Origin of the sequence: Sutcliffiella rhizosphaerae, from assembly GCF_917563925.1 — a bacterium.
In the GTDB taxonomy this organism is placed as follows: Bacteria; Bacillota; Bacilli; order Bacillales; family Bacillaceae_I; genus Sutcliffiella_A; species Sutcliffiella_A rhizosphaerae.
Genome location: NZ_CAKJTJ010000004.1, coordinates 142,026 through 199,696 on the forward strand (window position 1 = coordinate 142,026; position 57,671 = coordinate 199,696).

Below are 57,671 nucleotides of genomic sequence, written 5' to 3' on the forward strand. Positions count from 1 at the left end.
GTATCTATTTGAAAGTTTACCTCTTCAAAAATATTGTCAAAGCTTCCTGGGTAAGAAAAAGTTAAGTTTTGTACTTGTATCATTGACATGTTTCTTCCTCCTTTGTATATCAACATTTTTACTTTTCATACAAAGTCGGTACATCCATCTGTTTTAGATTCTCCGTAAAAGTTTGATGGATATCATCGACTTATACGGAGTAGTACATGCGTTACAATCGTATCTGAACTGCTCATTAAAACCTCTCCTTTACTTAATGGGAGAACAAAAAATCCTCCCAAATTGTACTTGGAAGGATTAGTCTTTCACTTAATCTCAAATAAATTTATTTATCATAAAAACCATGACAAATAACCGATAAACTGATTAATAAAAATGGATAGACTAATCCTATATTTTGTAGTTTGAACTTATTCATTTCAAATAAAAATATAGATTAGTTAATCATTGTTCATCCATCAGCCCTTTCCTATTCATATATCAATCTTACCAACATTTTTCATGAAAGGAAAGCCCGGGAACAGTTTCTTTATGATTCCAAGGAAGCATACGACCCATCCCCCTCCTTCCGCTGACCCGCCTGAAGTTCTGGGTGGGCTTTGTGGAGGACAGATTTGCGAGTCATGATGAGCATGACGATGATAAGTGTACCGCCAGATAACATCATGATCCATTGACTAGGGAAGAGATCTAATAAGAAGCCGAAGAGTACCATTGCGAGTGGAACTAAGGCCGTGGACATTGTCTCCACAATCGAGAATACTCTTCCTTTATAGTCATCATCAATCTTCCTTTGCAGCATGACCTGTATCGGTGTATTAATGGTCATTAAAAGAACTCCCAAAGAAAACATAATGATGATATAAAAGACAATCATGATGGAATAGTTCATATTTAGGAGGAGTGGCAAAGAGATAGCTCCCATTAGAAGACCGACACTTATGATAGCCCTTTTTGCGACAACTAGAGGATATTGCACGTCTTTTTTCCGCATGGAGAAATAAACGGACATTAACAGCATCCCAATTGACAGAGCTCCTTGAGTGAAACCAAAATGCTGGGGTTGGAATTTTAGTTTTTCTATCAAGATGTAGGAATAGCCGACCTCATACGCTCCAAATAAAAAGTTGACGAACAGGCCGATCCAGAGAATGATGACGATGAGTGGCTGAAAGCGCAAATACTTGATACCTGCCTTCATACTTTGTAATATCGACTCTTCCTTGTTTACTTTTTTTTCTGAAGCATAAAGACGGAAGTTCATCGTAGATTCCAAAATGACTGCAAGAGAAGACAATACCATGTAAATAACAAGGAATACCGGAATAGGTACTACTCCATATAATAGACCTCCTATTGCTGGACTTCCAATGGCAGCAAAGGAGATGGCCATTTGATTTAAGGACATTGCCCTTTGTATTCTTCCCTTATCAATTAGACCGGTAATAGATGAGGTAAAAGCAATTGCTGAAAAAGTAGACGCGAGTGACAAGATAACCGTTGTTGTGTAAATGGCGAGAAGGGAAAGTCCATGTGTAAGAGTATAAATGAGTAGACCAAAAATGGTAATGGTTGTGGCAATCTGTGCTGTGATGACGATCATTTTTTTAGAGTAACGGTCTGTAATGGCACCAACGAATGGTCCTGCAAGTGCCCTCGGGAGAACATTACATATTAAATTGGTAGCAAAGCTTGTGGCTGAACCCGTCAATTGCAAAATGTAAAAACTGATAGCAAATGTGTAAACTTGTGCTCCAAATGTAGATATTAATTTACTCATCATAAATGTGTATAAATGGTATGTGGCTCGTTTGAGCTTTAGACTTTCTTCCATACTAACACCCCTATTTTTCAGAAAAGTTTAATTTAATTAAACAAATCATAACACGCTTTTACTTTTCTTTCAAGGAAAAGTTTAATATAATTAAACAAAAAGAAGAGGGAGTGTCATTTTCTTATGCTTGGAGATCGGATTCGAGAGTTAAGGAAACAACAAAAGATGACATTAGAAGGCCTGGCTGGCAAGGAACTTACGAAGGGAATGCTTAGTTTAATTGAGAACAATAAGGCAAATCCCTCTATGGAGAGTCTTACCTTTATTGCAAAGCAGCTTGGCGTAGATGTGGCGGAGTTACTAGGGGAAGATAGCTCTGGAGAACGAAGAGAGGTATTGGAGCATGCGGAGGTAATTTATAATACACCAAAAACAGAGCTTCCAGAAAAGTATCTTAAATTGTTAGAGCTAATTGAACCATTCATTGGCAAACTTGCACAAGGGTACGAAAGCGCTAGACTGTTGGAAATTTACAGCTATGCCCTGCAGCGGGAAAACAAGCATGGGTGGGAAAGTACGTTAAAAAAAGCAGCTGATATGTATGATCAGATGAATATTTCTGCTAACAGAGCAAGGATCGGTATCTTCCTTTCTGATATTCCATTCTTTGAGCGACAATTTGAAGAAGCTCTAAAAACATTTCAATTAGAACGAAAGGCTATTGAAGCGAAATACCCCCATATTGAACCTTTAACTCAACTCGACTTAGATTATAGTGAAGCCATTCTTTTGTACGCGGCAGGTCATACTAGCTCCGCAATTGAAACGACGGAAAGAGCTATCGCTTTCTCGAAGGAAAAACGAATCTTTTATCGCATTGATGACCTATACCGTCTGGCAGCTGCACATACACAAATGGAAGGAAATATAAAAGAAGGAGAATATTATCTTAATAAGCTGAAGATTTACGGGGAATTTGCCGATCACTCCTCCTCCCTTTACTTTTATAAACTGTTTAGTGTGATGAGATTAATATCAGATGGAAAATATACACAAGCACTTAGTCAAGTGGAAGAAAGCCTGTCAGATTCAGAAATACAAACATTTTATAAGCCATGGTTCTATTTAGAAAAGGCCAAAGTACTATACTATCTAAAACGCTATGAGGAAGCATTAACATTCATCGAAAAAGTCGTTATGCCGGAAATTTATCACCCGATTGATCTTTCAAGCTATTATATTAAAGAAACTTACCATGCACTAATCCTGTCAAAGCTAGGCAGAACAGACGAAGCCATTTCTGCAGCCAAAACTGCCGTTCACAACCTTGCACCCCTTCCAGATTCAAAGTTAAAGCAATTTAGTTTTGAGGTATTGGAGAATTTAACAAACGAGCATAGATAAGGGGATTTTTGAAGCTAAGGTAACAGGAGGAAAAACATATTTGTTTATTTTTGATTTTGGGGTGGGTTTCTGGGGGAGACGTGATGCAAATGTTTGACTGGGAATGGTGTGAAGACCAAACTCAGTCATGCAAGGTCAGAATGTGTGACTGAAATCATGATAATCATCAAACTTAGTCGCACAAGTGCCTCTTACTGGACTGAAAAAGCAAAAAACTCAAGTTTCAATCCAGCACCCCACTATCGCTCATCTAAAAATACGAAAAAGCCACGTTTAAGCACAATTCCCCTGCTAAAATATTTGTTAGCTAGTACAGGAGAGTTTCAGCACCAGCCTCAAACTCCCCCCGTACTCCCTTATTTTTGAAAAGTTTCACTACTCAAAGATTGATTCATAATACCGACTCCCTTTCCAATTACCTCATCTATGACGCGTTGGACATTGAGTCCGTCTTGGAAGGTTGGGAGGTGGGCAGGGTTGTTGCCGTTGATTTGATCAATCCATTTCCAGACTTCGTTTTTGTTGGTTAAGCGCCATGGGCGGAAGGCTTGTTCTGATGGCTTGTTGTTCCAATCAAAAGCTGTTACTTCTTCGAGTTCCATCTCGTTCCATTTTCCCCCTATCTTTGCATGGCGGAGCGATGTACCTAGCTCGCTTGTGAATAAATGAAGGCTGCCGTCACGGCCGTGAAGTTTTATGTCAATGGTTTGGTGTTTATTGCCTTGAGGTGTTACCCAGCTTGTGTGAAAGGAAGCTTGTACTCCTTTTGCAAAGCGTGCAGAAAACGAAACAGAATCAGCTGCCTGATCAATCGACTTTTTCATTGCAGTATCTACTAGTCTTCCATTTTCCATAAAGAAGAGTGTCCCATTTACTTTATTTATTTTATCCTGCAAAATGAACTGTGCCATATCTATTAGATGGGAGCCTAAATCCTGTAGGACCCCACCAATTCCGCCTTTTGAAATCGTGCCCCGCCATCCTGGAGGGCCATTCAGGCCATAGTCGCCTGAATATTCAAAATACGATTGATAGACATCTCCTATTAATCCTTTCGCCACCACTTCTCGCAGCTTTTGGATGGCTGGATGCTCACGGTATGTGAAGTTTATTGCATTTACGATTCCTTTTGTTTTTGCTGCTTCATTCATCTCATACGCTTCTATCGCATCCATTGCCATCGGCTTCTCACATAACACATGAAGCCCTTTTGCTATTGCCGCAAGAGCGATTTCTTTATGAGAATCGTTTGGCGTTATAATACAAATTCCATTTAGGTTCTCGTCTTCAAGCATTTGGCGATAATCTGCATAAACCCTTTCCACTTCGTACTTCTTTGCCATATTTTGTGCGCTTTCCCCCGTCTTGCTACAAATCGCCGCTATTGCTACATCTGGATGCATTTGAAGAACAGGCAAATACCACAAATCCGCAAACCAACTAGCTCCAACAACACCAACGTTTACTTTACTCAAATGGTTAATCCTCCTTTTGGGTCAGAGGGACTGTCCCCACGACCCATTTCCAACGTCTATTCGCATCCCTGTTGTTGCTGACTTGATAACACATTCCATAATCTTTTGATTTTTGTAGCCGTCTTCGAAAATTGGTACGTATTTCAAGGACGTTCCTTTTACATAATCAATAAAATCTTGTAATTGGTTTAAATAATATTGTTCAGGGACAGGTATTTTTACAAAACCAGATTCCAGATTTTCTTTTGATATCACACAAATTTCTATTTCATCGGGTGTTTCACAACCTACCTTTACTGTCCCTTTATCTCCAAAAATAGTGACCTCTAATTGGTTGCCTGAACCAATCGCATTCCTTGATGTCACAAATGTACCCATCGCACCATTTTCGAAGGTTGCTTGGAAGCTGGTAAAGTCGTCTACATCCACTGCTTGTGTTCCACCTCCGTCTACCCTTCTTTCTTTTACAAAGGTGGTCATCATTCCTGCAACAGATTTAAATTCCCCAATAAAATATCTGGCGCTGTCGATCATATGTGAGCCTAAATCTCCTAAGGCACCAGAGCCTGACATTTCTTTACTAAACCGCCAATTGAAAGGAATCTCAAAAAGAGGGGCACCCCATTGTTGCAAATAGGAAACAGAAATATGACGGATTGCTCCAAGCTGTCCCTCTTCCAACATCTGTTTCACAAAACGAAATGCTGGAATATAACGATAGGAGAAACCTACCATACAAGGAATAGGTTTTTTCTCAAAAAGCTCTTTTAGCTCGACAGCCTCTTCAAAATTGACTGTAAAAGGTTTTTCCGTCATTAGAGGTTTTCCGTACTGAATGCATAGTTTAATTATTTTCGCATGCACCTTATTGGGAACGATGGAAATGATAGCATCAACCTCGGAATCTTTAATAAGAGATTCATAATCTGTAAATCTACGTTCACTTGGTACCTCATACTTGTTGGCCACAGTATGAAGGGCTTTCTCATTTACATCACACAGTGCTGTAACCTTCACATCGTGTAATTTTGATAATAGATTAAGATGATGATTAGCCATTCCCCCTAATCCAATTATACCAAACTTCATTTCTCCCATGTTTTACTCCCCCTTTGTTTACTTTAGCGTAAGCGCGTTAATTCGATTGTGTTAAAAATGTATCTATCTCTTGTGCTGCCGCATGCAGTCCTTCTTCTACTGACATATTTTTGGAAAATATCAGTCTCATATAGCGAGTATATATTTCATCTATTTTGCTCCATTCCGCAAGTGGAGGACGTAAGAAGGCATCATCTAAGCTTTCCACATATGTTTGTAAATAGGGGTGATCATCATAAAGGTCTGCTACTTCCACATGTTTATTTGTCGGTATAAGTCCTGTTTCAAGCAGCATTCTTTGCGGAGTTTCGGTTGTCATCCATTTTAAAAAAGTCCAGGATTCCTCTAAATGCTTGGTTCCTTTTGTAATGACTAAATTTTCTCCACCTAAAACAGAACCTCTTCCTTTTGTAGCTGGAAAAGGGGCAAGGACCGTTTTCTCATAGAGCTCCTTCATGACTTCTTTTTGGCGTATGCTGTAAAACCAGTGACCTTCATCAATGACTGCATATCTTCCATCCAGCACACCTTCCCATGTAAGCGGGTTTCCTGTAATGAATCCATTTGGAAGATGTCCTTCCTCATACATTTGAAGCAAAATGTTTACCGCTTGCACACTTTCTTCACTATCCAAGTACCCAGTCGCCTGTTGATAATTTTCATCCAACAGCTCACCACCAAACGCATAGAAGTAAGCTAAGCTTTCCCATGCAGAAACCCCACCAATCCCGATGATATAATCATGGTCCTTCACTAAGGTTAGAAGGCCGTCTATCGTAGTAGGCGGAGCTTGGTAGCCGGCATTTTCGAGCAATTCTCTATTATATATGGCAACTTTTGTGTTGGTATTCAGCGGAACACCATAATAGGCATCCACGTAATAGTTTGATTGCAGTGGTACATCATAAAAAAGGGATTTCAATTCCGCAAAATCAGAGAATTGGCTAACAGGATAAATTAGATCAAGCTCTGCAAACGAAGGAAGCCAAGCAATATCCATTCGGATAATATCTGGTGGCTTATTGGCAGATGCACGTGAAATCAGGGCAGATTTTAACTGATCGTTATGGGGTTGGCGAACAGGTTTCACGATAATAGTTGGATGTTCCTCTTCAAAAAGCGGGATGAGTACGTCTTCGAATACCTTTGTTTCTTCTTCATTATATGTGTGCCAAATGATAATTTCAGTTGTATTGTTTTGTTCCTCCAGCGGCTTACTGCGAGAATCTAGTATGCTTAAATTGCTGCAGCCCGTTACAAAAAGCAAACCTGAAAGTAATAGAAATGAAGCTATTCGTTTTCGAACCATCACCACTTACACCTCCCTCTATTTATGGTGCTCTAACCGATAATCCCCAGGAGAATTCCCTGTTGTCCTTTTAAACAATTTACTAAAGTACTTTACATCACCAAACCCAGACTCTCCGGCCACCTCATACACTTTTAAGCTAGTATTCTTAAGCAGTTCCTTTGCCTTTTTTATGCGTAAATCGATAACATAATCAATAAAATTTTGATGCAAATATCGCTTAAAAAGTATACTGAAATAATTTCTACTTATATGAATATGTGCCGCTACCTTTTGAAGTGTTACTTCATCTGTATAGTGTTGATGGATATACTCCAACGCTTTTTCAATTAGTTCATTGTCGGCAAATGGCTTTTCATCCTGTTTCGCCATTACCATTTCACAGTCCTTTATTTGCTGCTTTAATTTTTCCAATAAGTCCTCTACTGTTTCTGCCTTCTTTAACACAGAACATTTATCTAGTAAAAGAGCTACATCCTCGATCTTCCCCATGAATAACTGCGTTAGAATATCACAGGCCTCATCCTTCAATTGATCAGGTTCCATCATTTCCTCTTTCCGGTGTACAAAATGCACCTGCAAAAACTCCATCACCTTTTGCTTATCATAGGGAATGAGGAATTGCTTTAACTGATCACCCTTTAATCGTTTGGCAACATGTTTATTGGAAGAAGTATATGCGAAAATTTCCTCATTACTTTGATAAAACCTTCTTTTAGAAGCTTCTTTACAAAATGTAAAGCTCTTTTGTAGATCGTGAATGGATGGAGCTTCCTCATGTCCAATCGTAAAACGAATCGTCGTTTTCGCTAGTAACCAACGATGTAATCGTTGTGGTGCATCAGGAAATGCCGGAACCACTACCACTATATCGGCATTATTTAACTGAATACAGATACCATCTTTATAGTCTGAATAAAATGATTCTTGTATCTCATCTAACAGATAGGACTGATACAGCTTTCCTTTTCGCTCCACGATTACTTCTGAACCAATCATTTGAATATACATGACCGTCATCGCTTGTTGAGAATTCCATATGGACTGAATAGATTCTTTTTCACCTTGAAGCAACATCCGCTTGAGCTGCTGTTCGACTCTTTTTCGTTGTTGTAATGCCTTTGTTTCATTTACTAAGTGAAGCTTCTCTTCAATTACTCGCTCTTTCTTTAGTAGACTTACACTTTTTCGTATGATCTGTAAAAAATCCTCCGGTTCTAATGTTGGCTTTAATACATAATCGACGGCACCGTGCTTTAAGCCTTCCCGAACATATTCAAAATCGTTATAGCTACTTACTAACACAACCTTCACATTGGGGTAGCGCTTTAACGTTTCTTTCATCAGTGTTATTCCGTCCATAATCGGCATTTTAATATCCGTAATGAGTAAATCAACAGCCTGTTCATCCATGGCTTCCAATGCTTTTTCCCCATTTGGAAAATCACCAAGCAATTGAAGCCCTTCCTGTTTCCAGTCCACTGAAGCTTTCAAGCCAAAACGAATTACAGGTTCATCATCCACAATCATGACGTTATACATGCGCTTCACCTCTATCTTTTTGCTTTAAATAAAGCTTCACGACCGTACCTTCTTTATTACTTTCTATTTCTACTTTTGACCCTGAATCAAAGTATAGATTCACAGAATCATATACATGATGCAGCCCGATTCCAACAAATGAAGCTGGGGACTGCTGTTGTAATTTTTCCAATGCCTCTTTCTTCACGCCAACTCCATTATCCATTATCTCTAAGCTGATACCATGCTCCACCCTTTTCCCAACAATTCGAATCGTTCCGTCCTTTCCAGTCGGAACAAATCCATGGAAAATCGCATTCTCCACTATTGGCTGAATAAGCATTTGTGGAATAAGGAAGCCTTCTATATCCTCTTCAATGTCCAGCTCTAAATAAAATTGTTGTTCATAACGTATTTGCATAATTTCTATAAATTTCTCGACAATATTAAGCTCTTCATGGAGAGTAACAAATGTCCCCTTTTTCCCCATATTCGCTTCTAAAAGTCTTATAAGAGCAGACATGGCGGTATTTGCTTTTTCCTTTTGATCCAGCTTCATTAACCATCTAATCGTACTTAGCGTATTAAAGAGAAAATGTGGGTTAATGCGATGCTTAATGGCTCTTAGCTCTGCCATCTGTTTTTGACCTTCCACTTCTTTCACCTGTTCTAAAAGTTGCTCCACTTGGTTAATCATTTGATTGAACTGTAAGCTCATCAGCCCAATTTCATCGGTAGAGGCCACTTTCGTCCGCACATTGAAATTCCCTTCTCCAACCTGTTTCATTTGTTGAGTCAATATTTTAATTGGTTCGGTTACACGTTGTGCCGCAAGTAACCCGATAATAATTGCAACCACTCCAAATAGGGAGGTGGTGAAGATTGTGATCATTTGAATGTCATTTAATTCGCCAGTAATTTCCTCAATCGGCACAATACCAACAATAGTCCAGCCATTACTTATCGGTTGTTTCACCCCGTAGTAAGCGGTTTCATCATGGATAAATTCAAATTCATTGACCTGCTTATTTTGAATATGTTGCAAAAGTTCTTCATTTTTCACTGGCTGTTGAATATTTTCTAAGGCAGAGTCCACCATTACTGCCCCTTTATCATCTACTACGAAAAAGCGACCAGTTTTCCCAAGCTTAATTTGTTCAATTTTTTCGAGAATGACTCGACCATCCAAACCAACTTGAACATATCCGATATTTCGTAGCGTATTAAAATCCTTTAATACTCTATTCACCGTCACGACCAATTCTGTGTTTTGTCCTGCTCCACTTAATTGATCATATTCCAATCCACGCCACACTAGTTGCCCATCTTTAAGGATAGCTTCTGTCGCCCAGTCCTGATACGAGAGCTTGTATTGACTAAGCTTGTAAAAGGAAAATGTGCCGCTCCCCCAGCTTGTTCGACTATCCTTAAGTACATATATGGTTCGGACATAGGAACTAGAATACACAAAGGAGTTTAACAAAGAATTAATGTATTCATTATTGTTACTTCTTTGCGCAAGACTAAGCTCCTCCTTATCTTGCATCACAATATCCTGCATCTGTTCATTACTATATAGTAGATCTGACATATCACTGCCAACTGAAAAAATATACGAAAGAGAATCAGCTGCTTGTCTTGCTATTTGCATAGAAGATTCCCTGACATTTTCCTTTACTGCATATGAAGCAGATTGATAGAAAAAATAACTATTAAAAATAGTCGAGATGAATATGACGAGTAAAATAGAGAAAACTACTTTTGTGGCAAATCGGTTTCTAAATTCTTTCCGTAACATCATCTCAACCCTTTTCAAATCGTTCCTATTTTCCTACTATACTATCTTTCCTAACCAGAGTTAGCAATATCACACTTATTGGTATTCCACCACAACCATATCCCAATATTTTATTTGTGGGATCGTAAATTCAATCGTTTTTCCCTTTTGCTTGAAATCTAGTTCTACTGCAGACCCGCTGTAAAAATCAGGAGAGGCAATCCATACTTTCTTTACCTTACCAGATGTTTCTGTTTCCACTTTCAAATCCTCTTGTATAGAAGGCTCCACTTGGGACCCGTCATTGTCCCGCCAATCAACGGATGTCGCATCTGTTAAATTAATGAACTGGATAATGTCTTTGTTGTCTTTTTGCTTCGTGTAGCTCCAAATCGCACCGCGTTCCGCACGGTTAGATACCTTCATTTCTTCCTTATTTATCGTTAAAGGCTTTGTCACTTCCTCCGCCCCGTCACGCAGTAGGTTTTGATACGCTACTTTAAAGTCATAGTAATGGATTAATTGCTCATTTAGCTCATCAGAAATGGATAGTTTTTTATGTGGAAAATATTCCTTCGAAAGCATATTTTCCCCTAGCTCCAAATGAGCGCCTCCTGCCGCAAAAATGACTGCATTTGTTAACAAGACACCAGGTGCATTAAATTCCCCCATAGAGTCTGATAAATCATAATTCATATATGCAGCTAAAACGGTATTCAGCTTATAGTCACTTAACTTATCATTTTGGTCGATTGCGTCTTTCAAACTACCATACGTTTGGTGAGAATCCCAAAGCTCGGAGTAAAGAAAGCTTACTGGCGCTTGGGTAGCAATATATCCTTGAGCATATTGAGATACAGCATTCAGGACAAGATCTACCTGCAACTCTTCCTTCGCTTTTTTCACGAAAGGAGCATATGTGGTCGAAAGGTCCACTCTCTTTCCTTCCCCATCCCAAAGTGTCCCTCTGTCACCTAATTGGTCCACATGCCAGCCGTCAAAATCTAAATGCTCGAATACTTCCTTTTCAGCATCAATGATAAATTGCTGCCATTCTTCGTTTCCTGGATTCATTAGATATATATCACTTGCCCAACTATCTGGCAGTGGATGTTTATCTTGATTTTCTAAAAGTGGATCCCGGAAAATTCCCCACTCTTTTTTCACCCCTTCTTCTTCATAGTTCTCATATGCACCGAAAAGAAGGTTGTAGTTCATAGTCTTCATGTTTTTCTCATGAGCGAGGGAGATATAGGTTTCTATTGTATTTCTGGAAACTTCGCGATTCGCAATGTCTGGCCATGTAGCAGCCACTTCCCCGTTTTCCATTTTCAACGGTCGTTCATGCTTAAACTGCCAATCGTAAAATTGAAGACCATTGATGTGAAAACGATTGAGCTTGTCAATTACATTTTTCTGCTCTGCTTCTGGTACTTCATAAAAATCTGCTAAATATCCATACCGTGGGAATTTTGCCCAATCAGAGGATACATCGACTGCAATATTGGAGTGATCGATAATTTCGTCCCCATCTTTCATATACACTTCCACCATATAGCCAGTAAAGTCATCCTCTTTTGTTGTCCATTCCCAAGTAACAGAGGTGTCACCAGATAATAGTACTTCCTGCTCTTCTATGAGCTCTTGTAAATGAAGGTAACGGACCACAAGTGCACCTTCCTCTAGTGCATCCTGTAATGTAAGCTGGAAGTTCACCTTTTCTCCTGGCTCATATGCTGCTTTATCAGTTGTGATATAGTTTATATATTCACCTTTTTTCAATTGTTCTGATTGAAATAATGGTGAAGAAGCTTTTGACGTACAGCCTGCCATGACACCTAATAAAAGTGTACAAGCCAGCATTAAGCTTACCAATTTTTTCATTATCCTTTTACTCCTCCTTCAGATGCTCCCGCTTGCACAAACCGTTTCTGGAAGATGATATAGATGATAATCACTGGTAATATTGCGATGATGGAGGCAGCGAAAATCCATGCCCAGTTACTCGCATATTTACCTTGGAACATCATTAAGGCAATCGGTAATGTTCTCATTGCTTCGTCTTTAATAATCGTCAGCGCAACGAAGTACTCATCCCATGTTCCAGAGAAGGCGAAAATAGCCATCGTACCGAGTGCTGGTTTAGATAACGGCAAATAAATTCTTCGGAAGATGGTCCAGTTTCCCCCTCCATCCATCAAAATCGATTCCTCCAATTCCTTTGGAACCGTTTCGAAAAAGCCTCGTAAGAAGAACGTCGAACCTACTACTCCTCCACCGATATAAATTAACCAAAGTCCCCAATACGTATTAACTAGCCCAAGTGATTGAATAACTGTAAACTGAGGAACAATCGCTAATACTAGTGGAATCATCATCGTAAAAAGAAAGGCCCGGAAAACAAATTCTTTTCCTGGAAAAGTAAAGCGTACGAACGAATAAGCGGTCAATGCTCCTAAAAACACACTCCCGACTGTTGCGACCCCAGCAACAAGTAAACTATTTAAAAAGTAGCGAAAAAAGTTATTTTTCGTCCAAACAATATCATAGTTTTCCAGATTAGGAACGGCTGTGAAAACTTCATGCGGTCTTGGGAGAGAATACGCGTTTTTTACAAATGTGGTCATTAACATATAGATAAACGGAGTGACAAACACTAAAACCCCGATGATTAGAACGGTATAGACAAGCAGCTTTGGAAAAATGTTTGTTTTCATCGAATTTCCCTCCTTTTCTTACATGAACTTCTGTCTGCCAAGTTTTTTCTGCTGCGTGTAGGTAATGATAAAAATCGTAAGACCCATCATGACCCCAAGTGCAGAGGAATAACCGAAATTAAAATTATTAAATGCTTGCTTATAGATCATACTTTGCAATACTTCCGTCTGCCCCATCGGCCCCCCGTTTGTAATGAAATATACTTGTGGAAAGATATTAAATGCTCCCATGACAAGGTTGATCAGGACAAATGCCGTAATCGGGCCAAGCATTGGGATGGTAATGTGCAGGAAGGATTTAATGCCGTTCGCTCCATCCACTGATGCTGCTTCATATAAAGTTTTCGAAATCCCTTGCAATGCTGCAAGATAAATAACCACGGTCCAGCCTACCGTTTTCCAGATGTGGAAAAGCCAGATAACGACCATCGCCGTCCATTGGTTTTGCAGCCAGCCAATCGGCGAATCAATAAAACCTAAGTGTAAAAGCGTATAGTTCACAAGTCCGTTCTCTCCGTCCGCAAATAAATAACGGAAAAGAAAGGCAACCACAATCCAAGAAGTGATAATTGGCAAGTAATACAAAGTACGAAAAGTAATTTTATATTTAATAAATTGAAGATTAATTAATACAGCAAAAAACAGCCCCAAAAACCAATTTATCGGAACTGTGACAACCGTGTTCAGAAATGTATTTCTGACGGCATATTTAAACGCCGGATCCGAAAATGCCTTTTGATAATTTTCAAATCCGACAAAAGGACTTTTTGCTCCAGGCATAATGTTGTAATCTTGAAAACTCATAATAATTCCTTTTATCAACGGATATATAACAAATATTCCCGCACCGATAAGCCCTAAAATAATAAATGGAAAGACTTGCGCCCATTGTTTCACACCAATTTTAAAGCGCTCGGCAAAGCTTTTCTTTGGAATAATGACGACATCATGTTTGTTTGTATTTAATCCACTATCCACTGGGCTCCCCCTCCTTCTTCCAACTTTGATAAAAGGTGGGGCTGTCCATATATGCTTATATGCCCGGACAACCCCACCATTAATTTTTATTGAAGTAAAGCCTCTGCCTGTCTTGCTGCATCATCCATGGCAGTTTTCGCATCCATTTCGCCACGAATCACCTTTTCAAAGTTCAGGTTAATAACCGCTTCAATCTCTGACCATTGTGGAACTGGCGTACGCGGTAAAGCTGTTTCAAGCTGTGTCACATACTCTTGGATAAACGGATTTTCTAAAAATGCAGGGTCATTCGCTGCATCCATATTGGTTGGTATCAATCCTGTTTCCGCCATTAGCTTTTGCGGCTCTTCCGTCAGCATCCACTGGGCAAACTTCCATGCCTCTTCTGGATGTTTGGAGTTAGCAAAAATTACTAGGTTCTCCCCACCGATAACGGAACGGCTTCCTCCGTCACCAGCCGGAATAACACCACGTACCGTATCATTTAACGCATCAAACTTATTGCCTTCTTCATTCATTAAAATACTGAAGAACCAAGGACCATCATCAATCATCATATACTCATTATTTTGCATGCCATCCCATGACCCTGGCTCCCCACCAAGAATTGTTGGTGCCGTAAGTCCGTCCTTATGCCATTGCTCGATCGTTTCAACAGCTTTAATACTCTCCGGACTATTAATAAACCCTTCAAATTTTGTAAAATCATCATTTGTTAATGTTCCACCTAGACTCCAGAAGTATGGTAGGAAGCCCCATGAAAAGGAACCACCAATTCCAATTCCACCCTTTGATCCTGCAGCTTTAGCCGCTTTTGCAGCCTCCACCAACTCATCCATTGTTTGAGGGGCATCAGATAAACCCGCTTTTCCTAACAATTCCTTATTATAAATAGCAATTTTTGTATTCGTATTTACTGGTAACCCATAATATTTTCCATCATATAAATTTGTAGACATTGGAGCCTCAAATACACTATTTTTCGTTTCTTCAAAGCCCTCATAGGTGCTTAAATCTTGAAGTGCACCTATTTGCGCAAACTCAGATGTCCATACAATATCCATCCGCATTAAATCAGGAGCTGCATTCCCAGATACACCGGCAATGACTTGCTGCTTTAGCCCTTCATAAGGCATACGGGTCAGCTTCAACTGGATATCCGGATGCGCTTCCTCAAACATCGGCTTAATCTTATCCGTTAACACAACCTCTTCTTGATCACTATAGGTGTGCCAATACTCAATGACTGTTCTATTTCCTGAACCTTTATCCGTTGAACCAGAATCACTGGAACCACTACATGCACTAACAAAAAGCAGTGCTGAAACAGAAAAAATAGCTATTAAAGTTTTTAATGATTTCACTTTTATACCCCCTCTAATTTTCTAACAATTCTATTATCTAAAAGAAATTAACTTTATGAAATCGCTTACATTATGGAGAAGGTGTCTTTTATTTGACTGTTTGTGGAAGACAGTGGAGGGAAAATGAAAAAAGTGTCTTATTTCTCTGTAGCGGGGAGAGAAATAAGACACTTCGGGTTGGGTCAGGGGAACAGTCCCCCCGACCCACAAAAACGCCATTTTACTTTTAACGTAAAATGGCGTTTTTTTCATATTTATTTTGCGTTCTGATCTGGCTCATGAATTCCAAATACATTTCCTTCTGTATCTACGTAATACCCTTGCCAAGCCATTCCAGGCAGTGCAAATTTTGGTACTGCTACTTTCCCACCATACTCAAGGATTCGTTTTTCGATGGCATCATAATCTGCTACGCCTAGTGTACAAGAATAACCATTTAGTGGTTGGTTCTCCTCAGGTCGTGGCCCATTTCGTTGCATGAGAGCACCGTTTATTCCCGGCTCGTTCTCATCACCAGTTACTGCCCCAAAATAAGGCGTACCCGCATACTCACTCCAGTCCTGAAAAGACCATCCAAACACCTCACCATAAAACTGCTTTGCTCTGTCCATGTCATCCACATGAATTTCAAAATGTACTAATCTACTCATTCTCCTATACCTCCTGTTTTGGGTCAGAGGGACTGTCCCCACGACCCGCTTTCCGTAGTTCCTCTAAATCAAACTTCTTCATTTGCAGGAATGCCTGCGTAATACGTGCACGTTGTTCTGGTGTGGAGTTGAACATCATTTCGTCCATCTCACTCGGGACAATCTGCCAGGAAACACCGTACTGATCTTTCAGCCAACCACATTGTTCGGCTTCAGGAACAGCAGAGAGCTTTTCCCAATAGTAATCAATCTCTTCTTGTGAATCGCAGGACACCATAAAGGAGACTGCTTCATTAAATTGGAACGCATGCTCTTGTGCACTATCCATCGCTGTAAACCACTGATTTTTAAGCATAAAATCAGAAAACATGATAGAACCCTTTTTTTCAGATTCCATTCCTTCAGGGTACCTAACTAGTTGCCCCTCTTTTGCGTTTTTAAATACGGACAAGTAAAAACTTCTTGCTTCTTCCGCATTGCCACAATTGTCACCAACAAACAAAAATGAAGGAATGATGGGGGGACGCTCTTCCCCATCTGGATTGGTGAGAATGAGCTGCCAGCTAACCCCATACTTGTCTTGAATCCAACCATACCGCTCACTGAACGGATACTTATCAAGTGGCATTAAGGCTGTCCCACCATCGGACAATTTATTCCATGCCTCGTTTAACTTTTCACTCGCATCCTTGTCTCGTGATGGGTCAAAATTCACCATAAAAGATATCGAAGGATTCAATTGGAAGTATGGCCCCGCACTAATTGACATAAACTTATGCCCCCAAAGCTCAAAAGAAACCTGGTCGCAGTCTCCAGATGGTGTGTCCTTTATAGTTGTTACATTCGTAACCTTTGATTCAGGAAAGACAGTGGTGTAAAACTCCGCTGCTTCCTTGGCTTCCTTGTCCAACCATAAATGGGGAACGATTTTTTGATTGGAAACTGACATTAGTATTCCTCCTCAACATAAATACTCTCCAAAAGTCTACCAACTATACTTTTACTTATAGCATTTAATTCTATAAGTATGGAGGTTTTCCTTCTTTTTGGGTCGGAGGGACTGTCCCCCCAACCCAATGACTGTCCCCCCAACCCAATCACTTTTTACTAGATTTGCATATATTACTAGTGAAGCAAGAAGGAGGTGATTCTATTGAAATATAATAATTATAAAGGTGACACAGCAGCTACACGCTTTCAAAAAAAGAATGATAAAGACATCACGATAAACGTTGATTGCGGCAGGAATGGAGATAAGGAAAGAGTCGTTGCCTTTCGTGCTGTGAAATCAACAGATCAACCAGTAGAGGCAAATGAATCAGTGAAAATTACCTTTGAAGAAGAACAATTTGATTTAGGAAACACCTACAATAACATAACTTCTACCTTCGTACCACGTGAGAGCGGAGTCTACTATGTGTCTAGTAGCTTTACCTTTGCACCTGATGTAAATGCACGCTACCGCACGAGAGCGGATATTGTCGTAAATGGAACTACCGTTGCGGCAGATAATGATTTCTGGAACCTCCTAAATGTCTTTAACGTTGTAAATGTCTCCGCAGTACTATACCTCCAAGCAGGCGACCTAGTGGAAATCTTCGGCCAAAGTTCCCTCAGCGGAACCATTTTGAGTGAGGTAGAAAATATAGCGAGTACATCCTTTGAAGCATTTAAAGTATCCTAATATTCCTTAACTGAATCTATTTTACAGAATTAAACTATCTCCTGATACTAGTCCAGTCATATTTACTAGATTTGCATAAATTAATAGAGGTAGAAAAGGGAGGTGAATCAATTGAAATACTATTATTATAAAAATGATGTTGCGGCTGCTAGGTGTAGAAAGCCTCATAAAGATTGTAAAGATATTACGATTAACGTTGATTGTGGTAAAAAAAGAGATAAAGACGAAACTGTAGCCTTCCGTGCTGTAAAAGAAACAAACCAAACCGTTCAAGCCAATGTGCCAGTAAAAATTACCTTTGAAGAAGAGCAATTCGACTTCGGAAATATTTACAACAACACAACTTCTACTTTCGTGCCTCGTGAGAGCGGTGTTTACTATGTAGCAAGTAGTTTCACCTTTTCCCCTAACAATAATGTCGGATACCGCACAAGAGTTGATATAGTTGTAAATGGGACTACCGTTGCAGCAGACAATGACTTCTGGAACCTACCTAATGTCCTAAACATTGTACATGTCTCCGCCGTACTAAATCTCCAAGCTGGCGATCTCGTTGAAATCTTCGGCCAAAGCACCACTAGTGGAACTATCGTAAGTGACTTTGAAGCTATTAGTACAAGCTTCGAAGCATTTAAAGTTTCCTAAGAAGCAAGGGGACGATTTCCCCTGCTTTTTTTCATACCTCTAATAGTTTTGTAAAAAAATATAAATTTAGCTATACTTTGGATAATACTTATTTTTTTTGGGGAAACAAATTGAAGAAAATTTCTTGGATACTATTGCTTTCCGTTTTTATAGGATTAATTGGATACTTTACATATGCCAAAACGGATATTTTAATAAAGAATGTTACCTATCCCGCATCTTGGGAAGAGAATGAAGCATTTGCCACAGGTGACCAAGAAGGGATAAAAACGGTTAAAAATGAGGATGGTTCCATCACACAGTCAATGAATATATTTACATGGTATATAAAGAAGAAAGAAAAAGAACAGGAAATACTTAGAACAATAGATTTAATCATAGAAAGTGAAGAGCATCCTTCTATTCATAATATCTCCCATAATGAGGAATTGAGTAATCTTTTCATTATGGTGGATCGGTCAACTTATGAAGAAAATGCCTTAGTAGATGGCTTTGTACCTATGTTGTTAGGCATGCATTGTGCCATTTATCAGCTATATAATGGTGCCACACTAGACAATTACCACGTAAAGGTGACGGTTCAAGACTTTGATACAAAGGAAATAATAAACGAAGTTCTTGTCCCTTGGTGAAAATACAAAAGAGGAAGCATGAGGTGTGCCCCTCCGCTTCCTCTACTTATTTTGAATGAGTATAGTATGATGTCGCTCTTCATTTTCGCAACCAACTAGTTGATAGATTTTTTGTTCCCCTTCATTTGTAACTATTATGCTTTCACACTTAGTCTCCTCTATGTATTGTTCCCCAAAATCATCGTGTCGTGTATCAATAATAGAAAACAGTTCCCCATCAACGATTCGCAACTCGTGAATGATTGGATCGCCCTCATCTGTATAATCTATAACTTTTACATTAGCTGCATTACTATGAGCCATATCTTCTATAAAATTATCAAGTATTTCTAGATTTTTAATATCACCATGTGAATTTACAACATCATGAGCTGAAGGGGTATATTTGCCACATGCTGAAAGAAAAAGGATAGCTATTATAAAAATGGTAGATTGCTTTATCGTTCTCACTCCTCCCTACCCTAACAGCTTCATAAACACTTTCTCACTAATTATCTCTATTTTATAGCCCGCATTCATTAGTTTTTCTGCTTGAACGAGCTTACTACTTTTTCTTACAGAAGCGTTTGAGCCACCTAGGATAATATAATCCGTATCTACAGAAATATTGTTCAGCGATTCCCCACCTTTAGCTGCCACCATTTCCGCGGCCTGCTTTCGGGAGAATCCTTCTAGTTTACCTGTGAATACCATCTTTTTCCGTAAAAAACATGACCCTTTTCTGCTTCTCGATTCGTTTGGATATTCCTCAGATCCACCTTCTTCCCACTCTTTTTCCCGACTTTGGATGTACGGAAGCTAGTAGGTGTCAGTTCCCCGACGCGAATGCCTGTTTTGTCTATTAAAGTCTCTTCATCTTCAATATTGCCAAGCTCTGTTAAATGAACGACGAGTTCTGCACATGCCCTTGCATCAGCCAATGCGTGGTGATGCTGATCAAGCCCAATGCGGAAATGCCTGCACATCGACTTTAACGTATGCGAAGACAAATCCGGTAACAATTTCTTCGCAAGCTGATAGGAACACATTAACTGCTTTGGTACCGGCGTCACCCGATAACGCTCCAAACTGTCCCTCAGCACATATCCGTCAAACGGAAGGAAATGAGCAACCAACAACTTATTTTCAAGCTTGTTCTTTATTCCTTCATAAAACACATCAAAGGTGGGAGCATTCACAACATCCTCCTCCGTAATCCCATGAATCATCGTATTACGTGGATCAAAATACCCTTCCGGATTAATCAGCTCATACACCGTTTCTTTTACTCTATTATTCTCCACAAACACCATACCGATAGAGCATACACTCGTACGATCAGCATTAGCAGTTTCAAAATCAAAGGCAACAAAATTCTTCATGCTCTGGCTCCTTTCGGAATAACAGTTCTCTATTTCAATGATACTATATTAGAGGTGGCCCTTACATCACAGGGAAGCAGCCTTTACGTGCAAAATATCGAAAAAGTGGATGAAAATATCGATAAACTCATCCAATATATCGAAAAGCACACTGAAAATATCGAAATAGCTGCTGAAAATATCAATATCTTGATTGGACGGCACTGTTTGCAGCAGGATTTCCACCGGTTCAGGTCACAAAAAGATGGAAATCTCTAAATACCGGCTACAAATCTTCAAATAACCACTTGAAATCCCCAAATTCCTGGCTGAAATCTCTAAATAACCTCGCAAAATCTCAAAATCAGTAGAAGACTTCTAGAGTAGATTAAACACGACAATCTTTCTAGCCGTTTGTTCTACATCTTCTGTTACCCATACCCTTACCCACTGATTTTTCTTGAGATCAACTTTGTCCTTTATTTTAAAAGACATAAACCCAACACCTGTTATTTTGGTGTTCTCCCTAATGAATACTTCTTCCAAAGGATAACTTGCAACCGCTCTTATGATAAATAGGGTTAACATTTATACATTCGGATAGAAATCTACGATAATATCTCCCATTCACACAAACTCTATTTTCACCAGAACAAATCGAAATAACTAAACTTGATAAAAAATGCCCATTGCAGTGACCTTACAAGTAATTTACAATTAGATAGGATTTTGGAGTCAAAGGGGGAAAATGGAATGAGTAAATTATGGATGTTAATGATATTAACAGGGATGCTTGTCTTGGCAGGTTGTTCATCTAACAGTGAAAAAGAGGTAACTGCAGAAGAGAAAGAAGCCAAAGATAATACCGAAGAATCTGCAAGTGTGGATGAAGGACTACTTGATGTAGAAGTAACAATTCCATCTGAGATGTTGGAAGAAGCAGATTTAGACGCAGTAGTTGCTGAAGTGGAAGCAGAGGGAATTGAGGTAACCAAAAACGAAGACGGTTCTCTTACATACAAAATGAGCAAGTCCCAGCATCAAGAGATGATGACGGAAATGGAGCAGGCTATCAAAGAATCTATCGAAGAAATTAAAACTAGTGGAGACTATGTATCTATTAAGGATATAAAGCATAGTAACTCTTACAATGAATTTACCATTGTTGTCGACAAAGCAGCTTTTGAAGACAGCATGGACGGTTTTGTAACGATAGGGCTTGGCACGTTAGGAATGGCTTACCAAACCTATGATGGCGTTGCACCTGATAAAAATAAAGTGCAGCTCTATTATGAAGACGAAGAAACAAACGAAGTATTTGATGAATTTTTGTTCCCAGATGGTTTTGCTGAATAATTATCTTCTAAAAAAGTCCAAGAAATGCAGAGAGTATGCAGATCTTGGACTTCTTTAATTTCGGAATTTTAATTGGTTTACTAATAAAACCTTAATTAGAATTCATGAAGGAAGCCGAAGAACCATCGAACTATTCTTCTGCTTCCGCATTTTACTTATTAGCCACTAAATCAAAGGTTCTTGCAACTGCCAGTAATTCTTCTTTGTACGTCAAGATGTCATTTACATGGTCAATTTTATAGGTTGTTCTTCCTGGATCATTAAGTTGAAGGTATTTTTGGCTACTATTAAAACCTAGTCGACAAATCCATCTTCTAATACTGTCATCTAGTAAAACGTTAAAGTAACTCTTGTTATCTCGATAGAAAACTCTGGAAGGATCTATCTCTTCTTTTAATATTAGCTTTACTATTACATATCCTTCAATTTCTTCTTCAGTAGTTATTACTTCATCTTCTTGTGTTGTGTTTTCAGCTGGGGATAGTTTTTCTTTCTCTATCTCTATAGAGGCTTTGATGTCTGGAGTTGTGTCAGTAGAGGAATTGAGTGCTTTTTGCAGTTTTTCACTCACTCTTTCATTTACATATTGCTGCAATGATTTTTTAACAAGGTCCTTAAAGTTATCAATGACCTTCTTTGTTTTCACTCCGGAATAAATCTCATTAATAACAACCTTTACAAATTCCTCGGAAGGTTCCTCCCATTGCTTAAATAAGTATTGTTTAATCTCTCCGGTATATTTCAATTCTGATGCTGTAGTCAAAACATTAACAACGTCAAAATCCTGTTTTCTAAATTTCGCCAATTCTAGTATATCTACATCCTTTAAATTTAAGAGGTCAATAACAAAGAACGGTTTCTGATCCATTTTATTTTGCTCTTCTAAATCAGTGAAAAACCTGTATTCTATTCCGTTAGTCAAAATTGCAAATTTTGCATTTGTAGTACCGAAGTATCTAAATAGCTGGGAATCATGCTTTGTCAAAGCTTCATTAACGCTTTTGGCCTCGATCAGAATAACTGGCTCATTCTCTCTCATAATGGCATAATCAATTTTTTCACCTTTTTTTATCCCGACGTCCGCTACAAATTCAGGAACTAACTCTTCAGGATTGAAAATATCGTAACCAAGTATTTGCAACATTGGCATTATCAATGAAGTTTTTGTAGCCTCTTCTGTATGAATATTTTCTTTCACTCGTTGAAGCCTGCTAGCTAAATTTTTTATTTGCTGGTTAAACTCTGTCAAATAAATACACCCCTCATTATTAATCTAAAAATAAGTTCTACTATCGTTCTGTAAAAGCTTGTCTCGACGGAAACTCTTTGATCAGCTTTATTTATTAATTCCATCTACACCCTCCTTAGTTATAGGATTAAGAAACTATAATGATAACTTTCTACACTGTGGGACTATTTACCTTTTTTTCCAATAACAATAGTTATTTCTACTAGTCATGGAAATTGAAAATAAATATGTGTGAGAGTATAGATAAAAAGGACTTCTTAATTTTGGGGCTTTAAAGTAATTTTTAATATTTGTAACTTTTCCTACTGTCACTCGTTGTAATAGTAAAAAGAAAGAGAGGGGTGGGTGAATGGAGCAACATTCTAGGAAACAGCGGATAAATAGCTGGTATGAGGTTTATAGCAATGATGTGTTCAATTATGCCTTTTTTATGATCGGCGATCGGGAACAGGCTTTAGATATAGTGCAGGATACTTTCATCCGTGCTTATAACAATTTGGAAAAATTTGAGGGTGGTAGGGAGAAAAGTTGGTTGTTCAGGATCGCAAGAAATCTAACCATTGATTACATAAGAAAGAATATAACGCTAGCAAACTATTTAAGTTTTCTTCCTTTTGGAATGAATAATTCAGAGAGATCAGCCGAAGATATTGCTATTTTTAATGAATCTGAAAAACAGTTGTATTTAGCATTAAGTAAGATCAAGCCTTCATTCAGGGATGTCATTATTTTACGAAAAATAAAAGAGTTTTCGATTGGTGAGACTGCAGAAATTCTAGATTGCTCTGAGGCAAAAGTCAAAGTTGATTTATTCAGGGCACTGAAGGTTTTGCGTAAAGAATTGGAGAAGGAGGGATTCAAATATGAAGCAATCTAATCACTTGAATGAACGAAACTTCCAATCCTTAAATCAAAAAGTAGTGATGAATGAAAAGGACCGAAACAAAGCTCTACAGACAATCAATCATAGAATGGAGACTCCGCCAGTCATAAAAAAAGCTTCCACTCCAGTTAGGTATTATGTTGCATATGCCTCGGCAGCACTACTATTTTTACTTATACTGATTCCAACCATTATATATAACTTTGACTTAAAGGGAGAAAGTGTAGCATCAAATACAATCCCTCCCGAAAGGCTGGAGGAAATCCTTGCCCCATATCAATATCATGAAATTCTCCATGTACAAGAAGTAGATACAGGTGTGGTTGTTTATTACACCCATATGATAAAAAATGATATAAATATTGAAGAATTAAATGCCATGTTTATTAAAAAAACAGAGGATGGTTGGGATGAGTCCATGGAAGGTGGTAGTCACACTTTCTTAGAAAAAGATGACCTCAGTCACCAACTAATAATTCCTTCAAGCGAAGAATCTCCATTTCCTTTAGTTTTTGGGAAAATCCTTAATCCAAGTATTATGGCAGTATTTGTTAACGATGAGGAAGCAGAGATCATCACTTCAAAAAGTGAGGAAAAATATTGGTTTGTATTTGCCGATGTAAGTCCTGATGAAATGTTCGATATAAAAGGATTAAACAACAAAGGGGCATCTATTTATTCCATTTCTACTCAATATCCAAGAAGTGGAAGTACCATCCTTGAAGAAGCAAATCAAAACGCTGTGAATTTTGAGCTGACTGAGGAGGAATGGCAAGTTTATGAGCTTTTAAAAGAGGAATTCAATAAACAACATCTGAAAGACCTTTCCCCTATAAGCATTGCAAAAATCTACGTGCAGGCTTCACTAGATGAAGAATTGGAACTTAGTTATGAACTTCACACTGACAGGGAAGATGTTATGCAAGTTGATAGGGAGGAATATCTAACTGAGTGGGAACATTCATCGCCTGAGCAAATAAGAGATACCTTCTTCGGCATACAGGATGGAATCTTTCATGATAATGGGGATAGTGGTTATATAAGCTATACGAACACTTATGGACAGCAGTGGGGGTTTCAAATGTTAAAAGAAGAAGATGGTAGCTGGAGTGTGTCATTTCTTCCACTTCAATAAGGAAAGACCACGGTATATTCTCCGTGGTCTTTTGTATGTGTCCATTATTCCCCTGAAAAAATAGATTCCAAGTTGAAATCTAAGTCGTAAAGGAAACTAATGGTTCTTTTAAACTCCTGCCCCTCTTCACCACCATATACATGATAACCAATATCAAAACTATTCGGTTGGGGGTTATAATAGATAAAATACATTGGAAGAGAGGCCAAATCTGCATTAATATAAGAAGGTTCTTCATGATCAGTAAAGACGAATATATTATCCTCAGTCAGTTCAACGTCTGTACCGAAGTCCGTTTTCACCTTATCAAATTTCCCCTCTGTTAATAGTTCTATGATATTTCTTGATTTATGATCTAAATTCTGAACGTCACCACTAAAATTTTCTATCTTTTCTTTTAAGAATGCATTCTCACTTTTCATCTTCTCAATCTCTTTTTCTATCTCAATTGATTTTTGATCCTGATTAACTTCTGGGCTACTAACCTCATTGTTAGTGCATCCGCTAAGTAAAACGACCAATAACAGAATTAACCCTAGGTTTTTCATAGTTTTACTCCTTTCATATGACGGAGAAGAATCAATCCCCACTTACCATATATTTTATGGTCCGGTCGTTGTTAAATCCAAATATGATAGAGAATTTCCCTTCTTCGCCAGGTGTTCTATTGTAAAAATAATAATTAACTTTTATTTCATCACCAGAATAATCAATGTAAATAAAACGCATTGGGTAATTGATTATATTTGTGGGATTATTTATCTCAAACCCCTCGTACCCTTCAAACTCAATTCTGTCGTCTTTTACGTTATATTCCACATTATATCGTTCCTTCAATTCATCAAAATCTTCACTTCCTAATAGGGATATAATGCCCCTAGCAGTGTGTTCAAATGTTTGCAAATCTAAGCTCATTCTCTCGAGGTTTTCTCTTAAAGCTTGGTTTTCTTCATTTAGTGCATCTAGTTCCTCCTGGAGAGCACCATTGACATCCTCTGGGGCTGATAGAAGATCACCATCATTGGTTTGTAATTGAAAGGCAAGAAATATCATCGCGATTAGGGCTGCTGTAAGTCCAATTCCATACAGGGCTATTGGCTTTCTAACTGACATTTTTTCTTTTTGGCGTATACGGGAAAGAATGATTGCTTTTTTTTCAGGAGATAGTATTGGTTCTGGGCCGATATAATCATCCACACCTGACTTCCACTTATTTCGACTCATTGAAGTTCTCTCCTTTCAGTTTATCTTTGAGTTTGGTTCTAGCCCGAAAAAGACGAGATTTCACGGTGTTTAAGGATATGTTAAATAGGTCGGCAATTTCTACCATGGACAAATCTTTATAATAATATAAAATAATGATTTCTCGATCTTTAAGAGGGAGCGACAATATTTCTTGACCAACCATGTAATTCTCCGTCTTTTTAATTATCAAATCCTCCGTGTGCTCCGCGCCTTTAAACATATTGGTAAGTGTGGTTAGTAATTTACTCTTTTTATAAGCTGCACTTCTTAGGTAGTCATAACAACAATTTATGGTGATTCGAAATAGGTACGTTTTGTAACTGGATTCTCCGCGAAATTTATCCTTATTCATATATAATTTCATGAAGACATCCTGTACAATATCCTCAGCAATTTGATAATCTTTCACATATGTGTAAGAAAGCCTCGCCAGTTCTTCTCCGTATTTATCCATTAATTCTATATAAAAATCTTCCTCTCCATTTCCAACGGGATGAATACCATTCATTGTTGTCCTCCTTTCTTTCAATAAATGATTGTACTTATTAGACGGAAAATAAAAATTTCGGTTCTTCTTTATTCTAAAAAAGTCAGCTATAGCCGTTAGCTGACTTTTACGATTCTTATATGCCGAGTGGTTCATGATTCCTTAATACGTCAATTTGTTTCTTTACCTTCTGCAAGTAATCCTCCGATAAAAAACCTTCTGCTCCACGGAAAATTTCTACTTCATACTCAATAGGTGGTGGAGTTTCAGGATCTTTATTTTTTACAACAAAAGTTAATGCTACTATATGTTGACCATTCATGGAGATGGAAACAAAAGTGGGTCTATACGCAAATGGCACTCCTTCTCTTACATACAAGTATTTTTCAACTACAGAAACAGGAATTTCGTATACTTTCCCTTCTACCGCTCCATTTCCATCCTCGACAATGTCCGCGCGCCCCAAATTATCTGTTGGGGATTTTCTAGTAAATTTTAATGAGTAATTGTCCAACACACCTACACCAACTATTTTTCGGAAGTATCCTCCAACGCCTGCCTCATTGATTCGTTTAAGATCCATACAGCTTCCATAGGCAAAATATCGCACTGTTTGCATTTCCTTAATCATGATGTATTCCTTCCAATCACCAGTTGGAATACGTCGTTTGAACAAATCTTTTCTCCCTATGTACACATATGCCGATATAGAACCTTTATCGGTGTGAATGGTTTGTGTCACTCTTTCGTATAAATTGTTAACTCTCCCCTGTTCGTACTCTTCTAAAAGGTCAAGTTTTACTAGTTCCTCTTCATTTACCTCATACAGCTCTCCGTAAACTGTGCCTGATTTGTCCGCAGCAAAAGCTGGATAGCCATAGCCTGTGTCATATAGACTACCATCATCTGTCCAACTCTGTTCCGCTAGCAGTCTAGCATGTTTCAGTATCCTTGCGTTCTTTTCTCCGTTCCGTAATGTGCCGTACACAAATACTTTCAATGACTATCACTCCTCTCGAACAAAAGGATGCAAGAGATCCCTCCCCCGCATCCTTACCTTTATCAATAACACTGCAACGTAAAAGCCACTCTATCAAACTGTTTCTTTAAAAGATCCTCTTTTTCCATACAGAAATATAGCATTCCGCTATCTCCCCACATCAAGCCTAATTCCTCCTCGTCTGAATCAATCTGGAATAAAAGAACTGGGTCTTCGCCATCTTCAAAAAGCTCTTCAAACACATCATTTTGAATGTTCATCGGTGCTCCCAGCATATAATGTGCAGACTCCATTATGCCGTTCTCGTCCTCCGGCTGCATCAATGCTTGACGAAATTCCCAATAGTTTTCTTCTTCCTCTTCATTTAAAAAGTTGATATCTTCTAGATACTCTGGAATACTCACCATCGATTCAAACGCTATATTAAAAGATGGTAATGAAGAAAATTCGCCTTTAATTGGATTATCTTTTCTCTTTAACTTGCTGAAATCTCCGTTATAATATAAGACTGTAAAACAACCTTCCTCATCCTCAAATCCCCAAGGTTGCTCTTCTACATCGTAAAACAGATATAAGATTCCGATGTCAGGCAGTACGTTGTTTTTATCAAACTGTTTTGCGTCCTTTAGATTGACTTGGAGCATAAATGTCAAATTACTTTCTTTATTCCTTGGAAACTCCCATTCTTCAGGTAAATCTGGTGAACCACCTATCTTAGAGGAACCTAGTGGAATATCATTGTCATTCTGCTGTATCTTTTTCATTTTAATAGAGCTTTGGAATGAAGCGATGATGGATGATTTGTGGCGCTCTAGGTCGTAGGTTTTTAATAATTGGTCGATTGGTTGCATTATTTTTGGCTCCTTCTATTAAACTTAATCCTCTACATCTAGTAATAAAATCTTTTTCTCAAAAGCCCCACGGGAGATTGCTTTTCCCTTGCGAATGTTTTCCACTTCTTCTATAGAAGAGCCATGAAAGTTTGCTAGCGCGTGAATCACCTCTAATAGGTCTGCAAGCTCTTCCACTGCTTCCTCACTGGATTGGGCAGCGCAATACTCATCTAGTTCTTCGTAGCTTTTTTGTTTAAGATACTTTTTGTAATCTTGATCAGATAAAACTTCTATGGAATACTTCTTCCCAGTCGCTTGGATAATTTGCGGAATGTTATCTCGGACTAGTTTGTTGTATGTTGGCATCAGGGGGTACCTCCTGAATTACATTTTTTATTTTCTCTATGGTTTATATATTATAGTATCTCTCCGGACCTTTAAATACTTCTTTAACATGCCAGTATATAAAGTCATCCTTTGGATAGTAACTGGGCTCAATCGGATTCATTAGCTCATTCCCGTGATACCTCATCAGCCATTCATCAAACCCATTCCCATGCGCATCCTGAGAAACAACCATTCGACGATCATTATTGATTGTAAAAACCCCTCTATCAAAAAGTTTATGGTGCAGAGAGCATAGTGCAATGCCATTCTCCTCCACATCTGGCCCTCCTGCTTGATGCCATTTGATGTGAGCAGCTTCCACTCCTACTAAAATATGCATCAAACGGACATTAAATCCACAGACAGCACAACTATACCCATATGCCCTAAGAATCTTATCTCTAAATTTCGAGTCTCTTTTTCTCCTTTTAGTATAGACAAAGGAGAAGTCCAATCCGACCGCACTAACAATATCATCATGTATGGAAGCAGGAAAATGCTGATCAAGAATTATCTGAGCAAGCTCTGGAATATGATCCATATTTTCTTTGATACTATTAAAAACTTCAGGAACAAAACCTCCTGAAACACTTTCTTCGAGCAACTTTCTATTATTCGGGTTAGACAGGTTTACAGTCTTGTCCAACTCCCAGATTCCATCTCTTGAAAGCCTTACAAAGGGCTCCTCGGGATGATAAGATTTTCTGATTGGCCCAAAATCTACTAACAACTGCTTTAAATCCTGACCTACTTGCTCATATGGCAAAAACCTTGGATTCCCCCTCTGCAACTGGCCCAACGCATATAATAATAATAAAGGCTTATGAGGGGCTCTTTGGTTTCCTTTTTTCCAGATCGTTAGGTTGCTAATTGAGTTTTTTAGTTGTTCTAGATTCATGCGATTTCCCTCTGCTTATTTGTATATGGATACTAATTTTATCCACTGTCCCATAGATATTTTTTGCTGTCTATTGTAAACCTTTATATTTTTTAAAAACGGAATGACTTATAGTTTCTTGTTTACGTTAGGGAATTCGACAAAAGACAGCAATTCCCTTCCTTATTTCTGTAAATTTGCAGATGTCCTCTTTACTTATTTCTTATTCTAAAATAAGCTAAAATCAAGCTAAAAATTGGAATAAGGTGGTTCTATTATGAAAAAGACCGTAAATGTTGTAGGTGCAATTATTGAAAATGAAAAAGATGAGTTTTTTTGTGCATTAAGAAGTCCAGATATGTCCTTGGCTAATTACTGGGAATTCCCAGGTGGAAAAATAGAAAAAGGAGAATCTCCTGAACAAGCGCTCGTTCGTGAGTTTGAAGAAGAATTTGCTTGTAAAATTCAAGTGGGTTCAAAAGTAGAGGATACAACTTATGAATACGAAAAGGTAATTGTTCGCCTTGAAACATATGAAGCAAAATTAACAAACGGACAACCAATCGCTCTAGAGCATGCGGAAACAAGATGGGTTCCACGTCTAGAACTATTAAAAATGAATTTTGCTCCTGCTGATATTCCAGCTATAGAGAAACTAGTAAAAGCTCAAAACTGAATGAAATGATGTGAAATTTAATGGTGCAACAGCAATTAATAAAAAAAATTGAAAGTTCTCTTTATAAGGGATTTATTGACCAGAGTCGACCAGTATCTGCTCAATTTAAACCAAAACTTTTAACCAATAAACATCAAGAAAATGTGTTATCTACATTACTTCAAGAAATGAAAACCTGTCTTTCATTTACTTTCTCTGTTGCCTTTATTACTGAAGGTGGTTTGGCAACTTTAAAAACGTTACTGTATGACTTAAACAGAAAAGGTATAACAGGACGTATTTTAACTTCAACATTTCTAAACTTTAATCAACCTAAAATGTTCCAAGAACTTTTAAAATTGAATAACGTAGAAGTTCGTTTAACTAGCGAAAGAGGCTTCCATTCTAAAGGTTATATTTTTGAGCATGCAGATTACTACTCTTTAATTGTTGGGAGTTCAAATTTAACTGACAGCGCATTAAAGGCTAATTACGAGTGGAATGTATTTCTAACTTCTTTAGAAAGCGGAGAGATAATAAACCATTTTAAAAATCAATTTGAAGAAGCATGGAGTGAAGCTCTCCCCTTAAATGAAGAATGGATTGCCAATTACAATCAACATTATAAAATACAACCATTCGTAAAAAGCTTTGGTTCAAATACTTTGGATCTAAAAACTGAATATCTTACGAACGCATTAGCAGATAGCCTTACGATTCAACCAAACAAAATGCAGACAGATGCTTTAGAGCAATTAAAGAAGCTCCGTGTTAAAGGAGCACAAAAAGGTCTGATAATCTCTGCTACAGGTACTGGGAAAACATTTTTATCTGCCTTTGATGTGAGAAACTTTTCTCCTAAAAAGATGCTTTTTATTGTTCATCGGGAGTAAATCTTGAAGAAAGCAATGCAAGACTATCGAAAGATTCTAGGCGGACATGAAAATGATTATGGAATTCTCTCTGGTAACACAAAAGATACTCAGGCAAAATATCTATTTGCAACTGTCCAAACTATCTCCAAGGAGAATTACTTACAAAAATTCACTAAAGATCAATTTGATTATGTTTTAATAGATGAAGTACATAAAGCAGGAGCTCAATCTTACTTAAATATTATTAATTACTTTACTCCAAAGTTTTTACTAGGAATGACTGCAACACCTGAACGTTCAGATAATTTTAATATATTTGAGCTGTTTGATTACAATATTGCATATGAAATTCGACTACAAGCAGCCTTAGAAGAAGATATGCTCTGCCCATTCCATTACTTCGGTGTGTTGGATTATGAAAAAAATGGACAAATCATTGATGAAACATCAGAACTTCGAAATTTAGTTTCTTCAGAGCGTGTCAAACATATTCTAGATAAAATCAATTACTACGGTTACTCAGGTGATCGTGTTCGTGGATTAATGTTTTGTAGTTCAAAAGAAGAAGTTCGTAATCTCTCTAATGCTTTTAATGATGAGGGTTTAAAAACAATTGGATTAACTGGAGACAATTCTCAAGAAGAACGTGAGGAAGCCATACGCAAATTAGACACCGGTGAATTTGATTACATTTTAACTGTAGATATATTTAATGAAGGAATTGATATACCTTTCTTAAATCAGATTGTAATGCTGCGACAAACACAATCTAGCATTATTTTTATTCAACAGCTGGGACGCGGTTTACGTAAACACGATTGTAAAGACTATGTAACGATTATTGATTTTATCGGAAACTACAAAAATAACTATCTAATTCCAATTGCTCTTTCAGGTGATCAAACACTAAATAAAGATAACATTCGCCGAAAAACAGTTAATACTGATTATATCCAAGGGGTATCAACAATTAATTTTGAAGAGATAGCTAAAAAGAAAATTTTCGATGCTATTAACAATACAAATCTTTCTACTTTAAAAACATTACGTGACACATATACCGAAATAAAAAATCGTCTAGGACGGATTCCTAATCTATTTGACTTTATCCAGCAAAACTCCATTGATCCAGAAGTTGTTGTTGGTTATTCTGGTAACTACTATCAATTCTTATTAAAAATGAAAGAATCTATAGCTTCAATTACTGAATATGAAGAAGCTGTATTAACGATGATTTCTAAAGAGTTTTTAAATGGAAAACGAATTCATGAAATTTTATTAATGGAAATGTTACTTTCAGACCATTCGGTTTCTAAAGAAGATTTTAATAAAAGATTAGTAGATTTTGGTACATATGTAAATGAAGCTACTATCAAATCTGTAGAAAACATGTTCTCACTAAAATTTCATGTACAAAATGATGTGAAAAAGTATAAATACAAGCCTATTGTTGAAGTTATTCATGGTAGCTATCAATTTAATGAAGAAATTCAGAAGAGCTTAAGAGATACGAATTTTAAGAGTTATATAGAGGATATTGTAAAATGTGCCTTTCTAAAAAATGATAAGTACGATAATACCCGCTCACTAACATTGTTTGAAAAGTATTCTCGAAGAGATGCATGTAGGTTACTAAATTGGCCACACGATGATTCTTCTACCATTTATGGATACCGGGTGAAACACAACACATGCCCAATATTTGTCACTTACCATAAAAAAAATGAAGTAGAATCTAGCCAAGCTTACGGAGATGAATTTTTAGCACCTGAACTATTTAGGTGGTTTACCCGTAATCGTTTATCATTAGACTCACAAGAAGTTAAAAAGATCCTATCACATAAGGATACAGGAACAGAAATTCATCTATTTACTAAGAAAGATGATGGTGAAGGGACTGATTTTTACTATCTCGGTCAAGTAGAAGTTGCATTAGAAAGTGCAAAGAATGAAACAATGCCCGATGGTAAAGGAAACTATCTTCCTGTTGTAACAATGAATTTAGTTCTAGAAGAGCCTGTGCAGTATGATATATATCATTATTTAGTGGAAGAATAGAATAATAGAATAATAGAATAATAGTTAAAACCAACTCGAGGATTTTTTTATCGAGTTGGTTTTCTTTCTATTAAAACTATTAAAAAACTCGTACTATTTTAAGGATTTAAAAATTTTTTGATGATTCATTAAAATATTTGAAAAGAAAGGACCACTTATTCAAGATATTCTTGTTTTACCTTTTAAATATAATTACAATCATTGCAGATGATAAAGTAAATTTAATCGAAATTGTAAGAGAATTAACAAGTAAACCAAAGCCTTTAAATTTTGAGTCATTTCCTCAAATAAAGAAATTGTGGGATGATTATAAACATTTACGAAGAAAGATAAAAATTTCTATTATTGTACGAAATAACAAATATGAAAAAATGCCCAGAAATTTATTTTCTGAGCAATTTTTATATGATCAATTAAGTATCTCCACCTCAAACCACCGTTCAAAAGGTTCCGAATACGAGGTTCAATTTTTATTACAGTTTATACTTTTAGATCTTTAAATTAACTATTTAGTCCTCAACAACTCTCACCACGTCATGTCCACATTTTTGGCATTTTCCTTTTAAAACAATTCCAAATTGATGGTCTTCAATTGTAAAATTATCAATTGTAACGACATCTTTGCAATGCCCACAAAAAACATTTTCTCTAAGCTTATTTCTTATTTCTTTAGGTATGGAGAGCCATTTTTTATTTGCATCCATGTATCAACAACCTTCTTTCACTTGGATTTTTATTAAGTCCTTATTCTATCTCAAATCCATCCAACAAAGCCCTTACCTCATCCGTTGATTTCGTATTCATCAATTGATTTCTCAATTCCCCAGCTCCACGGAATCCTTTGACGTAAATTTTGAAAAAGCGATGGAGACCTGAGATGGAACGTGGTACTTCTTCGGCATATTGATCTTGAAGATCTAGCTGCAATCTTAAGAGATCGAGGTATTCTTTGCTACTATGCTCCTTTGGTTCTTTTTCAAATGCAAAAGGATTTTTGAAAATGCCTCTTCCGATCATCACGCCATCAATTCCATATTTTTCGGCGAGTTGTAGTCCCACTTGACGGTCTGGAATATCGCCATTGATGGTTAGTAGTGTATCGGGGGCGATACCGTCACGTAATTCTTTGATTTCTGGAATGAGCTCCCAATGGGCATCTACTTGGCTCATTTCATCTCTTGTGCGTAAATGGATGGATAGATTGGCAATATCCTGCTTTAGAATATGGCTTAACCACTCCTGCCACTCATCGATTTCGTGAAATCCAAGTCGTGTTTTTACGCTGACAGGCAATCCGCCAGCTTTTGCTGCTTGAATAAGTTCTGCCGCCACGTCTGGGCGAAGAATAAGGCCACTCCCTTTTCCTCTTGATGCCACATTCGGTACAGGACAACCCATATTTATATCGATCCCTTTAAAACCCAGCTCTGCCATGCCAATACTCATTTGGCGGAAATATTCGGGATTGTCTCCCCAGATATGTGCTACCATCGGCTGCTCGTCTTCTGTAAAAGTCAAACGACCACGCACACTTTTCATGCCCTCTGGATGACAATAGCTATCTGAATTTGTGAACTCGGTGAAAAATACATCAGGTCGACCGGCTGAACTTACTACGTGACGAAACACGACATCTGTCACATCTTCCATTGGTGCTAGTACAAAAAACGGTCGTGGTAAATCACGCCAAAAATTTTCTTTCATGTCAAACTCAAATCCTCTCTATAGATACAACTGACAGTTAAATTATATTATTTTACACTTATATCACGCTTCATTATTTATAATCAAAAATCTTTGTACAAATCAATAATGTTTATTTTAACGAAAAACGGTCTTAAATGGTATTTTTATAAACAAAAAAGCAGGTGGTAAAAAAAGTGAATCGAGGGGACAGTCCCCTCGACCCACTTTTCACAGGAATCGTTATTGCTTATGCTCTTCTCAATCTAAAGTAATACATCCAGATTTTCGTAATAAATGTTCCAAACATAATAATAACGAAGAAAAACAATAAGCGTATTGGTATCAATTAGAGTCCACGTCTCATCTCTCCGAAACCCATAACTTATGTTCATGCTAGCAATGAACAGATACATAAGAACCATCGGAAGGAAAAGTACTGTATAGGAAAAAGCGATTTTCTTGGCGTGTTTCATTTGATGAGATTTGTCGCTATACATGAGTGGTGTTTCATCATCTTCATACTCCATGCTCCAGATAGTCCACTTTTGTAATGCGGAACCAGAGTTAAATTCTTTCGTCCATCCTGACTGCCTGTGAATCTCGAAATAGCTGTCGTTGGAGAGATTTTGATAGTCTGCACAGTATTTGATTTTTTGTGGTTTTCCCTTTAGAAAAAAGAACGTGGTGCCGAGTTTATTTACGCGGTAAAGGCGATTTCCCTCTGCTGCCATTTGTTCTAGCCATTCCTCTAGTTTATCAGGAGAATACATCCATCCAAACTTTCTGCGTTTGATGAGAAGACCATCTTGCTTCATTTGTTTTTCTTCTGTAATTGTATAATGTTTCTTCTCTTGTTCATTTTCACCAGAGTATGGGGTCATAGTTTCCGAAGATAACGCTTTATTTGTTTTCCTTATTTTCCAGACAGAATAGATTAAGAATAAGTATAAAGCTGTCGCAAGTGCCGAACCGATATAGGTGATGAACCAGTATGGACTGTCTACCTTTTCAATCGAACCTCCTGAGAAATACACTGTGGAGAAAATAAATACGTTCATCACTAGTATGCAAGTAAAGTAGATGAGTAGAGCAATAAAAGCGTACATAATATAATTGTTTCGTTTTATGATGCCTTCTCGACTCGTCGATGTGTGCAATTCTTCTAGCGGTCTTTCATTTGCAAGGACATACCACTTTCCACTTTGCGTAACCTTTTCCCAGCCATCATTTCGCATTGTTTGGGATAAGGTCACGTTCTGAATTTTATCGTATCCAATCCGATAGGTAATATCCATTGGTTCTTCGTTTTTGAAGGTAAAGCCTCGCTTGAAACGATGTAACTCGCTAAGTTGAAAGCCCTCTTTCGCCTTTTTAGTAAACCATTGCTCGGTTTTCTGAACGTCATAGCTCCATAGCGGCCTGAAGCATGTTTTCATAAAAACTCCCCCTCGTACTTTAATGCATTCCCGTGAAGCTCCTTCAGTCTCTCAATTTCAGCAGTAATTAACGCCTTTCCGCTATCAGTTATTTCATACACCGTTTTCCGCTCCGCATCCGAAAATACCGTAATAACCCCGTCCTTCTGCATTTTCGTCAACGTTCCATATATCGTTCCAGAGCCTAAGCGTATTCGACCATTCGAAATTTCCTCCACATGCTTTATAATCCCATAGCCATGTCGCGGCTCGGTTAACGACAGCAAAATATAAAATGCTGTCTCTGTCATTGGTATGTACTTCTTTATCACATTATCAATTTCCAATATAGTAACCTCAGCTTTCTAATTACATCACGGTGAGATATGTCATGATACGACTATATCACGACGTGACATAAAAAAGCAAGTGGGTCGAGGGGACAGTCCCCTCGACCCACTTTTCAATATGCTATTAACAAGACCGCTCCTGAAATTAATAAATAAACGGATCCTAAGAGCAACGAAAATGCGAATTCTTTTGACTTACGTTCAAAAATTAAAAATAAAATCCCATAAAAGATGGTTAGTATTAGTACTATAATGGCAGTAGATTCTAGTAAGTTATAATCAACAGAAAAATAGTTTTTTGCGATATCAGCCACAATAAATGTGACAATGGGCACTCCAAATGCTAAAAAATAGTTATTAGATATCGGTCCATCTCCTTTTTGAAAGGTGATTTTCCTTGAAATTAATTTTACAAGAAACTTTGAAGTATAATAGCTAATTATACAAATTGCCACGATCGTAATAATTTCCAGCATTAAATATCCCCCTTGTAAATAATCTAATCACTCTAGTTTACATCTCCCAAATAAACCGAAGCTTTTTCATTCTTCACATACATGGATATAAATTTTGTAATCTCTTTAGGATAGACTCTATATTCTTGTAGTTCCGAAATAGATATCCATTCCACACCTACTTGATAATCATCAGGATTATTTGGCTGTAAGGAATTATTTTCCTCCACCTCAAGTTTGCAGACAAAGTAAAATTCCACTTGGTGAGCATCATAATGGGAAGAGGCGAATTCATGATTTTTCCCTATGTACTCCCGAATATGTAGAAGGTCCCCAACCTCCACTTGTTCCCCTAATTCTTCCATACACTCTCTCAACAGTGTATCTCGAATTGTTTCACCATGCTCCTGTCCACCACCAGGGAAAAGGTAAAAGTATCCATCGTTATCTTTATTTTTGGTGAGCAAAATCTGATTATCTTTCAGAATTATCGCTTTAGCTGAATTCCTTATATTCCTTTTTACCACCAATTCACATACCTCGCCTCAGCTCGATTAAATAACTTATCTCCCATAAGATTACCTTCTTCATCGAGTGCTCTATGAATAATCCCGAAATTCCTATTATGAATACGGTGAAAAGGAACTTCCACGGTTTTCTTTTCGTAGCAATTATTATAAGTAAATACCCGATTAGCATAATCGCTATTAACATGAGTAATGTAGTCATGAATGAATTTTTCTCCCTTTTTACCTTCTAGATATTTCATTCCTTTTTACAGGTGATAACAGTAAACTCCAATGGCGGTTTATTTTCATTATCTTTATCTGGCTCTTTAATCACCGAAATATCTACTAGGCCGTACTTTTCAAATTCTTCTTTCACAGAGAGTTCATCATAGAAGAAGATGTTCACTCCATTCATTGTCTCATATCGATTTTTGCTCAGTTCTCTTCCTTTTCCATACATGGGGGCATTTTTGGAAATTGCGGTGAAAACCATATATCCGTTTGGCTTTAACTGGTTATAGCAATCTTCTATTAGCTTTTTCCGCTCCTTGCTATCCAATAAATGAATGAGCGCAAAACAGAAAATGCCATCATATTTATTTTCATCAAATGGCATGTCTGTTACGGAACCATGATGAATGTTCAAACCAAGCCCATTTTCTCGTGCCAAGTCAATTGCCGTTTTTGATATCTCAATCCCCGTCACATTCATTCCGTTATCTAAAAATACCTTTGCATTCCTGCCGTATCCAATTCCGGGTATCAAGACATTCTTCACATTCTTTTCTACAAAAAAGTCTTTTGTCATAATTGCTGAGTCTGTCGGTTCCAATCCCCACATCATTTGATTATCGATAAAGCTTTCTTCCCAGAATTCTGTCATAAAATTCTCCTTTAGGTTTTGAGTTTTTGATTATGATAATCGAGTTGCAATTAAAGTTTCTTCCGTAGCTGTTCCGCTTGAAAGAGTGCCACCTTATCTTCTAAAATGTCACCAGGTTTATTTCCCTTGCCAATGATGTATCCTTTAAATTCCACACCCATGAATTCAAAGATATATTTAAATTGCTCCACCATTGGAAGTCCTTTGATAGCTGGCGCATCTCCTCCGACGGCAATTACGTATGCTTCTTTGGTTCCCATTTGTGCTTTAAAGTCGGGAAATGCAGCATCCCGCATGGAGTGGGACCAGCGATCAACAAAGTTCTTCATCGTGCCAGTCATACTGTACCAATAGATTGGTGTGACAAAGATGAGCGTGTCATGCTGCAAAACTCGTTTGATGGTGGAAGCATAATCATCTCCTCTATCTTGAAAACCATCCTCATCGTGGCGCATATCCTCAATAGGTAAAATTCTATAATCACGCAAATAAAATTCTTCTACCTCTATTCCTTGAATAGCATGCTTAGTGAGGATTTCCGTATTTCCTTCCTTGCGTGTTCCTCCGTATATAATGGCAATGGACATTTTACATCTCCCTTTCCTTATTTTGTAATTGGTAAATTAGGCTAATTATATCATGAATGGATCAGAGGGACAGTCCCCTCGACCCATTGGCAAAATGGTGATACATTTTAAAAAAGCAACATCCTGCATAGACCATCGGTAGATTCGTCTGAAAAAGTGAAGGATTTCTGCATCTGAGGAGTTTTTATAATAGACTAGCAAAAGGGGTTATGGGGACAGGGACTTTGAACGAATAAAAGGGGGAATTACAGATTAAGAGGTTATTTACGGTCTTTTCGTTGTTGGTGTTAGGATTCCATATGGTAAGTTTTCTTGTATTTTGGCAGGACATTCCGAATACCATAGCCATTCATTTTACGAATGGGGAACCAGATAATTACGGTTCTAAATATTTATTGTTATTTATGCCCGTTATAGGTCTTTTCATGTGGTGGCTATTAGGTAAGTTGACACATAACCCGCAAAAATTGAATTACATAAATTTAACAGAGAAGAACAAGAAAAAACAATATAGGATGGCAGTGAATATGTTAATTACCATTCAAAACCTATCTTTCATGCTTTTCCTATTTGCTAATGAAGCACTTTTAAGATATGCTGCAGGCGCTTCTCACCAAGTCTTTTTCGCCCTAAGCTTAGCTTTACTATTCATTATTTTGTTGACTCTTTTTTATAACTTAATTTGGGCAACTAGTTTAAAAGAATAAGTGGGTCAAGGGGACTGTCCCCCCAACCCATCTTAAAATACTTTCCTCTCGTATAATACCGTAGTAAAGCACCAAGAAATAGCATAGGCTGCCATTATGGCGATGGTAACTGAGGTATATAATGTTGGTGTGGATAAGCTTAGGATAAAGTTAGTAACAGCTGATAAATGTTCCGTTGCAAACTGCACAACGGTTGGCCCAACTGCAGCCAAAAGAAGAAAACTAATAATAACTACGGTCGTGATATGACCAGGCTTGAGTATATAAAATAGCGGAAACGTACAAGCTGCAAACGTTAAGAAAAGACCTGCACCAATGGCAATATCCATAAGGCTAAAAGGCTTGTTGAAAATAGATAAGGCAAGGCTTGTCACTCCAATAGCTAACAGCATATAGATAACTGCCCCAAGATAACGGGAAGCAATAATTTCTTTTCGTGTGTAAGGTAAGGAGTTTAAAAGAATGTTCACCTCTGCTTTTTCATCATAGGCATAGGCGTTAAAGGGAATGAAAATACTTGATACTAGGAAAATAAGCGCCGGATGTGAATCCATAAAAATGAAAAAAGCAATAAAGGGAACAAACGTTAAAAGTAGTTTTTTCTGTAAGATTACATCACGTCTGATTAAATTAAACAACGCTCCCACTTCCTTTCATGTAATACATAATATCCTCAAGAGATGCCTTTTCAATGACAACTTCCTCACCAAACATTTGTTTCACTTCTTGAATATTACTCGTCAATGCCTTAAATCCTATGGTGGATCGGTGAATATGAACAAATGCTTTTTCTGTGTCCCGGTCAAGGAGCTCGTTTCCACCTTTTACAATGGCATAGTTATCAGCTACTTCGTGAATAGATTGATTAAATACTAGTTTCCCATCTTGAATAAAGGCGATATAGTCGGCAATTCGATCTAAGTCAGTTGTAATATGAGTGGAAAAGAATATGGTCCGACTTCCATCAAGCATTAACTCCTGCAAGAGGTCTAGCAGCTCTCTTCGAAAAATAGGATCTAATCCTGCAGTTGGTTCATCCATGATAATAAGCTTGGCATCATGAGACAGCGCAAGAGCTAAGGAAGCTTTCATTTGCATTCCTTTTGAAAAGCTTTTAATTGGTTTGTTAAGAGGTAGTTGAAATTTTTCTATATATTGATTGAAGGTAGCATCGTCCCAGTGTTTATAGGCAGGACCAACTATACGCTTAATATCCTTCAGATTCATTCCTTCATAAAAAACATTTCCATCGTAAACAAAGCCAATCTGCTCTTTAATTTTTTTCTCATGCGTTTTGTAATCTAATCCAAAAAGCTTTACCTCTCCACTATCTGGTCGTAGTAAATTCATCATCATTTTAATGGTCGTAGATTTACCAGCACCATTTGCCCCAATAAAACCGGTTACGTATCCTTGCTTCACTTTTAGGTTAATGTTGTTAACAGAAAATCCCGTAAATGTTTTAGTTACATCTTTTAATTCTACTACATGCTCCATATTTTCACTCCTCATACAGTATTGTCATTAGCTCTTGCAATTCATCAAAGGTTAGCCCGATCTCTCTGCTGTTTGCGATGACCGCACTCAATTGCTCTTCAATCACTTTGAGTTTCTTTTCCCTGATGACCTCTAAATTCTGCTCTGCGACAAAAGACCCTTTACCAACGATGGAATAAATAAACCCTGCTTTCTCCAGTTCCTCATAGGCACGCTTTGTTGTTATCACACTGATCTGTAAATCCTTAGCAAGCTGACGTATCGAAGGCAAAGCCGTTCCCTCCTGAAGATCACCTGCTAAAATAGCCGTTTTAACCTGAGTGGTGATCTGCTCATATATCGGCTCCTTGGAACTATTAGAAATTATTATTCGCATTCTTATCCCTCTTTTTCAATGGGTGTGTATATATTGTATATATAACATATACACATTATATACACACCTTTAAACATTGTGCAAGTGGATTGTGATTCGGAAGGAGAGTTCGCGGTCATTAAAAAGGGGACGTCCATATTTAATAGTTACAAAAGCTTTATTGCCTGGGGGTTATTTTCTTTTTTGAGTGCCCGAATTTCTCGTTTTGCTGTTTTTCGGGCACTTAATTTCCTTTAAGTACCCGAGTTTCTCACTTTGCTGTTTTCCGGGCACTTAATTTTCATTTGAGTGCCCGCTTTTTTCATTTTGCTATTTTCCGGGCACTCAATTTTCTTTTGAATTCCCGAATTTCTCATTTTGCTGTTTACAAGCACTTAATTCCCTTTTATTCATGTTGCACACCTTGGCATTACAATAAATATTTTTAATAGAGGAAGGATCACCTCCAGACCCCTCGCCCCATTAGCACAACTCCCAAATCACGTCATAAAATAACGTGTACTCTTTCTTCTTTGAATTCATAAGAGTTTTGTACTAAAATAGATTAGTGAGAATGATTATCAAAATCAAAATGCTAATAAGTGGTCAGAGGTGGGGCATAGGGACTGTCCCCTCTACCCATTTAGGAGGACTTCCAATGGAAAAGAAAAAATCAAACATAGCAGAGATTATTCGCGAGCGTCGTTCGATAAAAGCTGGATACACGGATAAGGAAGTGACAGAGGAAACAGTTCTTGGGCTATTGGATGATGCAATTTGGGCACCGAACCATGGACTGCGAGAGCCATGGCGGTTTATTTTTGTATCATCTTCTGAGAAGCAAGGATTTGTGGAGGATTTAGTCAAAACATTTCCAGCAGAAATGCAGGAAAACAGAAGAAATTATTTTAGCCAGCCAGCAGCATTTCCTTATTGTAATAATGAAAGAGGATCCAAGGCAAAAGCAATGGGAAGAGAATTTTGGTGCAGTCAGCTCATTGATTCAAAACTTTCAATTGCTTGCATGGGAACAAAAGCTTGGGGTTGTTTGGAAAACAAATCCTCATATTTATGATCCGAAGGTGCACAAACTACTTGGGGTCCAACCAGGAGAGAAAATCGTTGGATTCCTTCACTTAGGATATTTTGAAAATGTACCTCTAAAAAGAGAACGAACATCAGCAACTGAGAAGGTGACAGTTTATAAAAGTGGGTCGTAGGGACTGTCCCCCCGATCCACTAACACCATTCCATTAAATATTCCCCATGACCTGTGTTTTCATCTAGTAGTGTTTCTTTTATAAGAAAACCGTTCTTTTCATAAAATCGTATTGCGGATTTGTTTTCTTTATAAACCTTTAAGGAAATGGTAGAGTATTTGCCTTTAATAAATTGTAGCAGTTCTCTTCCATAGCCATTCCCTTGATACACAGGGTCAATAAATAGTGCTGCTAAGTAATTGTCTACCATTGAAACAAACCCAGCGACCTCGTTTTCATGGTATATAACATAGGATTGTGCCATTGGAATGTACTTATCTCGCATCTCCTGTTTTTGGGCGAGCCAATAGTTACTGTCAATAAAACTATGTGATTGCACAGAACCCCGGTACCATATTTCCGTTATAGTATCTACCTCGTATTGCTTTAACATTTCGATTTTCAAGCTTCTCATCCTTTAATGAATTTTTAATACTATTATGCTATCAAACAAACTCCCATCGCAAATAAAAAAAACCGCCAGCATTCATCTACTGACGGTTTGTGGGTCGTGGGGACTGTCCCCCCAACCCACTTATCGGTTATGGTACTTACTCAAAAACTCCCGCACTTTTTCCGGATCTGCTACTAATTCATTACCTGTATCTACTAGCGGGCTTACGGTTGATACGGCTTTTTTCTTGTTGTTTTGATAGAAGCTGATGATTTCATCCTGATTGATGGAGTACAGGATTGCTTTTCTTAAGTCTTCGCTGTTGGAAACTTCACGATTTTCTGTGTTAAAGAGAAGATAGATGACAGCGTTACTATCATTCTTTTGTAAATAAAGCTTTTCATCGTTTTCTACTAGGTCATATTTTGTTTCAGGAACTCCATTGAATAAATGAATTTCGCCATTTCTTAATGCTGATAAAGCACTGTCCGGATCCTGAATGAATTTTACGATGACAGTTGAGATGTTCGCTTCATTGTCAGTTCCAGGCATATAGGCTGGGTTTTTCAAGAAGGTTGCTTCATAATCGTCTTTGCTTTTTAAGATGTATGGACCACTTGCATATAAATGGTTGTCAAATTGTGCACCTTCTGTAACCGTGTTTTGATCTCCATAAGGAATATCGGTTGTAGGGTCGAAGCTTGCAACATCATATGTGTTGATATTTTCAACCTGCTGTTTCGAAACAATTCCTGCTGATTGGTGGGCTAAGTAATTTAGCACCTGCGGGAATGGTTTGGAGGTTGTCACCTTCACCACCTGGTATTTTCCTTCTTGATTGTTTGCATCATTTTTGTCTGTCACTAGCTCGCCAATTTTCGCATCAATGCCTTGTTCCAGTGCTTCTCTTACGGTTCCTTCTCCACCGGACTGTTGGGTAGAATCCAATACGGAAAGGTCTGTTACAAGCTCTGCATCTTGAATGTGCTCATGCAAACTGTATGTGCGATGATCTGGGACGGATTCTGCATTGCTTGCACGTTGTAAAGAGAATATAACATCATCTGCCCCAACGCGCTCCCCTGTATCTTCCGCTTTCTCATCTGTAATTTTGGCAAAATTAATATCATCTCTCAGCAGGAAGAAATACTCTGAATTTCCATCTGCGATTACATGATTTCTTGATAGGGAGCCATCAGAGGTGACTACATCATCATCTGTTAAATTAACTAACCGAACATACATATTTGTATTTAGCGTATTGATAGATCCATCGTTCCCTTTGATCGGATCGAGGGAGGTGAGTGTTCCAATCGCTTGTTGTGTAACAAGCGGGGTGGAGTCTCTTTTACTTGTATCCTGATAATCTATCGTTTCCCATGCGACTGCACGTGATTTTGCAAGTCGAACGGTTTCTTCTTTCAGGATTTCCGTGTTTACTCCCTGCGCTTTAAAGGAGTTGTAAAGTGGTGCAATATATGCCTGGTCAAACACAAGGCGCTGCTCTAATTCTTTGTAGGTAGTGGCAAATTCTTCAGGTGTTTCTGTACTTGCCTGATCAATTAATCGATCAACCTCTTCATCAGACATTATGCTGTTTGCTCCCTCTGATTTAAACAGGGCACGAACGGCATAGTCTGGATTACCCGTTACCGTGGTCCAGCTAGAGTGAGCGATATCATAGTTACCTGCATCCTTTTGGGCAGTAAAGCTTCCATAGTCAGGCTGAATGTTCAGCTTCACCTTAAAGCCATTTTTCTCTAACTGATCTCGTACTATGTTCAAGTCATCCTCTGAGCTTGCCATTCCCAACACTTCAATTTCTACTGCCTCGTTCGTGTTGGCCACTCCATCATTTGCTTTTTCTTCCTCACTGACACTTGATTTTGTATTGATGCATCCAGATAAAACCAACAGCACAATCATTAAAAAAGTTACATACGTTTTCTTCAAAAAGATCTCCTCCTACTTAAAATAATTAATCAACTTTCGGGTCTAAGGCATCTCTTAATCCATCACCAAGAAAATTAAATGAAAGAACTAACAGGATAATAGCTACACCGGGGTAGATCGCTAAATAAGAGTGCGACTCTAAATAAGTACTTCCTACCTTTAAAATATTTCCCCATTCTGGTATGTGAGGTCCAATTCCTAAACCAAGAAAGCTTAAACTGCTTGTGGCAATTACCGCTCCACCGACCGTTAAGGAAGATTTCACAATCATCGGTGCCATGGAGTTTGGGACAATTTCTCGAAAAATGATGGAGGTATTACTAGCACCAAGTGCACGCGCGGATTCCACATATTCATAATTCGATACCATCAGGACGTTCGCACGCATCGTTCTTGCATATGTCGGTATGGCGCCAACGCTTAATGCGATGATTAACGTAGTCGTGCTGGAGCCAAATGCTGCGATAATAACGATCGCCAGTAAAATACCGGGAATGGCATAAAGGATATCCAATATGCGCATGATGATATTGTCCGTATGACGGCCATAGTACCCTGATATCGCCCCAAGTGCTCCACCAATTACAAACGGAATGAATGTGGACACAATTCCAACAATTAGAGAAATTCTCGCTCCGAACACAATCCTCGAAAAAAGGTCTCGGCCAAAGTTATCTGTGCCTAGTGGATAGGCAAGACTTGGCGCTTGCAAAAGGGCTCCATAATTATTTTCTACTGCAAGGCTATAATCAAAGGTAAAATAGCTACAAATAGAAATCGAAAAGGCAAAAACAATAAAAAACATCCCTATCATGGAAGTCGTATTTGCGGATATCTTCTTTAAAACTGAATAAAATGCTTGGTTGACCGCCCTGTCTATTCCATATCGTTTCTTCAAAATAAAATAGCCGGTCAGAAGCGCAAAAAGATTTCCGGTAATCGCCGTGATAAAAAGGACAATAGCGATAGGAACTGCTAACTTTTTTTGTCTTTCCAATACGTCAAATGCCAATGCTCCTAAGGTAACAAGATAGATAAATAGAATAATTAACAATAAGAGCATGGCGATTGGAAAGCTGTCTGACACATAAGGTTTAAAGAGATTTAATGATGAAATTCCAATAATAAATAACTGCGTCACAAGCATATAGATTGCATACACATACTCTGGTGTAACCTTTCTTTTTACCAGCAGGAACCCCGCAATTGCCGTGAACAGATTACCTGTTAAAAGACTTACAATTTGGATGATTCCTAATTTCCTAGTAGCGGGGCGTACAATCCCAGCTGTTCGTAAATCATGTCTAACTTTCCACCAGATTACTAGTTGAATCAGGGTAAAAAGCGCAAAAAATGCCGTAACAAACATCCGCACTGAATCCACTACAAATGGCTGAAAGTCTACACTAATCACAAGGAACAGGAATGTAACTACGAGTGACATAACAAACGCAAACCCTGCTTGCTTATATTCTGCAGAAAGCTTCAACGAATGGGATTTCACATACTCTGGTACCTGCTGCATTTCTGCTTTCATGGCATCACCTGCTTTACTAATGTTTCATTTTTGTCCGAATGCGTGGATCAAAAAACGCATAAAGGACATCTATGAGTAAATTGACTAGCGAAATGGTAATAGCGATATATACAACTCCCCCCATTACACTGGGGATATCCGGAATAAATTGCTTATCGACGATGAAGCTCCCAAGTCCACTAATATTGAAAACCTTTTCGGTAACTGCTGCTCCTCCAAGCATCCCGCCGAACAACAAGCCTATCACGGTAATTATGGGGATCATGGCATTTCTTACACCATGCTTCCAAAGAACGCGCTGCTTCGTTAATCCTTTTGCTTTCGCCGTTACCATATAATCCTCATGAATGATTTCGAGTGTGGACGATCTCGTCATCCTTGCAATAGATGCAGTGAGTGCAGTACCTAACACAACAGCAGGCATGATAATCGACAGCCAATTATTCGGACTGAAGGTCGCAGGTAGCCATTGTAGTTTAATAGAGAAGTTAAGAATGAAAATTAAGCCCTGCCAAAAGTTTGGGATGGATAATCCAATCAGTGCGATGAACATAAACGTATAGTCGAAAAAGGAATTCGGCTTAGTAGCAGCTATAATGCCAATGGGAATTGCGATCATGATTGCCATCAGCAAAGAAAGTACTGCTAACACCATGGTGATCGGAAATCTTCGCATAATACTGTCGACCACATCCTCATTTCCGGTAAACGACTTTCCAAGGTCAAACGTGACAATTCCTTTCAGAGCATTCCAAAGCTGAACGAAGTATGGCTGATCCAACCCATAAAGGTGGTTAAAAGCAGCAATCTGCTCCCGGGTGGCTGACTCTCCTAATATATTTGCTGCAGGATTAAAGGGAGATATGTACAGAATGGTAAACACCAAAAACGCCACTCCTATTACAACAAACACACTCATCGCCAATCTTTCACCAATGAACTTTATGTAGGGGTTTCCTAACAAGTAAAGAAGCACATACATGATTAACCCTGGAACAAACGTGAGGAGGACAAACCTTCTATTCTCCAATAACTCAGTAAAGGTAGTGTCAAAGGTCACCCTTTGCTTCCCCGCAGTTTGCAAAAGCTTTGCCACTTCCGCATTGATCTCCTTCTGATAAGTTTCATTTGCCCAGCGCATTGCCTCTTTAGAGATGTTTTCTGAATGAGACACTTGTTGAAAAAAGCTTTGCTTCCGCTGATGCTGAAGTTTGTACGTAGCTGCCAGCTGTTCAAACCTTCCCTTTTCCTCGAAAGATTTTTTTACTTTTTCATACATCTTTAAATAAGGATCCTCTTTCTTTTTGATTACGTACAACAAGGCAACGATTAGCACAACAGGAAATCCAACCACGTATACAAGCCATCTATAAACAGGGGCAAGACAGAGCTTTTCATAGCTTTGTTGTAATCCATTGCCAGCTTTAGTTGATGATGTCAGGTGCTTTTGATTTTGACTTTTTACAGCTTCCATTAGAAGAAAATTCACCCCCTCACTTTAAATTGCTAAATTCCGATAGGTATAGTATAGTTTAAATCATATTTATTACAAGATAAAAAATTCATTTTTTTAAAACTATTTTTTTCCATAAAAAGTAAACAAAACTAATTCGGATGGTGGATGATATTGGAAAAGTTATTGGATGTACAAAATTTAAGCGTATCTTTTCGAACTGGGAGCAGTGAATTTGATGCGGTTAAACAGATAAGTTTTTCCATCAATAAAGGAGAAACACTCGGGATTGTCGGCGAATCAGGTAGTGGGAAAAGTGTAACGGCCAAGTCCATTATGCAATTACTTCCTTCTCCTCCATCCTTCATAAAATCTGGAGAAATATTTTTTCAATCTGATAATCTCTTAACAAAAACGGAAAAAGAGATGGAAAACATAAGAGGCCGTCACATAAGCATGATTTTCCAAGACCCTATGACCTCTTTAAATCCAACCATGACAATCGGAAAACAATTAGAAGAGAGCATCTTAAAACATCAAAAGCTATCAAAAAAAGAATCTAAAAAACAAGCCATTGAGATGCTAAGGCTAGTTGGCATCCCAAACAGTGAGGAGCGTTATTCACAATATCCACATGAATTTTCAGGTGGGATGCGTCAACGGGTCATCATTGCCATTGCCCTCGCCTGTAATCCTGCCTTATTGATTGCAGATGAACCAACAACTGCACTAGATGTGACCATTCAGGCTCAAATTTTGAATTTGATGAAGGAGATGCAAGAAAAATTCCAGACATCCATTCTATTAATCACGCATGATTTCGGGGTAGTCGCACGGATGTGTGATCGGGTAGTGGTAATGAAGGACGGAGAGATAGTCGAGGAAGGATGCACCGTGGATGTTTTTGCCAACCCACAGCATAGCTATACAAAAAAATTACTACATGTACTGCCAAGGCTCGATGAAAAAAAGAAAAAGAAAGCTCCATCCATTATTAGTTCCACCAATCCTTCTGAACCACTGTTACAAGTAAGAGGATTAAAAAAACACTTCCCTCTTGGCAAAGGAAAGGTTCTAAGAGCAGTAGATAATATTCATTTTCATATCCAACAAGGAGAGACATTAGGACTTGTTGGGGAATCAGGCTCAGGAAAATCCACCACTGGAAGAGCCATCTTAAGGCTGCATGAACCAACTGACGGAGAAATACTGTATAAGGGAATTCCCATAAATCGCTTAACCAAAAAGGAATTAAAAATATTACGGAAGCATATGCAAATGATCTTCCAAGACCCATACTCTTCCTTAAATCCGAGGTATAAAGTAGAAGATATTATTGGGCAGCCATTAGATCTTCACGGACTTGCAAAAGGGTCAGTTGCGAGAAAGAAAAGAGTCGAGGAATTATTAGAATTAGTGGGGTTACAGTCTTTTCATGCAGAAAGGTATCCTCATGAATTTTCTGGTGGCCAAAGACAACGAATTGGCATAGCCCGTGCATTGGCAGTAGAACCAAGCTTTATCGTATGCGACGAACCACTGTCAGCACTTGATGTCTCCATCCAAGCACAAATTGTCACCCTATTGGAGGACCTGCAGAAAAACCTTGGACTAACGTATCTTTTTATTGCCCACGACCTTTCCATGGTAAAGCACATCAGTGACCGGGTAGCGGTAATGTATAGAGGAAAAATAGTCGAATTAGCAGAAAGCGAAGAACTATACGCTAATCCTCAGCACGCGTATACAAAATCATTACTAGAAGCCATTCCTATCCCAGATCCGACAATCGAATACAACAGAAAGACTTCTCATTATCAAGAATTTGACTTGGCAGATAGATATCAATTAAATAACGCCGAGCTAGTCGAAATTAAAGAAGGGCACTGGGTCGCAATGCCTTCAAAGCTTGAAGTGATATGAAAACTCCCCTCAAACATTAATTGACGTTTGAGGGGAGTTTCTTAATCAAATTTTATAGACGGATTCTCGTGAAGAAGCACATTTATAAATTCCTCTTTATCCTTAGGTGAAAGCTCGATTGTTTTATACTTACCATACATAATCGACAATCTGCTCATGGACAAGGCCGGAGCTGTAAATGGATTATTCACTTTTTCGATTTTTGTAATCTCGTTTATGTTTACGGTCGTACGATACGGTCCAAAATATACTTTAATCTGCCCGTCTTTCACTTTATAACCCGTCCCAAACCATAACCACATCAACAGTAGAATTAACGCCGAGGTCAATAATGCATCCTTCGTTGCAGCAGCACCTGCCAAATAAAATGCTATAAGAACAGCGCTACCTCCCCAAATTATTAAGCTACAGAAAAAATCTTTTTTCGAGGAAAAAAACATTTTACCCCTCCCTCACTCATAGTCAGATGTAAAACGCCATAAAAATACTAAACAATCCTACAATAAAAAGAACTCTCGTAAAAATCTTCTCCCCCATTTGCCCCATGAAATAGATGTTAACTAAAATATAGTAAAGTATGGTACTTACAAGCATAAATAAAATAAATTCATTCGTATATTTACTTGAGATAGGCAGGGGAATGACATAGGATATTGCTAATCCACCAAAAATCAATATACCAAAAATATTTAGTATCCTTCTCATCCTTACAGTCGGTTGAACTTTTGAGTCCAAAATGCACCTCCATTTATTTAGCCTTTAATAAGTATACGTGTATGCCGAAGATCCGTTTCATCAATCGTAACTACTCCCCAAACAAATAGGAAGCTACTACTTCCCAATCCGTTATTTCCCCATTTTTTATTTCATATTTTAGTAGCAAGTGACCACCGATATGACCATCATCAAATGGTGCGAAAACCCATTCGTGGGACAATACTTTTACTCTATCTTTTCTGAAAGCCATGACTCCTCCGAGAACTGGCTCATAAGGAATTAATTCTGTTTGTTCCAGCACTTTTTCTTTTATATCCTCTATGTCCCCTTCATAGTTTAATTTCTCTAGCTCTATCCTGGACTCCTCGGGGAATGCATTCGGTTCTATGACGACATCCTCCACATCCACAATTAATCCATCCGAATTTTCTTGTGTCATTAATTCCGCCTCTAATTTTTTGTTTTCATTTTCTAATTGGGATATGAGGGCAGATGTTTGTTGTTCATTGCTTTTATTATTCAAATAGAAATAAGCAGAACTTGATATCAGTAGCATCAGCATAAGTACGGTACTTACGACAGGAATATTTATATTGAATCGAGGTCTATCATTTTTATGATGAATCTTATTAAAAATATTTGTTTGGAGGCTTTCCATAGGCTTTAATTTTTCTTCAAGATAAAAATCTAAGCTTTCTTTTATGACTTTTTTATTCATGTTCATACCTCCCTAGCTTAATTTTCAGCTTTTCCCTTGCCCGATGTACTCTAGACTTTACCGTGCTAACTGGACAATTTAGTAAGGAAGAAATTTCCTCCATGGAAAAGTCTTTATAATAGTAAAGTATTATGACCTCTCTGTACTTTATCGGTAGCTTTAATATTTCTTGGCCCACATGATATTTTTCATTATTATCTAATACATGCTTTTCCGTTGTATGTAAACTGATAAAATGTTGAAAAGAGTTTAGTAGGTGGTTTTTTCTATATGTCGCACTTCTTAAATAATCGTAGCAACGGTTTATTGTAATTCTAAATAAATATGTTTTATAGGAAGAGTCTCCTCTAAAGGAATCCCAATGTTCAAACACACGTGTAAACACATCTTGAACGATATCTTCCGAAAGTTGTCTATCCTTCACATAAGAATAGGCCAGCTTCAGAAGCTCTTCACAATACTTATCCATCAACTTATGGAATAAAATGTTCATATCTAAGCTATGTACTTTTTCTATTTCAGCCATCTCTTGACCCTCCTATCTCCCTAAATTAAATATTTGACGTTTTAATAGGTACTTTGGTTGCAAAAAAAATTCATGTGTTCCTAACATGAAAAAAGTGCTAGGAAAGCCCCTAACACTCAAGTTTTTAGTTAACCCTTTTATAAAAATCATCAAGATAGTATTCAATGCTCGAACACATCAAACTCATTTTGTTTTTCGGAAACATCACACCATATCCACTATGCTTACCTATCCCTAATTCCCTTGCATAGCATTTAGGACATTCGATATATTCATCTCCATACCACCCCATACCTATTCATCTAACTTTTATACGGATGAGTGTGGAATTGGATTCACATCGAAACTATTTCATTACCAAAATATTCAATATTCAGGTTAAATCCTTCTTGTTTTCCGTGCTATTATATAGTCGGGAGTGATAGTATTTGGAAAATGTGACTGTTATATTTGCTTTTTTTGCTGGCTTATTAGCCTTTATTTCACCTTGTTGTTTACCGCTATATCCCTCGTTTATATCCTATATTACTGGTATTTCTGTATCTGATTTGAAAGATAATAAGAGAAAGAATAGTTTTCGAAAAAAGGTTCTGCTACATTCTATTTCCTTTTGCCTTGGCTTATCCTTAGTCTATTACATACTTGGGTTTTCTCTTGGTTCTTTAGGGGCCTTCTTCTCACAGCACCAAAGAGTTCTTACGATGTTTGGGGGAATATTTCTAGTAGCAATGGGATTATTTATGATGGGGATAATTAAGCCTTCTTTTATGTTTAAGGAATGGAAGTTTCGCCATAAAAAGAAGTCGGTCTCTTATATGAATTCTTTCTTTGTTGGCTTTATTTTTTCAGCAGGCTGGACACCGTGTATCGGTCCTATCTTTGGATCTATTATCACGTATTCAAGTATTGTAAATCCTGCAGAAACTTTTATGAACGTTACTGCCTATTCTTTAGGCTTTTCCATTCCGTTCGTTATTATGGCCTTTTTTATCGGCAAGTTAAAATTCATCTTAAAGTATTCTTCTACTCTCATGAAAATTGGCGGCTTTATCATTTTGATACTTGGATTTATGATTTATTTTGATAAAATGCTCTATTTAAATATTTGGACTGCACAAATTCAATATTTTATAGAAAGCTTGTTTGAATAATTCATAGTAATTGTGAGGTATTTTGGGATGAAGTGGAATTCACTCATAGCAATAGGCATTATCTATCATTATGTGCAGGGGCAGTTTATACACATTTTAATAGCCCGAAGCATGCAACAACTTCAGAAGAGGATAGCATAGCGTATGATTTTACCCTTTCAACCTTAACTGGAGATACAATTACACTCTCTGATTTAAGAGGCAAACCAGTTATCCTCAACTTTTGGGCTACCTGGTGTGATCCGTGTAAGGATGAAATGCCTGTGTTTGAAGAATTCTATCAGACCTATGGAGAAGAAGTACAAATACTCGCAATCAATATTACAAGTAATGATAGTGAAAAAAAGGTTCGAAATTTTGTCGAGGAACATTACTTAACTTTTCCCATTTTACTAGACACAGAAGGTATTTTTAGACATTATCAAGTATTGAGTATGCCTACAAGCTTCTTTATTAATAAGGATGGCCAAATAGTAGACATTGCTGTTGGTGAATTGACGATGAATCGGTTGTTAGAACAATCGGAGAAAATCCGGGAATAAGGGCTGTCACGGAAACAGCCCTTCAGCAAGCCTTGGATCAATTAAATCAGTATCTGGTGGAATATATCCTAGCTGGCGACCGATTTTTACAATTTGTCCTTTGTGATGAAATTCGTGGGTGGTAGTGTGAGTGAAAAGCCAAAGCGTAGAAAATAAAGCAGAATCCCCTGTTCTAAAGGTAACAGGAATAGCTTCTCCCCAATTGTCTTTATAGTTTTGCAGAAATTCTTCCACAAGGTCATCTATTTTTTGGAAAAGCACTTTCATTTCATGTACGTTTTTCACTGTCTCCGGTTCAACCTTTGGTATTGTTTTACCAAGACCGTGTTTTCCAAGCCAAAACTGATAGCAGCCTGCAACATGCACATGCAAATTCCGAATGGAATCCCCTCCAAAGCTTTCCAGCTCTTTTAAGTAATCAGACTGCTCCATGCCCTCACAATAATCAAAAAGCGTTTCCCTTGTGCGTTTAATCCATTCATGCTGGTTTGCAAAAAACTCCATAATTCCTGGCTCCTTTTCAGATATTTACAAATATATCTCTATGTTACCTTAAATTCTATATAAAATTATATGTGTTTGGAAGTTAATAGAAAAAAACATAGACCTGCTCAGAAGCTTCCCAATCATCTGTAGACTGTGCAGACGTAGTAAGTTGAATAATAATGATCAAGCTTTAACTGAGATGATTTTAGATGAGGAGATTGATCAAGAAATCGGGGAAAATTCATTCACAGTTGTTGGAAGTAACGAAGAAGGGAATGCTGGATATCAGCTGAAAAATAAAAGGGCAACATTATATATGCTATTAAAACCCGAAGTCCTTTGATTGGAAAAGCCTACCTTTAAATGAGTAGGCTTTTGATTAATACATTAAGGCTTCAACACAACTTTTTTACAGGCATCTTCTTTGTTATTAAAGATGTGATATCCGTGAGCCGCGTCTTCTAAGGACATAGAATGAGTAATAATCTTCGTTGGATCAATGCTACTACCATGTTTGATTTCCTTGAAGAGATGAGGCATGTAGTGACTGCTGGAGCTTGTCCCATTTTTATATTAATATTTCTAATAAAGAACGGACCTAACGGGAACATATTGTATAAGCCACCGTAAACACCTATGATTTGAAGTGTTCCTGCTTTTCGAACAGCTTTTGTAGCAATCTGGATTGGTCCAAGTGTACCTCCTTGGAGCTTAAGCATTTCCATCAATCTCCACACAGTCAATGACTACATTTGCACCGCCTTTCGTTAATTCCTTAAGGGTTTCCCACATATCTTCGTATTGGGTAAAATCAAATACTTCTGTATGGTAGTTTTTTCTAGAATGTTCCAGTCTATTGGAAATGTAATCTACCGCAATGACACGTTCGGCTCCTTTTTGCCAAGCGAAGTGTTGAGTCAAAAAACTGACTGGATCACAGCCAAGTACTATGACGGTATCACCTTTTTTTCACCGGCATTATCAACGCTCCAATAGGCTGTTGGAAGGACGTCAGATAACAGTAATAGGGATTCATCCTCCAGCTCGCAGTCCTGTGGGATGACTAAAGGTGTGTAGTTGCCAAACGGCACTGGATAATTTCCATATTTCTCTGAATAACCAAAATAGCCTCCTGAATCATAGTACGGATATGCATTATCACATTGGCTTTCTAGATTATGCTCGCAGTAATGGCAGGAGCCACAAGCAACGGTAAATGGGATACCACTCGATCCCCTTTTTTTCACTTTCGTCACATCTGGTCCCACCTCTTCCACAATCCCCATTGGAGTGCAAATCAGATTCACATATTGCCATTGAAGTGACTTTGATTATGACGTCTTCACGATCTTGAATCACCGGAGCTTTTACTTTTTTACTGCTACGACATTTTTCCCTTGATAAGGACTGCTTTCATGATGTCCACCTGCTTTTTTAAAATTTAAATGTATCGTCCATAATCGGGTATTGCCATGTTCTCAAAATCTTGCACGAGTCTTGTTAATCCGTTCGTCAATTCTTCGTCAGACATTGAGGTGCCATGCCCTGTGACTGCTACTCTCGGATTCAATGCAGCTAGATTCTTCACGGATTCCCAAGCTTCATACCAGTCGGTAGTAAAATATCTAGGGGGACCACAAACTTCCTGCTGTTGAACAAGCACTTTATAAAGTGAGTCCTGTCTAACGGTAACGAATGCATCCCCGGCAATTAACGTACGGTCCTCCTCCAGAAAAAAGGCAACATGTCCTGGGGAGTGTCCTGGTGTATGAATCCAACGCCATCCGTCCATTCCTGGAACAGTTCCGTCAGAAGGGAGCATTTCCACACGATCTCCGAGATTGGTTGGTTCATTCGGAAACAGAGAGGACATTTTAGCGACCAATCCTCCTTCTACCGTTGGATCTGGTTCAGGATAGCTACTTTTTCCAGTCAAAAAGGGGAGTTCTGCCTCATGAGCATATATTGGAACATCCCAATGTTTCACTAGCTCGACTGATGCCCCAACGTGATCAAAATGACCATGGGTTAAAATAATGGCTTTAGGCCGACTATTCGGACCAAATCTCTTTTCCACTACAGAAAGAATCTCCACTGCAGATTTAGGCATCCCAGTATCAATCAGCACCCATCCATTCATTTGTTCTGGATTCCCGTAAAGACAAATATTCACCACCTGATTAGTGTAATAAAACAAATCCTTAGCCACCTCAGTCCCTGAATGAGCAGACACAGATGTAACTGGTATAAATTTATTATCCTCACTATAGTGCAAATCATTATTCACAGATTAATCACTCCTCTTCACATGCGATCTAATGGACCTGTTGCATAGTATTTGTTTTAAGAACAAAATATAATCATTATTACGTTGCGTTGCGTTCGTAAAGAATGTGGGTTTGGTGGAGGATAGAACTTTCACAGATATGTTACGAGGAGAACTTCCAAAAAGGCTTTCAAAATGCGTTTGAGAGACCCAAAAGCAGGTAAATTCAAAGTCCGGGCTTTCATTTCGCGTTTGAGTGACCCAAAAACAGGAATATCCAAAATTCGGGCTTTCATTTCGCGTTTGAGGAAGGATACCTCGCCCCACTTGGCGCAGGAGCGCCTAAACTTCCCAAAAATTGCATTTTCCCAAGGAGGTAGAGGCATGTGAGGGGGATGGGTGTGGTGGGACAATTAGCGAAATACGTCACATTGTGTCTACTCGTCGATATCTTCACCATTTTCGTCGATTTCTCCACCGTTTCCGTTGATATCTCCCCTGTTTTCGTTGATATCCCCATCACTTTCGTCGATATCTTCATTTCTACCTAGGTCGAGCACGGTGACAGCCCTCATTCCACTGTGATTTTGCCTATCAGTCGCCAGCACTGAGCACTTTCAACGAAAAATACTTGGCTTTCAAAAAATAAAAGACAGTTTCGACCTAATAAAGGTGAAACTTCCTTATTTTTTCTCTACTCACACGGTCCGGGAGAAATAATGTATTGGATAAGGGTTTCTTGTTCAAAGATTTTACCTGCAGAGTCCTTGTATTCAATCTTGACGGAATCAGTAGAGCCAGTGTCAGTTGAAGTAGAAGTTAAGGCAAATACAAGATTCCACTCCTCCTTTGGCTGAATGACCGCATCAACAGCTTCTATACGATCATCCCAAT

General features: G+C 38.0%; 63 protein-coding genes and 3 pseudogenes (2 of these 66 cut by a window edge). 16 read left to right on the forward strand and 50 right to left on the reverse strand.

Annotated features, from left to right (window positions below):
• On the reverse strand, positions 1-89 hold the 5' end (the start) of the coding sequence (locus LRP81_RS05540) for an Lsa family ABC-F type ribosomal protection protein (protein ID WP_230500267.1). It extends 1,399 nt beyond the left edge of the window; the window shows 89 of its 1,488 coding nt (coding positions 1-89); its start codon is at positions 87-89; its stop codon lies off the left edge, out of view.
• A gap of 440 nt (positions 90-529) precedes the next feature.
• A complete protein-coding gene (locus LRP81_RS05545) occupies positions 530-1,834 on the reverse strand; it encodes an MFS transporter (protein WP_230500268.1) in 1,305 nt (434 codons plus the stop codon).
• A 123-nt stretch (positions 1,835-1,957) separates the two neighbouring features.
• Between LRP81_RS05545 and LRP81_RS05550 the strand changes: the two genes are divergently transcribed.
• Positions 1,958-3,178, forward strand: coding sequence for a helix-turn-helix domain-containing protein (locus LRP81_RS05550; protein WP_230500269.1), 1,221 nt, complete (start codon positions 1,958-1,960; stop codon positions 3,176-3,178).
• A gap of 356 nt (positions 3,179-3,534) precedes the next feature.
• On the opposite strand, the gene LRP81_RS05555 is transcribed toward LRP81_RS05550, so the two are convergent.
• The 11 genes from LRP81_RS05555 to LRP81_RS05605 all read right to left on the reverse strand — a co-directional run bounded on the left by LRP81_RS05555 (position 3,535) and on the right by LRP81_RS05605 (position 17,016).
• Positions 3,535-4,653 (reverse strand): Gfo/Idh/MocA family protein, encoded by a 1,119-nt coding sequence (locus tag LRP81_RS05555; RefSeq protein WP_230500270.1) that lies wholly within the window; start codon positions 4,651-4,653, stop codon positions 3,535-3,537.
• 21 nt (positions 4,654-4,674) lie between these two features.
• Positions 4,675-5,751, reverse strand: coding sequence for a Gfo/Idh/MocA family protein (locus LRP81_RS05560; RefSeq protein ID WP_230500271.1), 1,077 nt, complete (start codon positions 5,749-5,751; stop codon positions 4,675-4,677).
• Between the two features lie 37 nt (positions 5,752-5,788).
• Positions 5,789-7,060: an extracellular solute-binding protein gene (locus tag LRP81_RS05565; protein WP_230500385.1), complete on the reverse strand. Its 1,272-nt coding sequence runs from the start codon at positions 7,058-7,060 to the stop codon at positions 5,789-5,791.
• 18 nt (positions 7,061-7,078) lie between these two features.
• On the reverse strand, positions 7,079-8,602 hold the full coding sequence (locus LRP81_RS05570) for a response regulator transcription factor (protein ID WP_230500272.1): 1,524 nt from the start codon (positions 8,600-8,602) through the stop codon (positions 7,079-7,081).
• Positions 8,595-10,379, reverse strand: coding sequence for a cache domain-containing sensor histidine kinase (locus tag LRP81_RS05575; RefSeq protein ID WP_230500273.1), 1,785 nt, complete (start codon positions 10,377-10,379; stop codon positions 8,595-8,597). Before LRP81_RS05575 ends, LRP81_RS05570 begins: the two co-directional genes overlap by 8 nt.
• A 75-nt stretch (positions 10,380-10,454) precedes the next feature.
• Positions 10,455-12,242, reverse strand: a complete 1,788-nt coding sequence (locus LRP81_RS05580; RefSeq protein ID WP_230500274.1) for a glycoside hydrolase family 66 protein — start codon at positions 12,240-12,242, stop codon at positions 10,455-10,457.
• Positions 12,242-13,075 (reverse strand): carbohydrate ABC transporter permease, encoded by an 834-nt coding sequence (locus LRP81_RS05585; protein WP_230500275.1) that lies wholly within the window; start codon positions 13,073-13,075, stop codon positions 12,242-12,244. The genes LRP81_RS05580 and LRP81_RS05585 overlap by 1 nt, the downstream gene beginning before the upstream one ends.
• Positions 13,076-13,093: 18 nt before the next feature.
• On the reverse strand, positions 13,094-14,053 hold the full coding sequence (locus tag LRP81_RS05590) for a carbohydrate ABC transporter permease (protein ID WP_230500276.1): 960 nt from the start codon (positions 14,051-14,053) through the stop codon (positions 13,094-13,096).
• An 86-nt stretch (positions 14,054-14,139) separates the two neighbouring features.
• A complete protein-coding gene (locus tag LRP81_RS05595) occupies positions 14,140-15,417 on the reverse strand; it encodes an extracellular solute-binding protein (RefSeq protein ID WP_230500277.1) in 1,278 nt (425 codons plus the stop codon).
• 254 nt (positions 15,418-15,671) lie between these two features.
• Complete coding sequence (locus LRP81_RS05600) at positions 15,672-16,067, reverse strand: VOC family protein (protein WP_230500278.1); 396 nt, start codon at positions 16,065-16,067, stop codon at positions 15,672-15,674.
• Positions 16,068-16,071: 4 nt separating this feature from the next.
• A complete protein-coding gene (locus LRP81_RS05605; protein WP_230500279.1) occupies positions 16,072-17,016 on the reverse strand; it encodes a VOC family protein in 945 nt (314 codons plus the stop codon).
• 204 nt (positions 17,017-17,220) lie between these two features.
• Between LRP81_RS05605 and LRP81_RS05610 the strand changes: the two genes are divergently transcribed.
• The 3 genes from LRP81_RS05610 to LRP81_RS05620 all read left to right on the forward strand — a co-directional run bounded on the left by LRP81_RS05610 (position 17,221) and on the right by LRP81_RS05620 (position 19,028).
• Complete coding sequence (locus tag LRP81_RS05610; protein WP_230500280.1) at positions 17,221-17,751, forward strand: C1q-like domain-containing protein; 531 nt, start codon at positions 17,221-17,223, stop codon at positions 17,749-17,751.
• A gap of 111 nt (positions 17,752-17,862) precedes the next feature.
• On the forward strand, positions 17,863-18,396 hold the full coding sequence (locus LRP81_RS05615; protein WP_230500281.1) for a C1q-like domain-containing protein: 534 nt from the start codon (positions 17,863-17,865) through the stop codon (positions 18,394-18,396).
• A gap of 110 nt (positions 18,397-18,506) precedes the next feature.
• Complete coding sequence (locus LRP81_RS05620; protein ID WP_230500282.1) at positions 18,507-19,028, forward strand: hypothetical protein; 522 nt, start codon at positions 18,507-18,509, stop codon at positions 19,026-19,028.
• Positions 19,029-19,070: 42 nt separating this feature from the next.
• Here the strand turns inward: LRP81_RS05620 and LRP81_RS05625 are convergent, their stop codons facing one another.
• The 3 genes from LRP81_RS05625 to LRP81_RS05635 are packed head-to-tail and all read right to left on the reverse strand — an operon-like array spanning position 19,071 to position 20,389.
• The gene (locus LRP81_RS05625; protein ID WP_230500283.1) at positions 19,071-19,478 is read right to left on the reverse strand and encodes a DUF4362 domain-containing protein; all 408 of its coding nucleotides are present in this window, start codon (positions 19,476-19,478) and stop codon (positions 19,071-19,073) included.
• Positions 19,479-19,484: 6 nt separating this feature from the next.
• Positions 19,485-19,721, reverse strand: coding sequence for a BRCT domain-containing protein (locus LRP81_RS05630; protein WP_230500284.1), 237 nt, complete (start codon positions 19,719-19,721; stop codon positions 19,485-19,487).
• Positions 19,700-20,389, reverse strand: a complete 690-nt coding sequence (locus LRP81_RS05635; protein ID WP_230500285.1) for a 3'-5' exonuclease — start codon at positions 20,387-20,389, stop codon at positions 19,700-19,702. Before LRP81_RS05635 ends, LRP81_RS05630 begins: the two co-directional genes overlap by 22 nt.
• An 87-nt stretch (positions 20,390-20,476) precedes the next feature.
• Between LRP81_RS05635 and LRP81_RS05640 the strand changes: the two genes are divergently transcribed.
• Positions 20,477-20,647, forward strand: coding sequence for a hypothetical protein (locus tag LRP81_RS05640; RefSeq protein WP_230500286.1), 171 nt, complete (start codon positions 20,477-20,479; stop codon positions 20,645-20,647).
• A 99-nt stretch (positions 20,648-20,746) separates the two neighbouring features.
• Here LRP81_RS05640 and LRP81_RS05645 read toward each other — a convergent pair whose 3' ends face one another.
• Positions 20,747-20,956 (reverse strand): hypothetical protein, encoded by a 210-nt coding sequence (locus tag LRP81_RS05645; protein WP_230500287.1) that lies wholly within the window; start codon positions 20,954-20,956, stop codon positions 20,747-20,749.
• Between the two features lie 165 nt (positions 20,957-21,121).
• Between LRP81_RS05645 and LRP81_RS05650 the strand changes: the two genes are divergently transcribed.
• On the forward strand, positions 21,122-21,724 hold the full coding sequence (locus tag LRP81_RS05650; protein WP_230500288.1) for a hypothetical protein: 603 nt from the start codon (positions 21,122-21,124) through the stop codon (positions 21,722-21,724).
• Positions 21,725-21,875: 151 nt separating this feature from the next.
• On the opposite strand, the gene LRP81_RS05655 is transcribed toward LRP81_RS05650, so the two are convergent.
• On the reverse strand, positions 21,876-22,973 hold the full coding sequence (locus tag LRP81_RS05655; RefSeq protein WP_230500289.1) for a type I restriction endonuclease: 1,098 nt from the start codon (positions 22,971-22,973) through the stop codon (positions 21,876-21,878).
• A gap of 349 nt (positions 22,974-23,322) precedes the next feature.
• On the opposite strand from LRP81_RS05655, the gene LRP81_RS05660 reads away from it, so the two are divergent.
• Together LRP81_RS05660 and LRP81_RS05665 are read left to right on the forward strand one after the other, a co-directional pair.
• Entirely contained in the window at positions 23,323-23,850 is a 528-nt protein-coding gene (locus tag LRP81_RS05660) for an RNA polymerase sigma factor (protein WP_230500290.1), read from the forward strand.
• Complete coding sequence (locus LRP81_RS05665) at positions 23,837-24,991, forward strand: hypothetical protein (RefSeq protein ID WP_230500291.1); 1,155 nt, start codon at positions 23,837-23,839, stop codon at positions 24,989-24,991. The genes LRP81_RS05660 and LRP81_RS05665 overlap by 14 nt, the downstream gene beginning before the upstream one ends.
• Positions 24,992-25,035: 44 nt before the next feature.
• Here the strand turns inward: LRP81_RS05665 and LRP81_RS05670 are convergent, their stop codons facing one another.
• The 7 genes from LRP81_RS05670 to LRP81_RS05700 all read right to left on the reverse strand — a co-directional run bounded on the left by LRP81_RS05670 (position 25,036) and on the right by LRP81_RS05700 (position 29,841).
• Positions 25,036-25,539: a hypothetical protein gene (locus LRP81_RS05670; protein ID WP_230500292.1), complete on the reverse strand. Its 504-nt coding sequence runs from the start codon at positions 25,537-25,539 to the stop codon at positions 25,036-25,038.
• A gap of 31 nt (positions 25,540-25,570) precedes the next feature.
• Entirely contained in the window at positions 25,571-26,215 is a 645-nt protein-coding gene (locus LRP81_RS05675; protein WP_230500293.1) for a hypothetical protein, read from the reverse strand.
• Entirely contained in the window at positions 26,202-26,744 is a 543-nt protein-coding gene (locus tag LRP81_RS05680; RefSeq protein WP_230500294.1) for an RNA polymerase sigma factor, read from the reverse strand. The genes LRP81_RS05675 and LRP81_RS05680 overlap by 14 nt, the downstream gene beginning before the upstream one ends.
• Positions 26,745-26,859: 115 nt before the next feature.
• Complete coding sequence (locus LRP81_RS05685; protein WP_230500295.1) at positions 26,860-27,723, reverse strand: gamma-glutamylcyclotransferase; 864 nt, start codon at positions 27,721-27,723, stop codon at positions 26,860-26,862.
• Positions 27,724-27,785: 62 nt separating this feature from the next.
• Positions 27,786-28,574 carry a YwqG family protein gene (locus tag LRP81_RS05690; protein ID WP_230500296.1) on the reverse strand — a complete coding sequence of 263 codons (789 nt, stop codon included), beginning with the start codon at positions 28,572-28,574 and terminating at the stop codon, positions 27,786-27,788.
• A gap of 24 nt (positions 28,575-28,598) precedes the next feature.
• Positions 28,599-28,922, reverse strand: coding sequence for a nucleoside triphosphate pyrophosphohydrolase (locus tag LRP81_RS05695; protein ID WP_230500297.1), 324 nt, complete (start codon positions 28,920-28,922; stop codon positions 28,599-28,601).
• A gap of 43 nt (positions 28,923-28,965) precedes the next feature.
• The gene (locus tag LRP81_RS05700; protein ID WP_230500298.1) at positions 28,966-29,841 is read right to left on the reverse strand and encodes a phosphorothioated DNA-binding restriction endonuclease; all 876 of its coding nucleotides are present in this window, start codon (positions 29,839-29,841) and stop codon (positions 28,966-28,968) included.
• Between the two features lie 256 nt (positions 29,842-30,097).
• Here LRP81_RS05700 and mutT point away from each other — a divergent pair, with 256 nt between their 5' ends.
• Complete coding sequence (gene mutT / locus LRP81_RS05705) at positions 30,098-30,496, forward strand: 8-oxo-dGTP diphosphatase MutT (protein ID WP_230500299.1); 399 nt, start codon at positions 30,098-30,100, stop codon at positions 30,494-30,496.
• Between the two features lie 20 nt (positions 30,497-30,516).
• Positions 30,517-33,408, forward strand: a pseudogene (locus LRP81_RS05710) (DUF3427 domain-containing protein).
• Positions 33,409-33,917: 509 nt separating this feature from the next.
• Here LRP81_RS05710 and LRP81_RS05715 read toward each other — a convergent pair.
• The 9 genes from LRP81_RS05715 to LRP81_RS05755 form a co-directional block, all read right to left on the reverse strand.
• A complete protein-coding gene (locus LRP81_RS05715; RefSeq protein ID WP_230500300.1) occupies positions 33,918-34,112 on the reverse strand; it encodes a hypothetical protein in 195 nt (64 codons plus the stop codon).
• 40 nt (positions 34,113-34,152) lie between these two features.
• Positions 34,153-35,112: a tRNA dihydrouridine synthase gene (locus LRP81_RS05720; protein ID WP_230500301.1), complete on the reverse strand. Its 960-nt coding sequence runs from the start codon at positions 35,110-35,112 to the stop codon at positions 34,153-34,155.
• A 245-nt stretch (positions 35,113-35,357) separates the two neighbouring features.
• Positions 35,358-36,530 (reverse strand): DUF2812 domain-containing protein, encoded by a 1,173-nt coding sequence (locus LRP81_RS05725; protein WP_230500302.1) that lies wholly within the window; start codon positions 36,528-36,530, stop codon positions 35,358-35,360.
• Positions 36,527-36,820: a PadR family transcriptional regulator gene (locus LRP81_RS05730; RefSeq protein ID WP_399207139.1), complete on the reverse strand. Its 294-nt coding sequence runs from the start codon at positions 36,818-36,820 to the stop codon at positions 36,527-36,529. Before LRP81_RS05730 ends, LRP81_RS05725 begins: the two co-directional genes overlap by 4 nt.
• 152 nt (positions 36,821-36,972) lie before the next feature.
• Positions 36,973-37,335 carry a hypothetical protein gene (locus tag LRP81_RS05735; protein WP_230500304.1) on the reverse strand — a complete coding sequence of 121 codons (363 nt, stop codon included), beginning with the start codon at positions 37,333-37,335 and terminating at the stop codon, positions 36,973-36,975.
• A 32-nt stretch (positions 37,336-37,367) separates the two neighbouring features.
• Positions 37,368-37,844 carry an NUDIX domain-containing protein gene (locus LRP81_RS05740; RefSeq protein WP_230500305.1) on the reverse strand — a complete coding sequence of 159 codons (477 nt, stop codon included), beginning with the start codon at positions 37,842-37,844 and terminating at the stop codon, positions 37,368-37,370.
• Positions 37,835-38,083, reverse strand: coding sequence for a hypothetical protein (locus LRP81_RS05745; protein WP_230500306.1), 249 nt, complete (start codon positions 38,081-38,083; stop codon positions 37,835-37,837). Before LRP81_RS05745 ends, LRP81_RS05740 begins: the two co-directional genes overlap by 10 nt.
• Entirely contained in the window at positions 38,080-38,706 is a 627-nt protein-coding gene (locus LRP81_RS05750) for a class I SAM-dependent methyltransferase (protein ID WP_230500307.1), read from the reverse strand. The genes LRP81_RS05745 and LRP81_RS05750 overlap by 4 nt, the downstream gene beginning before the upstream one ends.
• 50 nt (positions 38,707-38,756) lie before the next feature.
• Positions 38,757-39,293, reverse strand: a complete 537-nt coding sequence (locus tag LRP81_RS05755) for a flavodoxin family protein (RefSeq protein ID WP_230500308.1) — start codon at positions 39,291-39,293, stop codon at positions 38,757-38,759.
• A 299-nt stretch (positions 39,294-39,592) separates the two neighbouring features.
• Here LRP81_RS05755 and LRP81_RS05760 point away from each other — a divergent pair, with 299 nt between their 5' ends.
• Complete coding sequence (locus tag LRP81_RS05760; RefSeq protein WP_230500309.1) at positions 39,593-40,000, forward strand: SdpI family protein; 408 nt, start codon at positions 39,593-39,595, stop codon at positions 39,998-40,000.
• Positions 40,001-40,032: 32 nt separating this feature from the next.
• Here the strand turns inward: LRP81_RS05760 and LRP81_RS05765 are convergent, their stop codons facing one another.
• Genes LRP81_RS05765 through LRP81_RS05775 form a run of 3 tightly spaced genes read right to left on the reverse strand, consistent with a single transcriptional unit; the run spans position 40,033 to position 41,873 of the window.
• Entirely contained in the window at positions 40,033-40,638 is a 606-nt protein-coding gene (locus tag LRP81_RS05765) for an ABC-2 transporter permease (protein WP_230500310.1), read from the reverse strand.
• Positions 40,631-41,497 (reverse strand): ABC transporter ATP-binding protein, encoded by an 867-nt coding sequence (locus tag LRP81_RS05770; RefSeq protein ID WP_230500311.1) that lies wholly within the window; start codon positions 41,495-41,497, stop codon positions 40,631-40,633. The genes LRP81_RS05765 and LRP81_RS05770 overlap by 8 nt, the downstream gene beginning before the upstream one ends.
• Before the next feature lie 4 nt (positions 41,498-41,501).
• Positions 41,502-41,873 (reverse strand): GntR family transcriptional regulator, encoded by a 372-nt coding sequence (locus LRP81_RS05775; RefSeq protein WP_230500312.1) that lies wholly within the window; start codon positions 41,871-41,873, stop codon positions 41,502-41,504.
• 637 nt (positions 41,874-42,510) lie between these two features.
• Here LRP81_RS05775 and LRP81_RS05780 point away from each other — a divergent pair.
• Positions 42,511-43,072, forward strand: a pseudogene (locus LRP81_RS05780) (nitroreductase family protein).
• 19 nt (positions 43,073-43,091) lie between these two features.
• Here the strand turns inward: LRP81_RS05780 and LRP81_RS05785 are convergent.
• From LRP81_RS05785 to LRP81_RS05800, 4 genes are all read right to left on the reverse strand, one after another.
• Positions 43,092-43,517, reverse strand: a complete 426-nt coding sequence (locus tag LRP81_RS05785; protein WP_230500313.1) for an N-acetyltransferase — start codon at positions 43,515-43,517, stop codon at positions 43,092-43,094.
• A gap of 129 nt (positions 43,518-43,646) precedes the next feature.
• Positions 43,647-45,458, reverse strand: a complete 1,812-nt coding sequence (locus LRP81_RS05790) for an ABC transporter substrate-binding protein (RefSeq protein WP_230500314.1) — start codon at positions 45,456-45,458, stop codon at positions 43,647-43,649.
• A gap of 25 nt (positions 45,459-45,483) precedes the next feature.
• Positions 45,484-46,995, reverse strand: coding sequence for an ABC transporter permease (locus tag LRP81_RS05795; RefSeq protein WP_399207145.1), 1,512 nt, complete (start codon positions 46,993-46,995; stop codon positions 45,484-45,486).
• Positions 46,996-47,011: 16 nt separating this feature from the next.
• Positions 47,012-48,469, reverse strand: a complete 1,458-nt coding sequence (locus LRP81_RS05800; protein ID WP_230500315.1) for an ABC transporter permease — start codon at positions 48,467-48,469, stop codon at positions 47,012-47,014.
• A 153-nt stretch (positions 48,470-48,622) separates the two neighbouring features.
• On the opposite strand from LRP81_RS05800, the gene LRP81_RS23330 reads away from it, so the two are divergent.
• Entirely contained in the window at positions 48,623-50,371 is a 1,749-nt protein-coding gene (locus tag LRP81_RS23330; RefSeq protein ID WP_317987037.1) for an ABC transporter ATP-binding protein, read from the forward strand.
• Between the two features lie 41 nt (positions 50,372-50,412).
• Here the strand turns inward: LRP81_RS23330 and LRP81_RS05815 are convergent, their stop codons facing one another.
• The 4 genes from LRP81_RS05815 to LRP81_RS05830 form a co-directional block, all read right to left on the reverse strand.
• Entirely contained in the window at positions 50,413-50,811 is a 399-nt protein-coding gene (locus tag LRP81_RS05815) for a PH domain-containing protein (protein WP_230500316.1), read from the reverse strand.
• A 22-nt stretch (positions 50,812-50,833) separates the two neighbouring features.
• The gene (locus LRP81_RS05820; RefSeq protein WP_230500317.1) at positions 50,834-51,106 is read right to left on the reverse strand and encodes a hypothetical protein; all 273 of its coding nucleotides are present in this window, start codon (positions 51,104-51,106) and stop codon (positions 50,834-50,836) included.
• 70 nt (positions 51,107-51,176) lie between these two features.
• On the reverse strand, positions 51,177-51,806 hold the full coding sequence (locus LRP81_RS05825; RefSeq protein WP_230500318.1) for a hypothetical protein: 630 nt from the start codon (positions 51,804-51,806) through the stop codon (positions 51,177-51,179).
• On the reverse strand, positions 51,799-52,332 hold the full coding sequence (locus LRP81_RS05830) for an RNA polymerase sigma factor (protein ID WP_230500319.1): 534 nt from the start codon (positions 52,330-52,332) through the stop codon (positions 51,799-51,801). Before LRP81_RS05830 ends, LRP81_RS05825 begins: the two co-directional genes overlap by 8 nt.
• A 437-nt stretch (positions 52,333-52,769) precedes the next feature.
• On the opposite strand from LRP81_RS05830, the gene LRP81_RS05835 reads away from it, so the two are divergent.
• The gene (locus LRP81_RS05835) at positions 52,770-53,483 is read left to right on the forward strand and encodes a cytochrome c biogenesis CcdA family protein (RefSeq protein WP_317987039.1); all 714 of its coding nucleotides are present in this window, start codon (positions 52,770-52,772) and stop codon (positions 53,481-53,483) included.
• Positions 53,484-53,515: 32 nt separating this feature from the next.
• Positions 53,516-54,025 carry a TlpA disulfide reductase family protein gene (locus LRP81_RS05840; RefSeq protein ID WP_230500321.1) on the forward strand — a complete coding sequence of 170 codons (510 nt, stop codon included), beginning with the start codon at positions 53,516-53,518 and terminating at the stop codon, positions 54,023-54,025.
• Positions 54,026-54,031: 6 nt separating this feature from the next.
• On the opposite strand, the gene LRP81_RS05845 is transcribed toward LRP81_RS05840, so the two are convergent.
• Entirely contained in the window at positions 54,032-54,529 is a 498-nt protein-coding gene (locus LRP81_RS05845) for a DinB family protein (RefSeq protein ID WP_230500322.1), read from the reverse strand.
• Between the two features lie 151 nt (positions 54,530-54,680).
• On the opposite strand from LRP81_RS05845, the gene LRP81_RS05850 reads away from it, so the two are divergent.
• On the forward strand, positions 54,681-54,854 hold the full coding sequence (locus tag LRP81_RS05850; protein WP_230500323.1) for a hypothetical protein: 174 nt from the start codon (positions 54,681-54,683) through the stop codon (positions 54,852-54,854).
• Positions 54,855-54,898: 44 nt separating this feature from the next.
• Here LRP81_RS05850 and LRP81_RS05855 read toward each other — a convergent pair.
• The 4 genes and pseudogenes from LRP81_RS05855 to LRP81_RS05870 all read right to left on the reverse strand — a co-directional run.
• Positions 54,899-55,962: pseudogene (locus LRP81_RS05855) on the reverse strand (zinc-binding dehydrogenase).
• Complete coding sequence (locus LRP81_RS05860; protein ID WP_230500324.1) at positions 55,953-56,798, reverse strand: MBL fold metallo-hydrolase; 846 nt, start codon at positions 56,796-56,798, stop codon at positions 55,953-55,955. The pseudogene LRP81_RS05855 and the gene LRP81_RS05860 overlap by 10 nt, the downstream one beginning before the upstream one ends.
• Positions 56,799-57,214: 416 nt before the next feature.
• Positions 57,215-57,385 carry a hypothetical protein gene (locus LRP81_RS05865; protein WP_230500325.1) on the reverse strand — a complete coding sequence of 57 codons (171 nt, stop codon included), beginning with the start codon at positions 57,383-57,385 and terminating at the stop codon, positions 57,215-57,217.
• A gap of 86 nt (positions 57,386-57,471) precedes the next feature.
• Positions 57,472-57,671 carry the final stretch of a hypothetical protein gene (locus LRP81_RS05870; protein WP_230500326.1) on the reverse strand. 379 nt of this gene lie beyond the right edge of the window, so 200 of the gene's 579 nt are visible here — the last part of the coding sequence; its start codon lies beyond the right edge, outside the window — the gene reads right to left on this strand; the stop codon is at positions 57,472-57,474.

Bases quoted from the DNA above. Each gene is read 5' to 3' on its own strand.
- LRP81_RS05545 (WP_230500268.1), bottom strand. From the start codon at position 1,834: ATGGAAGAAAGTCTAAAGCTCAAACGAGCCACATACCATTTATACACA.
- LRP81_RS05550 (WP_230500269.1), top strand. From the start codon at position 1,958: ATGCTTGGAGATCGGATTCGAGAGTTAAGGAAACAACAAAAGATGACA.
- LRP81_RS05560 (WP_230500271.1), bottom strand. From the start codon at position 5,751: ATGGGAGAAATGAAGTTTGGTATAATTGGATTAGGGGGAATGGCTAAT.
- LRP81_RS05565 (WP_230500385.1), bottom strand. From the start codon at position 7,060: ATGGTTCGAAAACGAATAGCTTCATTTCTATTACTTTCAGGTTTGCTT.
- LRP81_RS05570 (WP_230500272.1), bottom strand. From the start codon at position 8,602: ATGTATAACGTCATGATTGTGGATGATGAACCTGTAATTCGTTTTGGC.
- LRP81_RS05575 (WP_230500273.1), bottom strand. From the start codon at position 10,379: ATGTTACGGAAAGAATTTAGAAACCGATTTGCCACAAAAGTAGTTTTC.
- LRP81_RS05580 (WP_230500274.1), bottom strand. From the start codon at position 12,242: ATGAAAAAATTGGTAAGCTTAATGCTGGCTTGTACACTTTTATTAGGT.
- LRP81_RS05585 (WP_230500275.1), bottom strand. From the start codon at position 13,075: ATGAAAACAAACATTTTTCCAAAGCTGCTTGTCTATACCGTTCTAATC.
- LRP81_RS05600 (WP_230500278.1), bottom strand. From the start codon at position 16,067: ATGAGTAGATTAGTACATTTTGAAATTCATGTGGATGACATGGACAGA.
- LRP81_RS05605 (WP_230500279.1), bottom strand. From the start codon at position 17,016: ATGTCAGTTTCCAATCAAAAAATCGTTCCCCATTTATGGTTGGACAAG.
- LRP81_RS05630 (WP_230500284.1), bottom strand. From the start codon at position 19,721: ATGGTATTCACAGGTAAACTAGAAGGATTCTCCCGAAAGCAGGCCGCG.
- LRP81_RS05635 (WP_230500285.1), bottom strand. From the start codon at position 20,389: ATGAAGAATTTTGTTGCCTTTGATTTTGAAACTGCTAATGCTGATCGT.
- LRP81_RS05645 (WP_230500287.1), bottom strand. From the start codon at position 20,956: ATGTTAACCCTATTTATCATAAGAGCGGTTGCAAGTTATCCTTTGGAA.
- LRP81_RS05650 (WP_230500288.1), top strand. From the start codon at position 21,122: ATGAGTAAATTATGGATGTTAATGATATTAACAGGGATGCTTGTCTTG.
- LRP81_RS05660 (WP_230500290.1), top strand. From the start codon at position 23,323: ATGGAGCAACATTCTAGGAAACAGCGGATAAATAGCTGGTATGAGGTT.
- LRP81_RS05665 (WP_230500291.1), top strand. From the start codon at position 23,837: ATGAAGCAATCTAATCACTTGAATGAACGAAACTTCCAATCCTTAAAT.
- LRP81_RS05670 (WP_230500292.1), bottom strand. From the start codon at position 25,539: ATGAAAAACCTAGGGTTAATTCTGTTATTGGTCGTTTTACTTAGCGGA.
- LRP81_RS05675 (WP_230500293.1), bottom strand. From the start codon at position 26,215: ATGAGTCGAAATAAGTGGAAGTCAGGTGTGGATGATTATATCGGCCCA.
- LRP81_RS05680 (WP_230500294.1), bottom strand. From the start codon at position 26,744: ATGAATGGTATTCATCCCGTTGGAAATGGAGAGGAAGATTTTTATATA.
- LRP81_RS05690 (WP_230500296.1), bottom strand. From the start codon at position 28,574: ATGCAACCAATCGACCAATTATTAAAAACCTACGACCTAGAGCGCCAC.
- LRP81_RS05695 (WP_230500297.1), bottom strand. From the start codon at position 28,922: ATGCCAACATACAACAAACTAGTCCGAGATAACATTCCGCAAATTATC.
- LRP81_RS05700 (WP_230500298.1), bottom strand. From the start codon at position 29,841: ATGAATCTAGAACAACTAAAAAACTCAATTAGCAACCTAACGATCTGG.
- mutT (WP_230500299.1), top strand. From the start codon at position 30,098: ATGAAAAAGACCGTAAATGTTGTAGGTGCAATTATTGAAAATGAAAAA.
- LRP81_RS05715 (WP_230500300.1), bottom strand. From the start codon at position 34,112: ATGGATGCAAATAAAAAATGGCTCTCCATACCTAAAGAAATAAGAAAT.
- LRP81_RS05720 (WP_230500301.1), bottom strand. From the start codon at position 35,112: ATGAAAGAAAATTTTTGGCGTGATTTACCACGACCGTTTTTTGTACTA.
- LRP81_RS05725 (WP_230500302.1), bottom strand. From the start codon at position 36,530: ATGAAAACATGCTTCAGGCCGCTATGGAGCTATGACGTTCAGAAAACC.
- LRP81_RS05730 (WP_399207139.1), bottom strand. From the start codon at position 36,820: ATGACAGAGACAGCATTTTATATTTTGCTGTCGTTAACCGAGCCGCGA.
- LRP81_RS05735 (WP_230500304.1), bottom strand. From the start codon at position 37,335: ATGCTGGAAATTATTACGATCGTGGCAATTTGTATAATTAGCTATTAT.
- LRP81_RS05745 (WP_230500306.1), bottom strand. From the start codon at position 38,083: ATGAAATATCTAGAAGGTAAAAAGGGAGAAAAATTCATTCATGACTAC.
- LRP81_RS05750 (WP_230500307.1), bottom strand. From the start codon at position 38,706: ATGACAGAATTCTGGGAAGAAAGCTTTATCGATAATCAAATGATGTGG.
- LRP81_RS05755 (WP_230500308.1), bottom strand. From the start codon at position 39,293: ATGTCCATTGCCATTATATACGGAGGAACACGCAAGGAAGGAAATACG.
- LRP81_RS05760 (WP_230500309.1), top strand. From the start codon at position 39,593: ATGGTAAGTTTTCTTGTATTTTGGCAGGACATTCCGAATACCATAGCC.
- LRP81_RS05770 (WP_230500311.1), bottom strand. From the start codon at position 41,497: ATGGAGCATGTAGTAGAATTAAAAGATGTAACTAAAACATTTACGGGA.
- LRP81_RS05775 (WP_230500312.1), bottom strand. From the start codon at position 41,873: ATGCGAATAATAATTTCTAATAGTTCCAAGGAGCCGATATATGAGCAG.
- LRP81_RS05795 (WP_399207145.1), bottom strand. From the start codon at position 46,995: ATGAAAGCAGAAATGCAGCAGGTACCAGAGTATGTGAAATCCCATTCG.
- LRP81_RS05800 (WP_230500315.1), bottom strand. From the start codon at position 48,469: ATGGAAGCTGTAAAAAGTCAAAATCAAAAGCACCTGACATCATCAACT.
- LRP81_RS05815 (WP_230500316.1), bottom strand. From the start codon at position 50,811: ATGTTTTTTTCCTCGAAAAAAGATTTTTTCTGTAGCTTAATAATTTGG.
- LRP81_RS05825 (WP_230500318.1), bottom strand. From the start codon at position 51,806: ATGAATAAAAAAGTCATAAAAGAAAGCTTAGATTTTTATCTTGAAGAA.
- LRP81_RS05830 (WP_230500319.1), bottom strand. From the start codon at position 52,332: ATGGCTGAAATAGAAAAAGTACATAGCTTAGATATGAACATTTTATTC.
- LRP81_RS05845 (WP_230500322.1), bottom strand. From the start codon at position 54,529: ATGGAGTTTTTTGCAAACCAGCATGAATGGATTAAACGCACAAGGGAA.